The sequence below is a fragment of the Rhodanobacter soli genome (assembly GCF_039523495.1).
GTDB classification, from domain to species: domain Bacteria; phylum Pseudomonadota; class Gammaproteobacteria; order Xanthomonadales; family Rhodanobacteraceae; genus Rhodanobacter; species Rhodanobacter soli.
Window position 1 is genome coordinate 1,554,954 of the sequence record NZ_BAAAFK010000001.1, and the last position, 57,312, is coordinate 1,612,265.

At 66.1% G+C, this 57,312-nt stretch carries 46 protein-coding genes (1 of these 46 cut by a window edge); 18 read left to right on the forward strand and 28 right to left on the reverse strand.

The genetic code is table 11. From position 1 onward, the window contains the following. The 9 genes from ABD024_RS07080 to ABD024_RS07120 all read right to left on the reverse strand — a co-directional run. On the reverse strand, window positions 1-343 hold a 343-nt coding region (locus ABD024_RS07080), incomplete at its 3' end, for a response regulator (RefSeq protein ID WP_343851047.1). Window positions 344-412: 69 nt separating this feature from the next. Further along, entirely contained in the window at window positions 413-1,411 is a 999-nt protein-coding gene (locus tag ABD024_RS07085) for a YhdH/YhfP family quinone oxidoreductase (protein ID WP_343851049.1), read from the reverse strand. A gap of 22 nt (window positions 1,412-1,433) precedes the next feature. Then, window positions 1,434-2,030, reverse strand: coding sequence for an LOG family protein (locus ABD024_RS07090; protein WP_343851051.1), 597 nt, complete (start codon window positions 2,028-2,030; stop codon window positions 1,434-1,436). A 158-nt stretch (window positions 2,031-2,188) separates the two neighbouring features. Beyond that, a complete protein-coding gene (gene lpdA / locus ABD024_RS07095; protein ID WP_343851053.1) occupies window positions 2,189-3,613 on the reverse strand; it encodes a dihydrolipoyl dehydrogenase in 1,425 nt (474 codons plus the stop codon). Between the two features lie 141 nt (window positions 3,614-3,754). Continuing rightward, entirely contained in the window at window positions 3,755-4,957 is a 1,203-nt protein-coding gene (odhB, locus tag ABD024_RS07100; RefSeq protein ID WP_343851055.1) for a 2-oxoglutarate dehydrogenase complex dihydrolipoyllysine-residue succinyltransferase, read from the reverse strand. A gap of 17 nt (window positions 4,958-4,974) precedes the next feature. Further along, window positions 4,975-7,815 carry a 2-oxoglutarate dehydrogenase E1 component gene (locus tag ABD024_RS07105; RefSeq protein ID WP_343851057.1) on the reverse strand — a complete coding sequence of 947 codons (2,841 nt, stop codon included), beginning with the start codon at window positions 7,813-7,815 and terminating at the stop codon, window positions 4,975-4,977. A 300-nt stretch (window positions 7,816-8,115) separates the two neighbouring features. Continuing rightward, window positions 8,116-9,066: a GNAT family N-acetyltransferase gene (locus ABD024_RS07110; RefSeq protein WP_343851059.1), complete on the reverse strand. Its 951-nt coding sequence runs from the start codon at window positions 9,064-9,066 to the stop codon at window positions 8,116-8,118. Then, window positions 9,063-10,259, reverse strand: coding sequence for a JmjC domain-containing protein (locus tag ABD024_RS07115; protein WP_343851061.1), 1,197 nt, complete (start codon window positions 10,257-10,259; stop codon window positions 9,063-9,065). Before ABD024_RS07115 ends, ABD024_RS07110 begins: the two co-directional genes overlap by 4 nt. A gap of 34 nt (window positions 10,260-10,293) precedes the next feature. Then, window positions 10,294-11,046 carry a sulfite exporter TauE/SafE family protein gene (locus tag ABD024_RS07120; RefSeq protein ID WP_343851063.1) on the reverse strand — a complete coding sequence of 251 codons (753 nt, stop codon included), beginning with the start codon at window positions 11,044-11,046 and terminating at the stop codon, window positions 10,294-10,296. A 183-nt stretch (window positions 11,047-11,229) separates the two neighbouring features. Here ABD024_RS07120 and ABD024_RS07125 point away from each other — a divergent pair, with 183 nt between their 5' ends. The 4 genes from ABD024_RS07125 (at window position 11,230) to ABD024_RS07140 (ending at window position 17,313) form a co-directional block, all read left to right on the forward strand. Continuing rightward, on the forward strand, window positions 11,230-13,068 hold the full coding sequence (locus ABD024_RS07125; protein ID WP_425543159.1) for an assimilatory sulfite reductase (NADPH) flavoprotein subunit: 1,839 nt from the start codon (window positions 11,230-11,232) through the stop codon (window positions 13,066-13,068). 1 nt (window position 13,069) lies between these two features. Next, entirely contained in the window at window positions 13,070-14,776 is a 1,707-nt protein-coding gene (cysI, locus tag ABD024_RS07130; protein WP_343851067.1) for an assimilatory sulfite reductase (NADPH) hemoprotein subunit, read from the forward strand. After that, a complete protein-coding gene (locus ABD024_RS07135) occupies window positions 14,773-15,486 on the forward strand; it encodes a phosphoadenylyl-sulfate reductase (RefSeq protein WP_343851069.1) in 714 nt (237 codons plus the stop codon). The genes cysI and ABD024_RS07135 overlap by 4 nt, the downstream gene beginning before the upstream one ends. Before the next feature lie 69 nt (window positions 15,487-15,555). Further along, window positions 15,556-17,313 (forward strand): bifunctional sulfate adenylyltransferase/adenylylsulfate kinase, encoded by a 1,758-nt coding sequence (locus ABD024_RS07140; protein WP_343851071.1) that lies wholly within the window; start codon window positions 15,556-15,558, stop codon window positions 17,311-17,313. Window positions 17,314-17,349: 36 nt separating this feature from the next. Here ABD024_RS07140 and ABD024_RS07145 read toward each other — a convergent pair whose 3' ends face one another. Continuing rightward, window positions 17,350-18,339 (reverse strand): LysR substrate-binding domain-containing protein, encoded by a 990-nt coding sequence (locus ABD024_RS07145; protein WP_343851073.1) that lies wholly within the window; start codon window positions 18,337-18,339, stop codon window positions 17,350-17,352. A 322-nt stretch (window positions 18,340-18,661) separates the two neighbouring features. Here ABD024_RS07145 and cysG point away from each other — a divergent pair, with 322 nt between their 5' ends. From cysG to gstA, 3 genes are all read left to right on the forward strand, one after another. Further along, window positions 18,662-20,131, forward strand: a complete 1,470-nt coding sequence (gene cysG / locus ABD024_RS07150; protein WP_343851075.1) for a siroheme synthase CysG — start codon at window positions 18,662-18,664, stop codon at window positions 20,129-20,131. A gap of 71 nt (window positions 20,132-20,202) precedes the next feature. Then, complete coding sequence (gene cysK, locus ABD024_RS07155; protein ID WP_343851077.1) at window positions 20,203-21,141, forward strand: cysteine synthase A; 939 nt, start codon at window positions 20,203-20,205, stop codon at window positions 21,139-21,141. A gap of 144 nt (window positions 21,142-21,285) precedes the next feature. After that, window positions 21,286-21,903 (forward strand): glutathione transferase GstA, encoded by a 618-nt coding sequence (gene gstA, locus ABD024_RS07160; protein WP_343851079.1) that lies wholly within the window; start codon window positions 21,286-21,288, stop codon window positions 21,901-21,903. Window positions 21,904-22,099: 196 nt separating this feature from the next. Here gstA and ABD024_RS07165 read toward each other — a convergent pair whose 3' ends face one another. From ABD024_RS07165 to purB, 3 genes are all read right to left on the reverse strand, one after another. After that, window positions 22,100-22,462: a hypothetical protein gene (locus ABD024_RS07165; RefSeq protein ID WP_343851081.1), complete on the reverse strand. Its 363-nt coding sequence runs from the start codon at window positions 22,460-22,462 to the stop codon at window positions 22,100-22,102. 59 nt (window positions 22,463-22,521) lie between these two features. Next, window positions 22,522-22,770 (reverse strand): hypothetical protein, encoded by a 249-nt coding sequence (locus tag ABD024_RS07170; protein ID WP_343851084.1) that lies wholly within the window; start codon window positions 22,768-22,770, stop codon window positions 22,522-22,524. Between the two features lie 371 nt (window positions 22,771-23,141). Continuing rightward, window positions 23,142-24,509 (reverse strand): adenylosuccinate lyase, encoded by a 1,368-nt coding sequence (purB, locus tag ABD024_RS07175; protein ID WP_343851086.1) that lies wholly within the window; start codon window positions 24,507-24,509, stop codon window positions 23,142-23,144. A gap of 145 nt (window positions 24,510-24,654) precedes the next feature. Between purB and ABD024_RS07180 the strand changes: the two genes are divergently transcribed. Beyond that, window positions 24,655-26,034 carry a class II fumarate hydratase gene (locus tag ABD024_RS07180; RefSeq protein ID WP_343851088.1) on the forward strand — a complete coding sequence of 460 codons (1,380 nt, stop codon included), beginning with the start codon at window positions 24,655-24,657 and terminating at the stop codon, window positions 26,032-26,034. Window positions 26,035-26,142: 108 nt separating this feature from the next. Here ABD024_RS07180 and ABD024_RS07185 read toward each other — a convergent pair whose 3' ends face one another. Genes ABD024_RS07185 through ABD024_RS07205 form a run of 5 tightly spaced genes read right to left on the reverse strand, consistent with a single transcriptional unit; the run spans window position 26,143 to window position 29,429 of the window. Further along, entirely contained in the window at window positions 26,143-26,847 is a 705-nt protein-coding gene (locus ABD024_RS07185; RefSeq protein WP_343851090.1) for a YggN family protein, read from the reverse strand. A 32-nt stretch (window positions 26,848-26,879) separates the two neighbouring features. After that, the gene (locus ABD024_RS07190; RefSeq protein ID WP_343851092.1) at window positions 26,880-27,860 is read right to left on the reverse strand and encodes an ABC-2 transporter permease; all 981 of its coding nucleotides are present in this window, start codon (window positions 27,858-27,860) and stop codon (window positions 26,880-26,882) included. Beyond that, window positions 27,857-28,714, reverse strand: coding sequence for an ABC transporter ATP-binding protein (locus tag ABD024_RS07195; RefSeq protein ID WP_343851094.1), 858 nt, complete (start codon window positions 28,712-28,714; stop codon window positions 27,857-27,859). The genes ABD024_RS07190 and ABD024_RS07195 overlap by 4 nt, the downstream gene beginning before the upstream one ends. After that, complete coding sequence (locus ABD024_RS07200) at window positions 28,711-29,085, reverse strand: GntR family transcriptional regulator (protein WP_343851096.1); 375 nt, start codon at window positions 29,083-29,085, stop codon at window positions 28,711-28,713. Before ABD024_RS07200 ends, ABD024_RS07195 begins: the two co-directional genes overlap by 4 nt. A 2-nt stretch (window positions 29,086-29,087) precedes the next feature. Further along, window positions 29,088-29,429 carry a hypothetical protein gene (locus tag ABD024_RS07205; RefSeq protein ID WP_343851098.1) on the reverse strand — a complete coding sequence of 114 codons (342 nt, stop codon included), beginning with the start codon at window positions 29,427-29,429 and terminating at the stop codon, window positions 29,088-29,090. A gap of 258 nt (window positions 29,430-29,687) precedes the next feature. Here ABD024_RS07205 and ABD024_RS07210 point away from each other — a divergent pair, with 258 nt between their 5' ends. Then, a complete protein-coding gene (locus ABD024_RS07210; RefSeq protein WP_343851100.1) occupies window positions 29,688-30,473 on the forward strand; it encodes an SDR family NAD(P)-dependent oxidoreductase in 786 nt (261 codons plus the stop codon). Window positions 30,474-30,679: 206 nt separating this feature from the next. Here ABD024_RS07210 and ABD024_RS07215 read toward each other — a convergent pair whose 3' ends face one another. Then, window positions 30,680-32,347 (reverse strand): amidohydrolase, encoded by a 1,668-nt coding sequence (locus ABD024_RS07215; protein WP_343851102.1) that lies wholly within the window; start codon window positions 32,345-32,347, stop codon window positions 30,680-30,682. Window positions 32,348-32,488: 141 nt separating this feature from the next. Beyond that, on the reverse strand, window positions 32,489-33,073 hold the full coding sequence (locus ABD024_RS07220; RefSeq protein ID WP_343851104.1) for an FMN-dependent NADH-azoreductase: 585 nt from the start codon (window positions 33,071-33,073) through the stop codon (window positions 32,489-32,491). A gap of 111 nt (window positions 33,074-33,184) precedes the next feature. On the opposite strand from ABD024_RS07220, the gene ABD024_RS07225 reads away from it, so the two are divergent. From ABD024_RS07225 to ABD024_RS07235, 3 genes are all read left to right on the forward strand, one after another. Beyond that, window positions 33,185-34,159 (forward strand): LysR substrate-binding domain-containing protein, encoded by a 975-nt coding sequence (locus ABD024_RS07225; RefSeq protein ID WP_343851106.1) that lies wholly within the window; start codon window positions 33,185-33,187, stop codon window positions 34,157-34,159. A 61-nt stretch (window positions 34,160-34,220) separates the two neighbouring features. Beyond that, on the forward strand, window positions 34,221-35,363 hold the full coding sequence (locus ABD024_RS07230; protein ID WP_343851108.1) for a pyridoxal phosphate-dependent aminotransferase: 1,143 nt from the start codon (window positions 34,221-34,223) through the stop codon (window positions 35,361-35,363). Between the two features lie 2 nt (window positions 35,364-35,365). Beyond that, window positions 35,366-36,166, forward strand: coding sequence for an amidohydrolase (locus ABD024_RS07235; RefSeq protein ID WP_343851110.1), 801 nt, complete (start codon window positions 35,366-35,368; stop codon window positions 36,164-36,166). A 70-nt stretch (window positions 36,167-36,236) separates the two neighbouring features. On the opposite strand, the gene arsC is transcribed toward ABD024_RS07235, so the two are convergent. From arsC to ABD024_RS07255, 4 genes are read right to left on the reverse strand one after another with little or no spacing between them, the layout of a single operon-like run. Continuing rightward, a complete protein-coding gene (arsC, locus tag ABD024_RS07240) occupies window positions 36,237-36,581 on the reverse strand; it encodes an arsenate reductase (glutaredoxin) (RefSeq protein WP_343851112.1) in 345 nt (114 codons plus the stop codon). Between the two features lie 32 nt (window positions 36,582-36,613). Next, window positions 36,614-38,149, reverse strand: a complete 1,536-nt coding sequence (locus ABD024_RS07245; protein WP_343851114.1) for a pseudouridine synthase — start codon at window positions 38,147-38,149, stop codon at window positions 36,614-36,616. Continuing rightward, window positions 38,146-39,003, reverse strand: a complete 858-nt coding sequence (scpB, locus tag ABD024_RS07250) for an SMC-Scp complex subunit ScpB (protein ID WP_343851116.1) — start codon at window positions 39,001-39,003, stop codon at window positions 38,146-38,148. The genes ABD024_RS07245 and scpB overlap by 4 nt, the downstream gene beginning before the upstream one ends. A 50-nt stretch (window positions 39,004-39,053) precedes the next feature. Continuing rightward, complete coding sequence (locus ABD024_RS07255) at window positions 39,054-39,986, reverse strand: segregation and condensation protein A (protein ID WP_343851118.1); 933 nt, start codon at window positions 39,984-39,986, stop codon at window positions 39,054-39,056. Window positions 39,987-40,911: 925 nt separating this feature from the next. Here ABD024_RS07255 and ABD024_RS07260 point away from each other — a divergent pair. Continuing rightward, entirely contained in the window at window positions 40,912-41,280 is a 369-nt protein-coding gene (locus ABD024_RS07260; RefSeq protein ID WP_343851120.1) for a PilZ domain-containing protein, read from the forward strand. A gap of 79 nt (window positions 41,281-41,359) precedes the next feature. Here ABD024_RS07260 and ABD024_RS07265 read toward each other — a convergent pair whose 3' ends face one another. After that, window positions 41,360-43,045, reverse strand: a complete 1,686-nt coding sequence (locus ABD024_RS07265) for a long-chain-fatty-acid--CoA ligase (protein ID WP_343851122.1) — start codon at window positions 43,043-43,045, stop codon at window positions 41,360-41,362. 143 nt (window positions 43,046-43,188) lie between these two features. Between ABD024_RS07265 and ABD024_RS07270 the strand changes: the two genes are divergently transcribed. Beyond that, window positions 43,189-43,635 (forward strand): hypothetical protein, encoded by a 447-nt coding sequence (locus ABD024_RS07270; RefSeq protein ID WP_343851124.1) that lies wholly within the window; start codon window positions 43,189-43,191, stop codon window positions 43,633-43,635. A gap of 74 nt (window positions 43,636-43,709) precedes the next feature. Here ABD024_RS07270 and acnA read toward each other — a convergent pair whose 3' ends face one another. After that, entirely contained in the window at window positions 43,710-46,451 is a 2,742-nt protein-coding gene (acnA, locus tag ABD024_RS07275; protein WP_343851126.1) for an aconitate hydratase AcnA, read from the reverse strand. A 255-nt stretch (window positions 46,452-46,706) separates the two neighbouring features. On the opposite strand from acnA, the gene ABD024_RS07280 reads away from it, so the two are divergent. Continuing rightward, a complete protein-coding gene (locus tag ABD024_RS07280; RefSeq protein WP_343851128.1) occupies window positions 46,707-47,657 on the forward strand; it encodes a LysR family transcriptional regulator in 951 nt (316 codons plus the stop codon). A 53-nt stretch (window positions 47,658-47,710) separates the two neighbouring features. Here ABD024_RS07280 and typA read toward each other — a convergent pair whose 3' ends face one another. Continuing rightward, window positions 47,711-49,537, reverse strand: a complete 1,827-nt coding sequence (gene typA, locus ABD024_RS07285; RefSeq protein WP_343851130.1) for a translational GTPase TypA — start codon at window positions 49,535-49,537, stop codon at window positions 47,711-47,713. 150 nt (window positions 49,538-49,687) lie between these two features. Further along, on the reverse strand, window positions 49,688-51,085 hold the full coding sequence (locus ABD024_RS07290; protein WP_343851132.1) for a GntP family permease: 1,398 nt from the start codon (window positions 51,083-51,085) through the stop codon (window positions 49,688-49,690). Window positions 51,086-51,239: 154 nt separating this feature from the next. Between ABD024_RS07290 and ABD024_RS07295 the strand changes: the two genes are divergently transcribed. The 3 genes from ABD024_RS07295 to ABD024_RS07305 all read left to right on the forward strand — a co-directional run. Next, entirely contained in the window at window positions 51,240-53,525 is a 2,286-nt protein-coding gene (locus ABD024_RS07295) for a TonB-dependent receptor (protein ID WP_343851134.1), read from the forward strand. A 123-nt stretch (window positions 53,526-53,648) separates the two neighbouring features. After that, entirely contained in the window at window positions 53,649-54,686 is a 1,038-nt protein-coding gene (locus tag ABD024_RS07300) for an extracellular catalytic domain type 2 short-chain-length polyhydroxyalkanoate depolymerase (protein ID WP_343851136.1), read from the forward strand. A gap of 808 nt (window positions 54,687-55,494) precedes the next feature. Beyond that, window positions 55,495-57,312 carry the 5' portion of a hybrid sensor histidine kinase/response regulator gene (locus ABD024_RS07305; RefSeq protein ID WP_343851138.1) on the forward strand. The gene runs 1,491 nt beyond the window's last position, so only the first 1,818 of its 3,309 coding nucleotides appear in the window; it begins with the start codon at window positions 55,495-55,497; its stop codon lies beyond the right edge, outside the window.

Here is a 57,312-nt window from a genome sequence, read left to right on the forward strand (position 1 = left end):
GCGCCTTGAGCAGTTCCTCTTCCTTGATCGGCTTCGTCACGTAGGCCTTGGCGCCCTGGCGCATGCCCCAGACCTTGTCGGTCTCCTGGTCCTTGGTGGTCACCAGGATGATCGGGATGTGCGCGGTCTCGGCATTCTTGCTGATCGTGCGGGTGGCCTGGAAGCCGTTGAGGTTGGGCATGACCACGTCCATCAGGATCAGGTCGGGCTTTTCCGCCTTGGCCACTTCCACGCCAGCAGCGCCGTCTTCGGCGGAAAGGGTTTCATGCCCGAGTTTTTCGACGATCCGCTTGATGCCAAGCAGTTGTGACGGGGAGTCGTCGACGATCAGGATGCGTGCCATAAGCTAAAAGTCCCCTGCGAGTTTCGTTGATTCTAAGCCGTGGTGATGGTACTTCCAAGCGCGCCTTCGTCAAACCGCGCCTTCGATGCGCACCAGGGTGCGCCCGAACGAGTCGCCAGCGAGCATACGCGCAAACACGCCAGGCAGTTCGTCGAGGCCCGCTTCGCGGGTGGCGATGCGATCCAGGTGCTGTGGTTTCCAGTCGTTGGCGAGATGCCGCCAGATGCGGTCGCGAAGATCGCGCGCGGTGCCGGCCGAGGCGATCCCGAGCAGGCTGGCGCCGCGGATGATGAACGGCATCACCGTGCTGTCGAAAGCGATGCCGCCGGCGTTGCCGCAGAGCGCCACGTTGCCGTACGGATGAATCAGCGGCAGCAAGCCGCTCAGCATGGCGCCGCCGACGTTGTCCAGCGCGCCGCCGAAGCGCACCGAGTCCATCGGCTTGCCGCTGAAGGCGAGCTGGTGGCGGTCGATGCACTCGCTGGCGCCGAGGCCGCGCAGGAAATCGAAGTGGTCGGCCTTGCCGCTGATCGCGTGCACCTCGTAGCCGGCGCGGCTGAAGATATCGATTGCCAGCATGCCGACGCCGCCGCTCGCGCCAGTCACTGCGATCGGTCCGAGTGCCGGCCTTTGCCGATTGTCCTGCATGCGCAGCAGGGCCAGCGCAGCGGTGAATCCGGCGGTGCCGATGATCATGCTTTCGCGCAGGCTCAAGGACGCCGGCAGTGGGATCGTCCAGCGCGAGTCGAGGCGCGCGTATTCGCCGTAGCCGCCGTCGCGCGTCTCGGACAGGCCACTGCCGGTGCACAGCACCGCGTCACCTTCCCTGAATGCGGGATCGGTCGAGGCGACCACATGGCCGGCCACGTCGATGCCGCCATTGAGCGGATAGGTGCGCAGGATCCGGCCCTTGCCGGTGCCGGCCAGCGCGTCCTTGTAGTTGACCGAGGAATACGCAACTTTGACCAGCACTTCGCCGGGCGACAGCGCGCCGGTGTCCATGGTCTCGATGCTGGCGCGGTGACCGGTGTCGTCATGGTGGATGCGGAAGGCGCGAAAGGTGGTCATGTCGATGTCCCGTGGCGATTGTTCAGGCGCTGACGCTGCTGGTGTCGATCCACTTGGGGATGTAGCTGCCCTGATAGACCTGCATCCAGTCGAACAGGGTGGCCATGTCGTCGCCGAACCAGATGCTGTCGCGCTGCTCGGAGCGCACGAAATTCTCGTCGACCATGTGCTCCATCATCGTGCGCAGGTCGCGGTAGTAGCCGCGCACGTCGAGGAAGGCGCAGGGATAGCGGTGCAGGCCGAGCTGGGCCCAGGTCAGCATCTCGAACATCTCGTCCATCGTGCCGAAGCCGCCGGGCAGGGCGACGAAGGCTTCGGACAGCTCGTACATGCGCGTCTTGCGCTGGTGCATGGTCTCGACGACCACCAGTTCGCTCAGGCCGGGATGGGCCACCTCGAGTTCCACCAGTTGACGAGGAATCACCCCGACGACCTTGCCGCCGCCGGCGAGCACCGCGTCGGCCACCACGCCCATCAGCCCGACCTTGCCGCCACCGTAGACCAGTGCAATGCCGCGCCGGGCCATTTCCGTACCGAAAGCATACGCCTGCTCGGCGTACTCGGGATGCCTGCCGCTGCTGGAGCCGCAATAGACGCAGATGGCGGTGGGTTGGGGCATGGTGCTTGCCTGATGGGTGAGATGAATGGAATGGGAAACGAGAGAGCGGCTGGCCACTCTTTGTCCGCTCCTCTCCACTTGTCCTGAAAAGTCGTTTTGAAAAAGAAAGACCCGCCCATGTCGCCACGAGCGGGTCCATTGTGGATCGGCCTGGCCGGTCAGTTGCCCTTGTGGATGGCGCGTTTGTCGACCGCCAGCGCAGCCTCGTGCACGGCTTCGGACAGGGTCGGGTGAGCGTGGACGATGCGCGCCAGGTCCTCGGACGAGCCCTTGAACTCCATCGCCACCACGCACTCGGCGATCAGCTCGGACACGCCGGGGCCGACCATGTGCACGCCGAGGATGCGGTCGGTTTCGGCGTGGGCGATCATCTTCACCTGGCCGACCGCCTCGTTCATCGCGACGGCGCGGCCGATCGCGGCGAACGGGAAGCTGCCGACCTTGTACGGCACGCCCTCGTCCTTCAGCTGCTTCTCGGTCTTGCCGGCCCAGGCGATCTCCGGCTCGGTGTAGATCACCCACGGGATCGTGTCGTAGTTGACGTGGCCGGCCTTGCCGGCGATCCACTCGGCCACCGCCATGCCTTCCTCGAAACCCTTGTGCGCCAGCATCGGGCCGCGCACCGCGTCGCCGACCGCCCATACGCCGTCCACGCCGGTATGGCAATGCTCATCGACCACGATGCGGCCGCGCTCGTCCAGCTTCACGCCGGTGTCGTCGGCCAGCAGCCCGGCGGTATAGGCGCGGCGGCCCACGGCGACCAGCAGCTTGTCGACGACGAGCTTCTGCTCGCCGTCCTTGTCGGTGTAGACCAGGTGCACGCCGTCCTTCTTCACCTCGGCCTTGTTGAGCTTGGCGTTGAGCTTGATGTCCAGGCCCTGCTTGGCGAATTCCCTGGCGGCGACCTTGGCGACATCCGCGTCGGCGACGGAGAGGAATTCCGGCAGCGCCTCGATCACGGTGACTTCGGCGCCCAGGCGGCGCCACACGCTGCCCAGCTCCAGACCGATCACGCCCGCACCGATCACACCCAGGCGCTTCGGCACGGCGTCGAGTTCCAGCGCGCCGGCGTTGTCGATGATGTTCTTGCCGTCGAATTTCGCGAACGGCAGTTCGATCGGCACCGAGCCGGAGGCGAGGATCACGTTGGTGGCGGCGATGATCTGCTTGCTGCCGTCGTTGCCGGTGACCTCGACCTGGTTGCCCTTCAGCAGTTTGCCGGTGCCGAAGAAGCTGGTGATCTTGTTGGCCTTGAACAGTTGCGCCACGCCGCCGGTGAACTGCTTGACGATCTTTTCCTTGCGGCCGATGAAGGTCTTGAGGTCGACCTTGGCGTTCTCGACGGTGATTCCGTGCACCGGCAGGTTGTGCGTGAGGTTGTGGAACTGCTTGGAGGAATCCAGCAGCGCCTTCGACGGGATGCAGCCCACGTTGAGGCAGGTACCGCCCAGCGCCTGCTTGCCATCCTTGCCGGCCCAGGCGTCGATGCAGGCCGTCTTCAGGCCGAGCTGCGCGGCGCGGATCGCGGCGTGATAGCCGGCCGGGCCGCCGCCGATGACGATGACGTCGAATTTGTCGCTCATGTGTGTTCCTTTATGCGGCGGGCTCGTGCTCGCAGGCGGAGCGGATCGGGCTGTGGCACCGCGAAAGCAACTCGTAGTCGTTGCTTTGATGATCGTGCGGTACCAGAGCTTCGTTACCTATTTGGACTTTGAGCGGGACGCTCAAAGTCCAAGCAGCATCCGCTGCGGATTCTCCAGCTGGTTCTTGATGTCGACCAGGAACAGCACCGCGTCCTTGCCGTCGATGATGCGGTGGTCGTAGCTGATCGCGATGTACATCATCGGCGCGGCGATGATCTGGCCGTTCTCGACGATGGCGCGTTCCTTGATCGTGTGCATGCCCAGAATTGCGCTCTGCGGCGGGTTGACGATCGGGGTGGACAGCAGCGAGCCGAAGGTGCCGCCGTTGGTGATGGTGAACGTGCCGCCCTGCAGGTCGTCCAGCGACAACTTGTTGGCGCGCGCCTTGGTGGCGTAGTCGGCGATGCCCTTCTCGACATCGGCGAAGCTCATGTCCTGCACGTCGCGCAGCACCGGCGTGACCAGGCCCTTGTCGGTGGACACGGCGATCGAGATGTCCTGATAGCCGTGGTAGATCACGTCGTTGCCGTCGACCGACGCGTTGACGAACGGATAACGCTTCAGCGCTTCGGCGGCCGCCTTGACGAAGAAGCTCATGAAGCCGAGCTTGACGCCGTGTTCCTTCTGGAACGCGTCGCCGAGCGCCTTGCGCATCTTCACCACTTCGCTCAGGTTCACTTCGTTGAACGAGGTCAGCATGGCGATCGAGTTCTTCGACTGCATCAGGCGTTCGGCGATGCGCGCACGCATGCGGGTCATCGGCACGCGCTCTTCCGGACGTGCGCCCGGGGTCGGCTTCGCGCCCGGTGCGGCGGCGGCCGGGGCAACCGTGCCGCCCTTGCCGTAGTTGACCAGGTCTTCCTTGGTCACGCGGCCGTCGCGACCGGTGCCGGCGACCTTGGACGGGTCGATGTTCTCCTCGGTGGCCACGCGCAGGCCGGCTGGGGAAAGAGCCTCGGCGCCCTTGGCGGCAGCCTTCGGTGCGGCCGGCGCGGGGGCGGCAGCTGCGGGTGCGGCAGCCGCGGGAGCCGGCGCGGCGGCAACGGCGCCTTCCTCGATGATCGCGATGATCTGCTCGCTGTTCACCGTGTCACCGACCTGGTGGCGGATTTCCTTCAGCACGCCGTCGACCGGCGAGGGCACTTCCAGCACCACCTTGTCGGTTTCGAGGTCGACCAGGTTCTCGTCGCGCTTCACCGCGTCGCCGGCCTTCTTGTGCCAGCTGGCGATGGTGGCGTCGGAAACGGACTCGGGCAGGACGGGGACTTTGAGTTCGATGGACATGCGTGATCCTTGGGTCTTTATTCTGCGGAGTGGTCGGCGCCGACCGGCGCGCTGAGCGCCTGTTCGACGAGTGCTGCCTGTTCGGCGACGTGGGTGTTGTGGTGACCGGCGGCTGGTGCCGGCGAGCGTGCGCGTCCCGCATACGAGAGACTGTTCTTGCTGCCGATGCAGGCCTGCAGGTGGTGGCGGATCTGGAACCAGGCGCCCTGGTTCATCGGCTCTTCCTGGCACCAGATCACTTCCTTCGCGGAAGGATACTTGTCCAGTTCGGCGCTGACTTCGGCGCGTGGGAACGGATACAGCTGTTCGACACGCACGATCGCCACGTCGGCCAGCCCGCGCTTGTCGGCTTCCTCCAGCAGGTCGTAGTAGACCTTGCCGGAGCACAGCACGACACGCTTGACCTTCTTCGCGGCCAGCTCACGATGCTCGCCGATCACCAGCTGGAAGCTGCCACTGGCCAGCTCGTCCAGCGTGGACACCGCCAGCTTGTGGCGCAGCAGCGACTTCGGCGTCATCACGATCAGCGGCTTGCGCGCGGCGCGCAACATCTGCCGGCGGATCATGTGGAAATCCTGCGCCGGCGTGGTCGGCACGCAGACCTGCATATTGTCCATCGCGCACAGCTGCAGGAAGCGCTCGAGGCGCGCGGAGGAGTGCTCCGGACCCTGGCCTTCGTAGCCGTGCGGCAGCAGCAGCACCAGACCGCACAGGCGGTTCCACTTCGCTTCGCCGGAGCTGATGAACTGGTCGATCACCACCTGCGCGCCGTTGGCGAAGTCGCCGAACTGGGCTTCCCAGATGTTGAGCGTGTCCGGATCGGTGGTGGAGTGGCCGTACTCGAACGCCATCACCGCCTCTTCGCTGAGCAGCGAGTCGATCACCTCGACGTCGGCGCCGTCACGAATGTTTGCCAGCGGCAGATAGGTATGGCCGTCCTTCTGGTCGTGCAGCACGGCGTGGCGGTGGAAGAACGTGCCGCGACCGGAATCCTGGCCGACCAGGCGCATGTCGTAGCCGTCGTCGACCAGGGTGGCGTAGGCCAGGTTCTCGGCGAAGCCCCAGTCGGCCGGCAGTTCGCCCGCGGCCATCTTGCGGCGGTCGTCGTAGATCTTCGCCACGCGCGCCTGCAAGGTGAGGTCGGCCGGCAGGGTAAGGGTCTTGCCGGACAGTTCCTGCAGCTTCTGCTTCGGCACCGAGGTGTCGGTCGGCATGGACAGCTTGCCGCCGAGGAAACGGGCCCAGTCGACGTGACCGTCGCGAACCGGCGCCGGATCGAGCTCGGTCATCGGCGCGCCGGCTTCCAGGCGGTCGCGGTATGCCTCGAACTGCTTCTGCGCGTCGCCATCGGCCAGCACGCCTTCCTTCACCAGCTGTTGCTGGTACAGGTCGCGTGCGGTCGGGCGCTTGCGGATGATCTGGTACATCACCGGTTGCGTGGCGGCTGGCTCGTCGGCCTCGTTGTGGCCGTGGCGGCGGTAGCAGACCAGGTCGATCACCACGTCCTTGCGGAACGTCTTGCGGAACTCATAGGCAAGCCGGGTCACCAGGATCACCGCCTCCGGGTCGTCGCCGTTCACGTGCAGTACCGGCGCGTTGACCATCTTGGCCAGGTCGGTGCAGTACATGGTGGAACGGGCGTCCTGCGGGTTGGAGGTGGTGAAGCCGACCTGGTTGTTGATCACGATGTGCAGGCTGCCGCCGATCTTGAAGCCGCGCGCCTGCGACATGTTGAACAGTTCCATGTTCACGCCCTGGCCGGCCAGCGCGGCGTCGCCGTGGATCAGCACGGCCATCGACTGCGTGTGCGCGGTGTCGCGGCGGCGGGTCTGGCGCGCATGCACCGAGCCGGTCACCACCGGGTTGACGATCTCCAGGTGCGACGGGTTGAACGCCAGCGCCACGTGCACGCCGCCCTTGGGCGTCTTGACGTCGGCGGAGAAGCCCATGTGGTATTTCACGTCGCCCGAATGGGCCGGGTCGTCGGGGTGGTCGAACCTGCCCTCGAACTCGTCGAACAGGGTCTTCGGCGGCTTGCCCAGAATATTGACCAGCACGTTGAGGCGGCCGCGGTGGGCCATGCCGATCACCAGCTCCTTGATGCCGTTGTCGCCGGCGGCGCGCACCACGTCGTCGAGCATCGGGATCAGGCTGTCGCCGCCTTCCAGCGAGAAGCGCTTCTGGCCGACGTACTTGGTGTGCAGATAGCGTTCCAGACCCTCGGCGGCGGTGAGGCCGTCCAGCACGCGCTGCTTGCCGGCCTTGTCCAGGCTGCTATGGCCGGCAGCCTGCTCCAGGCGGCTGTAGATCCAGTTGCGCTGCTCGTGGTTGCTGATGTGCATGAACTCGGCGCCGATCGTGCCGGCGTAGGTCTTCTGCAGGCGGGTCAGCAGCTCGCGCAGTTTCAGGCGTTGGCCACTGCCGGCGTAGTTGCCGGTGTCGAATTCGGTATCGAGGTCGGCGTCGGAGAGGCCGTGGAAGGCGAGGCCGAGATCCGGCGCCGGCATCTTCTCGGTCAGGCCGAGCGGGTCGAGCTCGGCAGCGAGGTGGCCGCGCGAGCGGTAAGCGGTGAGCAGGCGCAGCACGCCGGCCTGCTTGCGCGCGTGCTCGTCGCTCATCGGCACGCTGGCGACGCCGTTGTGGCGCCGCTTTTGTGCAGCCTCGATACGCGCAATGGCCGCGGTGTGGGAGACGTCTCCCGACTCGCGACCCTTGAAGGAGGCAAAGTAGTTGGCCCATTCGGCCGGGACCGACGAAGCGTCGGCCAGCCAGGCGTCGTAGAGCGATTCGACGTAATCGGCGTTGCCGCCAGCGAGTTGGGAGGAGTCGAAGAACTCGCGGATCAGGTTTGTAGTCACGTCACCACCGGCAGGGAAAGGATGCTTGCAGCCATCCGTGTGACCTTTGAAGTCGCGGTTCCCGGTCGGTTTTCAAGCCCGACGGGCCGCTTATACGGATGACTGGGGAGAATCCCGACGATTATAGCCTTGGGCTGCTGCAACGCGGCAACCCGCGGGCCGTCTGGAAGGGTCTGTCGGCAGGCATTTCAGACGATGGTCTAACGAGCATTTCGTCGCAGGCAGCGGTTTCATGCGCTTTGTCGCAGGCGTGGGCGGCCAGGCAGGTGAAAACTCCGGGCCAGCTGCGGTTCAGTCGGCTCAGATGCCCAGCGCCTGAAGTTCGCTGGCCGGTTCGGCGCGTTCCCATACTTCGTCGAAGTGCTGCAGCAGCGGCGCCTGGCTGGCGCGGTCGTGACGGGCGGCGCGGCCCTGCGCGCGATCGGCCTCGGGCAGGAATAGGTAACCGCCGGCGTCGTTGAGCAGGTAGGCCGAGATGTAGGCCAGGTCGGCCTCCTCCACCGGCGTGCGGATCTGGATCGCGCTGGACAGGCGCTGCGCCAGCGCGACCAGCCGATGGTCGTTGCGCAGCGCGGCGGCCGGGTCGTGCAGCAGGATGCGGATCTGCGCGCCGCGGCCGGAGATGGCGACGCGCCGCAGTTCGGCCAGTTCTTCCACGCTGGCGTAAGCGTCATTGCCCAGCAATGGCAGATAGATGGACAGCCGATGCCGCGCGTCGCGCAGCAGTTGCAGGCGCGCTTCGGCAGTCTCGCCGCGCGCGTCGGCGGGCAGTACGCCGATGTCGCGCAGCGGCGTTGCTTCATCGGTATTCGCGGGCAGGATCAGGCGCATCGCCCGGTGCGGCAGGCCGGCGTCCTCGAATTCCTCGCCGTACGCGACGAACTCCTCGCGCTCGTAGAAGCCGATGGCGCTGACCTGGGCGTCCAGCGCCACTTCCGGCCAGCCCTGCGCGCGGGCACGGGCGACCAGTTCGCGCAGCAACGCCACGCCGACGCCGCGACCGCGCCACTCCCGCAGCACGGCCATGCGGCCGATCTTGTGTGCCGGCGTGAGCCGGCCGCAACCGATCGGCCGGCCGGCGTCGTCGCGCGCCAGCACGTGCCAGCAGTCCCCATCGAGCCCGTCGCGCTCGCGCTGCTCGGGTACGCCCTGCTCCTGGATGAACACGGTGCCGCGCAGGTCGAGCAGGGCGGTGCGCTGGTCTTCGCGTGACCAGTCGGCGATCTCGATGTGGAAGTCTTGCAGCTTCATCGGCGTCGGCGCGACTTGCGTGGCAGCAGATGGCCGTCGTTGACCAGGGCCAGCAACAGATGGCATTCGACGGCGTCGAGCTTGCCGTCGACGGTGAGTACGCGCTGCTCGCACAACTGCTGCGCCAGCGCGGGCGTGGCGGGGTAGGCGTGGCCGCTGACGTACAGCGTGCAGGCGGATTTGCCGCGACTCCAGGCCAGCCGTGACCAGGGGTGGCGCAGCAGCTGCGCGCCGGCGTCGAGCTGTTTGGCCAGCGCGGCCTCGCCCAGCGGCTTTTCCAGCGGCGCCGGAATCTGCGCGTTGCGGTAGCGGGTGATGAAGCGGCCGAACCAGTCGCGCAGCATGTCGTCGCGCAGGGCGGCGGCAAACGGCAGCGCGTCCTTCAGCCGCTCGATCGCGGCGCGGTCGATCTCGCCGGTGGCGGTGGCCGGTTTCAGGTCCGGATCGGCGTAGCGCAATTCCTCCGGCAGCTGCTCGGCGATGAAGTCGGCCAGGTCGCCGGTCAGCTCGGCCTGCGACGGCGCGCGCATGCCGACGGAGAACGTCATGCACGGGCCGCCGAACGCCACGCCGTCGTGCGGCACGCCCGGCGGCAGGTACAGCATGTCGCCCGGTTCCAGCAGCCATTCGTGGGTCGACTCGAAGTGCGCCAGTTGCTTGAGTTCCACGTCGTGGCGGAACGCCTTCGGTGCCAGCGGGTCGTCGCTGATCGCCCAGTGGCGCTGACCCAGACCCTGCAGCAGGAATACGTCGTACTGGTCGACGTGCGCGCCGACACCACCGCCGGGCTCGGCGTAGGAGACCATCACGTCGTCCACCCGCCAGCTCGGCAGGAAGCTGAAGTGCTGCAGCAGTCCGGCCACGTCGGCGTCCCACTTGTCGACATCCTGCACCAGCAGGGTCCAGTGGCTGTCGGGGGTCTTGCTGAAATCGGCTTCGGTCAGCGGACCGGAATTGACGTGCCAGCGGTCGCGCTTCTCGTCGTACACGATGAGCCGAGCCAGCGCGGTCGGCTCGCAGGCGAGGCCGGCCAGATCATCCGGCTGCAGTGGCGGCTGGAAGTCGGAGAAAGCGTTGCGGATCAGCAGCGGCCGCTTTTGCCAGTAGTCGCGCAGGAAACGGGCGGGCGACATGCCCAGCGGCTGCTTCGCGGAGCCGCGGACTTCGATCGGAAAGAGGGCTGGTTTGGTCATGCGCGCATTGTAGCGGCGACCGGCGTGGCTGACGTCAGTGCAGCGCCTTCACCACGTTGTTGAGCCCCAGCACGAGCACCGCGGTGGCGGCCAGCAGCGTCGCGGCCCGTGCCGGCATGTGCCGGGCGAGCAGGGCGCCCAGCGGTGCGGCGACCACGCCGCCCACGATCAGGCCGAGTACGGCCGTGCCGTGGGTGGCGCCGACATGCAGCAGGAAGGTGACGCTGGCGGCGGCGCTGACCACGCATTTGGCCAAGTGCACTGTGCCGATCACCATGCGCGGCGTGGCGCCGCGCGCGACCAGGGCGGTCACGGTGATCGCGCTCCAGCCGCCGCCGGCTACGGCGTCGGCGAAGCCGGCCACCAGTCCCAGCGGGCGAGCGACGGATGGCACGCTGTCGTCGTGGCGCTGCTTGCGCCGTGTGCCACGCAGCAGCAGGAACACACCCATGCCGAGCAGGTAGGGTGTCAGCGCCAGCCGCATCCACGCTGCGGGAACGTGGCTGACTACGTAGGCGCCGATCACCGCGCCGACCACGCCGGGTATGACGAGGGTCCAGAACAGCTGCCGCCGCACATTGCCGGCGGCCAGGTGACTGAGGCCGGAGGCGCCGCAGGTGAAGGTCTCAGCGTAATGCACGCTGGCACTCGCCACCGCCGGCGGCAGGCCCAGTCCCAGCAGCATCGCCGCAGAGACGACGCCGTAAGCCATGCCCAGCGCGCCATCGACCAGTTGGGCGAGTACGCCCACGGCAGCGAAGGTGAGGAACTCAGAAAACGGTGGCATGGGGGAGACATCCGCGCACGATGCGAAATTGTAGCAAGTATCGGAAGCGGGCCCGCCACGTGGAAATAAGGCCTCGGCATAAGCACATGCCGAGAGATCCTTTCCAAGAATGGGTGTCAAAAAAATAAATTGGACGTCAAGAAGTATAGACGTCCAAATGGAATCACCGTGAATACCGCCGTTATGTCGAATCTCGCCACGCCGGACCTGGATGCGGAAAAGCTTGCCAGGCTGACCCGAGAACTGGAGAGCCTGACGGCGGCGCAACTGTATTGGGTCGCCGCGTGGAGTGCGGCGCAGGCCGAACAGGCGCAGCGCAGCAGCCCGGTGGTTGTCGCGCCGGCGGGCAGGGCGGCCGAACGGCTGACCATTCTCTACGGCAGCCAGACCGGCAACGCGAAGCGCATTGCCGGGCAGCTTGCCAATCGCGCCGAGGCGGCCGGCCTGCCGGCGCGGTTGCTGCGTGCCGATGCCTACCCACAGCGCGAGCTGGCGCAGGAACGCCACCTGTTGCTGGTGATCAGCACCCAGGGCGATGGCGAGCCGCCGGACGATGCGCGTGGCCTGTTCGAGTTCATCACCGGCAAGCGCGTACCGAAGCTGCCGGCACTGCAGTTCGCCGTGTTGGGTCTGGGCGATTCGAGCTACCCGCAGTTCTGCACCATCGGGCGCCAGCTCGATGCGCGGCTGGCCGAGCTGGGCGCCACCCGCCTCAGCGCATTCGGCGAGGCGGACGTGGAGATCGAGGCAGTCGCCGCGCTGTGGGCGGAGCAGGCGCTGGCCGAGCTGCGCGAACGGTTGAAGCAGGTTGGTCCACCCGTGCGGGCGACCCCACTGCATGCTGTGCCGAGCCGCAGCACGTATTCCCGCGAGCAGCCGTTCGCCGCCCCCGTGCTGGCCAACCAGCGCATCGTGGCGCGCGACAGCGCGCGCGACGTGCGCCATGTCGAGCTGTCGCTGGAGGGTTCCGGGCTGCACTACCAGCCCGGCGATGCGCTGGGCGTGTGGCCGCGCAACCCGTCGGCACTGGTCGAACAATGGCTGGAGGTGTTGCGGCTGGATGGTGCGCAGGAGGTGACCTGCCAAGGACGCACACTGCCGTTGCGGCAATGGCTGGGTTGCGAGCGCGAGGTCACCCGGCTGCATCGCGGTTTCATTGCGGCGCTGGCGGCCGCCGGTGGCCACGATGAACTGGCCCGGCTGCTGCAACCGGAACAGTCGCCGCAGCTTGCCGCCGTGCTGGCCGACGATCAGCCGATCGACCTGCTGCGCCGCTACCCGGCGACCTGGCAGCCCGAAGCCTTGCTGGCCGCGCTGCGGCCGCTGGCCCCGCGGCTGTACTCGATCGCCTCCAGCGCGAAGGCGGTGGGCGAGGAAGTGCACCTGACCGTGGCGGTGGTCGACTATCAGGCGCACGGCAGCGCCCACTGGGGTACGGCGTCCGCATTCCTTGCCGCGGCCGACGAGGACGGCAAGGTGCCGGTATTCATCGAACCGAACGAACGCTTCCGGCTGCCGGCCGACGGTTCGCGCGACATCATCATGATCGGCCCGGGCACCGGCGTGGCGCCGTTCCGCGCGTTCGTGCAGGAGCGCCGTGAGAGCGGCGCCACGGGCCGCAACTGGCTGTTCTTCGGCAACCGCCATTTCGCCGGCGACTTCCTCTACCAGGTGGAATGGCAGCAGGCGCTGAAGGACGGCTCGCTGCACCGGCTCGACCTCGCCTTTTCGCGGGACTCGGCTTTTTCTGAAAGTCCGCACAGGGATGTGCGGGGTGTTGCGAGGGACTCGCATAAGGTCTACGTCCAGCAGCGTTTGCGCGAGCAAGGTGCCGAACTGTACGAGTGGTTGAAGGGTGGCGCGCACCTGTATGTGTGCGGTGATTCAAAGTACATGGCGCGCGACGTCCACGCGGCACTGGTCGACGTGATCGCAGCCCATGGCAACCAATTGCCCGACGAGGCACAAAGCTGGCTCGGCGAACTCCTGCAACAGGGCCGCTACGCCCGCGACGTGTACTGACATGACCACGAAACTCTCGCACTTCGAACACCTCAAGGCGGCCAGCCGCTTCCTGCGCGGCGGCATCGCCGAGGGCCTGGCCGATCCGGTCACCGGCGCGATCGGCGACGACGACACCAAGCTGCTGAAGTTCCACGGCAGCTACCAGCAGGACGACCGCGACCTGCGCGAGGAGCGCCGAAAACAGAAACTGGAACCGGCCTACGCCTTCATGCTGCGTGCACGCCTGCCCGGCGGCGTGGTGACGCCGGCGCAGTGGCTGGTGTTCGACCGCATCGCCCGCGAGCATGCCAACGGTTCGCTGCGCATCACCACGCGGCAGACGTTCCAGTGGCACGGCATCATCAAGCGCAAGCTCAAGCCGACCATCGCGGCGATCCACGATGCGCTGGCGACCACGATCGCTGCCTGCGGCGACGTGGTGCGCAACGTGGTCAGCACGGCGAACCCGGTCGAGTCGGCTGCGCATGCCGAGGCGTATGCCTGGGCCACGCGGCTGTCCGCCGAGCTGGCGCCGAAGACCCGCGCCTACCATGAGATCTGGCTGGACGGCGAGAAGCTGCATGGCGACGCACATCCCGTCGAAGAGCATGAGCCGCTGTACGGCGCCACCTATCTGCCGCGCAAATTCAAGATCGGCCTGGCGATCCCGCCGCTCAACGACGTCGACGTGTTCGCGCAAGACCTGGGTCTGATCGCAATCGTCGAGCAGGGCGTGCTGAGCGGCTTCAATATCGCCGTCGGCGGCGGCATGGGCGTCACCCATGACGACGCCAGTACCTATCCGCGACTGGCCAGCGTGATCGGCTTCGCGACGCCGGAACAATTGTTCCACGTGGCCGAGGCGGTGATCGGCGTGCAACGCGACTGGGGCGATCGCGCCGAGCGCCAGCATGCGCGGCTGAAATACACACTCGACCGGCGCGGCCTGGATGTGTTCAAGGCCGAGCTGGAATCGCGTCTGGGTTTTGCGCTGGCCACGCCGCGCGAATATCGCTTCGCGCACAACGGCGACCGCTACGGCTGGGTCGAGGGCCGCGACGGCAACTGGCACCTCACCTTGCATATCGAGTCCGGCCGGCTCGCCGACGTGGGCGAGCGGCGTTGGTTGAGCGGCCTGCGCGAGCTGGCCAAGGTGCACACCGGCGACTTCCGGCTGACCTGCAACCAGAACGTGATCGTGGCGAACGTTGCCACAGCGGAGCGCGAGCGCATCGACGCGATCGTGCGCGAGCATGGCCTGGATGCCTATCGCAAGCAGAGCGCGATCCGCCGCCACGCGATCGCCTGCGTCGCGCTGCCCACCTGCGGCCTGGCGATGGCCGAAAGCGAGCGCTACCTGCCGGCGTTGTTGCCGAAGCTCGAGACCTTGCTGGAGCGCCACGACCTCGCCGACGCGCCGATCCTGCTGCGCCTGTCCGGCTGCCCGAACGGCTGCTCGCGGCCGTACCTGGGCGAGATCGCCCTGGTCGGGCGCGGGCCGGGGCGCTACGACCTGCGCCTGGGTGCCGACTTCAGCGGCCAGCGGCTGAACCAGGTCTATCGCGAGAATGTGGACGAGGCGGCGATCCTCGATGCGCTCGACCCGCTGTTCGTGCGCTACGCCACCGAACGCACGGATGGCGAGGGCTTCGGCGATTTCCTGCTGCGCGCCGGCATCCTCGTGCCGCCGCCATCGCGGCGCATTCCCGCCGAGCTGGTCGCATGAGTGTCGCGTTGCTCGAACAGGTGCCGCAGGCGCTGGCCGAAGTGAACGCCATGCTGGCCAGGCTCACCGCCGAGCATCGGGTGGCGTGGGCGCTGGAACATGTCGCCGGCGAGCATGTGCTGTCTTCCAGCTTCGGCGCGCAGGCGGCGGTGTCGCTGCACCTGGTGACGCAGCAGCGGCCGCAACTGCCGGTGGTGCTGATCGATACCGGCTACCTGTTTCCCGAGACCTACCGCTTTGTCGACGAGTTGACCGAACGGCTCGCGCTGAACCTCAAGGTCTATCGCGCGCCGCTCAGCCCCGCCTGGATGGAGGCGCGTCATGGGAGGCTCTGGGAGCAGGGCGTGGCCGGGCTCGACCGCTACAACCAGCTGCGCAAGATCGAGCCGATGCAACGCGCGCTATCCGAACTCGGGGCTGCCGGCTGGTTCGCCGGTCTGCGCCGAGCGCAATCGCGCAGCCGCGCGGCGGTCGAATTTGCCGAGCACCGCGGCGGCCGCTGGAAGTTCCATCCGCTGGCCGACTGGAGCGATCGCGACGTCGGCCACTACCTCGCGCGCCACGGCCTGCCGTACCACCCACTGTGGCAGCAAGGCTACGTATCGATCGGCGATAGCCACACCAGCCAGCGCTGGGAGCCGGGCATGGACGCCGAAGACACCCGTTTCTTCGGGCTCAAACGCGAATGCGGACTGCACAGCCTCGCGTAAGCTCGCGACCATCGCGTGGCGATGGCCTGCTCTTTCTCAATCGTTCGCCCCAGCCGGAATCCCATCCCCATGAGTCACAGCGCACTTGCCCCAGCTCCCGACCTCGTCGCCGCCGATGCCTTGATCGCCCCGCACGGCGGCGTGCTGAAGGAACTGTACCTGCCGCCCGCCGAAGCCGAGGCGCTCAAGCTGCGCAGCGCCCGACTGCCCGGCGTGGACCTCGATACGCGCCAGCTGTGCGACCTGGAACTGCTGCTGAGCGGTGCGTTCTCGCCGCTGGAGGGCTTCCTTGGCCGACGCGACTACGACCGCGTGGTGAAAGAGCTGCGCCTCGCCGACGGCACGCTGTGGCCGATCCCGATCACGCTGGACGTCAGCGAGGAATTCGCCGCGCAGCTGTCCACCGGCAGCGAGGTCGCCCTGCGCGACAGCCAGGGCGTGCCGCTGGCGGTACTGGAAGTCGAGGACATCTATTGGCCCGACCGCCTGCACGAGGCGAAGCGCGTGTTCGGCAGCACCGACCGCCTGCACCCCGGCGTGGCCGAACTGCTCGATCGCACCCGGCCGGTGGCGCTGGGCGGTCGCGTGCGCGGCATCCAGCCGCCCGCGCACTACGACTTCGGCGAGCTGCGCGATACGCCGCGCAGCCTGCGCGAATGGTTCGCGACGAACGGCTGGAGCCGCATCGTGGCGTTCCAGACGCGCAACCCGATGCACCGCGCACACCGCGAGCTGACCCTGCGCGCGGCGCAGCAGGCCGGCGCGAAGCTGCTGATCCAGCCTTCGGTAGGCCGCACCAAGCCGGGCGACGTCGACCACTACACCCGCGTGCGCTGCTACCGCGCGCTACTGCCGCAGTACCCGGCCGACAGCGTGAAGTTATCGCTGCTGCCGCTGGCGATGCGCATGGGCGGTCCGCGCGAGGCGCTGTGGCACGCGATCATCCGCAAGAACTATGGTGCCAGCCACTTCATCGTGGGCCGCGACCACGCCGGCCCGGGCAAGGATTCGCGCGGCCAGCCGTTCTACGGCCCGTTCGAGGCGCAGCAGTTGCTGGAACAGCACCAAGCCGAGCTGGGCATCGAGATCGTGCCGTTCCCGGCGATGGTCTACGCGGCCAACCGCGACGCCTACCTGCCATCCACCGAAGTGACTGCCGCAGACGAAATACGCGACATCTCCGGCACCGAGCTGCGCAGGTACCTGTACGAAGGCAGCGAGATCCCGACCTGGTTCAGCTTCCCCGACGTGGTGAAGATCCTGCGCGAGCGTCATCCGGTGCATGCGCCGCGTGGCTTCGCGCTGTTCTTCACCGGTCTGTCCGGTGCCGGCAAGTCGACCATCGCGCAGGCGGTGATCGCGCAGTTGCTGGAGCACACCAGTCGGCCGGTGACCGTACTCGACGGCGACGAGGTACGCAAACATCTGTCGCGCGGGCTGGGCTTCTCGCGCGAGGATCGCGCCGCCAACGTCACCCGCATCGGCTACGTGGCCAGCGAGATCGTGCGCCACGGCGGCATCGCGGTGTGCGCGCCGATCGCGCCGTATGCCGACGCCCGCGCCGAATCCCGCACGCTGGTCGAGACGCACGGCGACTTCATCGAGATCCACGTCGCCACCGCGCTGGAGGTGTGCGAAGCGCGCGACCGCAAGGGCCTCTACGCGCAGGCGCGCGCCGGCAAGATCGCCCAGTTCACCGGCATCAGCGATCCCTACGAAGTGCCCGAACAGCCGGAACTGCGGCTCGACGGCAACGCCGCCGAGCCGATCGTGCTCGCTCGGCAGGTCTTGGCGCTGTTGCGCAACCGTGGCCTGATCGGAAGTTGACGCATCACGCCAGCCCAGCGAGGCTACCGGAGCTGCTCAGGCGGCGTTGGGCAGCGTCGGTCGCTCTCGCCAGTGCGGTACCGCCGACCACTCGGTTGGCGCCGTATCGGCGGCGAGTGCACGCACCACGTCGCGACGGTCCAGGTGCGGTGCGAACTGCGCGATGAATTCCAGCACGTACTCGCGCAGCACGCTTTCCCGGCGCAGCACGATCCAGGTCGTGCATTGCGGAAACAGATGGTCGGCGGCCAGCGTCTGCAGGTCGGTGTCGCCGTCCAGCATCGCCATCTCGGCCAGCACGCCGATGCCCAGGCCGGCGCGCACGTAGGTCTTGATCAGGTCGGCGTCGCCGGCGGTCATCACGATCTGCGGATGCAGGTCGACCGCTTCGAACGCGCGGCGCAGTGACGAATCGGCCTTCAGCGAAGAGTCGTAGCTGACCAGTGGCAACGTGGCCAGCTCGCCCAGCGAAGGCGGCTGCCCGCCCGCGGCCAGTGGATGCCCCTGCGGCGCCACGATCACCCGGTGCCAGCGGTAGGCCGGCAGCGCGATGCCGACGGAAGGTGGCGCGCCGGCGCTGCTGATCACCGCCAGGTCGACGCGGCCGGCCTCCAGCTGGGCCAGCACCTCGCCGTCGCGGCCCGGCTGCAGGTGCACGCTGACCTGCGGGTAGCTTTGGCTCAGCGCGCCGATCGCGGCGGGCAGGGCGAAGCGGGCCTGGGTGTGGGTGGTGGCGATGCGCAGCTCGCCGCGCGCCTCGTTGCGCAGATTCGCGGCGATCGAGCGGATATTGGCTGCTTCGGCGAGGATCGTGCGGGCGCGTTCCAGCACGTGCCGGCCGGCGTGGGTCACCGCGTCCAGGCTCTTGCCCTTGCGCACGAACAGCTGGAAGCCCAGTTCGTCCTCAAGCTGCCGAAGCTGCTTGCTCAGGCCGGGCTGGGTGGCGTGGACGCGCTCGGCGGCCAGCGTGATGTTGAGGCCGGAGTCGGCGATGGCAATCAGGTAGCGCAACTGGATCAGCGTCATGGCGATGGGCTCGTGAGCGGTCGGGGTCGTTGGATTGAGGCGCGAACGGAACACGGGTACATCGCGTGCCACGAACCGGCATCACGCATGACGGATGGGTGCGCACGACCACCTTGGCGCTGCGGGTGGATTCGTGGTGGGCAGCACTCATGGTCATGTACGGACGTCTATACGGCTATTTGAATGAATGGTCAAGCGCGGCGTTGTTCGAGGCGATTCATAACGGCATGGCATATGTACGGCCATACAAGTCATTTGCCGCGTCGGTGGCGGCTGCGTAGCGTGGCTCCGTCTCCTCTGCATGCGAAGCGGCCCTGCCCGAATGAAGCTTTATCCGTTGTTCGCCGACCTATCCCGCCGCGCTGTGCTGGTGGTGGGCGGCGGCGCGGTGGCCGAGCGCAAGGTCGCCGCCCTGCTCGGTGCGCAGGCGCAGGTCACGGTGAACGCGCCCACGCTCACGCCGCAACTGCAGCGCTGGGTGGCGGCAGGGCGTATCGCCCATCGTCGCGATGCGTTCCGGGAAGCCTGGCTGGAACGGGTCTGGCTGGTGGTGGCGGCGACTTCCGATGTCGAATTGAACCGGTTGATCGCCACCTTCGCCGAACTGCGGCGGATCTTCGTCAACGTAGTCGACGATGCGGCACTGTCCAGCTTCCATGTGCCGGCGGTGGTGGATCGCGCGCCGCTGATCATCGCGATCTCCAGCGGCGGCGAGGCGCCGATGCTGGCGCGGCTGTTGCGCGAGCGGCTGGAGACGCTGCTCGACCACTCGCTGGGCGCGCTGGCCACGCTGGCAGGCCGCCTGCGGCGGCGTATCCGCCTGCGCCATCCGGACATGGCGGCGCGGCGGCGCTTCTACCAAAGCCTGTTCGCCGGGCCGGTGGCAGCCTTGCTGCGCCAGGGCCGGCCGGAGGCGGCACGGCAGGCGGCAGAGCAGGCGCTGGCCGCCCCATCGGCAGCGCCGGCAGGCTCGGTGGTGCTGGTGGGCGCCGGCCCCGGCGATCCGGGCCTGCTGGCCCTGCGTGCGTTGCGCGCGCTCAACGAGGCCGACGTGATCCTGCACGACCGCCTGGTCAGCGACGAGGTGCTGGAACTGGCCCGGCGCGACGCCGAACGGATCGAGGTGGGCAAGCAGGCCGGCAACCACCACACCACCCAGGACGATATTCATGCGTTGCTGCTGCAGCATGCGCGCGCAGGGCGGCGCGTGGTGCGGCTGAAGGGCGGCGACCCGTTCGTGTTCGGCCGTGGCGGCGAGGAGCTGGAGTTCCTGCGCGCGCACGACATTCCATATGAAGTGGTGCCCGGCATCACCGCGGCGGTGGCCTGCGCGGCTTATGCCGGCGTGCCGCTGACCCATCGCGACCACGCGCAGTCGGTGCGTTTCGTCACCGCGCATTGCCAGTCCTCGCACGACAGCCTGGACTGGGCCGCGCTGGCGCAGGAACGGCAGACCCTGGCGATATACATGGGCGTGGGTGAGCTGGGCATGATGCAGGCGCGCTTGATCGCCCATGGCCGGGCGCCGTCGACGCCGTTCGCGCTGGTCGAGAACGGCTCGCGCGCGGGGCAGCGGGTGATCACCGGCACCCTGGCCAATCTGGCCGAACGCGCGATGTTCCACGAGGTGCGCTCGCCGGCGCTGCTGATCCTGGGTGAGGTGGCGGCGCTGGCCCCGTCGCTGGCCTGGTTCGGACCGCCGCCGCTGGGCGCCACGGTGCACGGCATCCATGCCCCGGACGCGATGGAGCCGGCAACTGCCGGCGTGCTGGCGGCGGTGCATCGCGCCTGACGGAAATCTTCACCTGGGCAGGCGCATCATCGCGCGACGGTTTTTCCCCCTAGTCTGCCGGAGTACGCCCCATGATCTACGACAGCATTCTCGACACCATTGGCAACACCCCGATCATCCGGCTCCATCGCCTCGCCCCGAAGCACGTCGAACTCTACGTGAAGGTGGAGGCGTTCAACCCGGCCGGCTCGGTAAAGGATCGGCTCGCCCTGGCGATCATCCTGGACGCCGAGCAGCGCGGCACGTTGAAGCCCGGCCAGACCGTGATCGAGGCCACCTCGGGCAACACCGGCGTGGCGCTGGCGGCGATCTGCGCGGCACGCGGCTACCCGTTCGTGGCGGTGATGTCGGACACGTTCTCGATCGAGCGGCGCAAGTTGATCCGCGCCTATGGCGGCAAGGTGCTGCTCACGCCGGGTGCTGCGCGCGGCAGCGGCATGGTGGCGAAGGCCGTGGAACTTGCGCAGCAACACGGTTGGTTCCTCGCCCGCCAATTTGAGAATCCGGCCAACCCGGCGTATCACCGGCAGACCACCGCGCCGGAGATCCTGCGCGATTTCGCTGGGCGCCGGCTGGATTACTTCGTCACAGGCTGGGGCACCGGCGGCACGCTCACCGGCGTGGGCGAGGTGCTGAAAGTGGCGCGCCCGAACGTGCAGATCATTACCACCGAACCTTCCGGCGCGGCGCTGCTCTCGGGCAAGGAATGGCAGCCGCACAAGATCCAGGGCTGGACCCCGGACTTCGTGCCGGCCGTGCTCAACCGCAAGGTGGTCGACCGCATCGTGCTGGTCGACGACGTGCTGGCCCGCGACACCGCACGCGAGCTGGCGCAGCAGGAAGGCATCTTCACCGGCATCTCCTCCGGCGCCACCCTGGCCGCTGCACTGAACGTGGCCGCCGATGCGCCGCCGGGCTCGGTGCTGTTGGCGATGCTGCCGGATACCGGCGAACGCTACTTGTCGACCTTCCTGTTCGAGGGTGTCAACGAGGGTTCGGACGAAGTCTGAGCGCGGGCGGTGCGGGGCGGGGGCAATTACCCCTGCCAGCCGGGCGTGGCTACCATGGGGGACCCCTGCGCCGTTGAACCCGGACTACTGGTTTTTCCGGGCGGTTGCGGCGACGGCTTTCCGATCCCCACACGGAGCAATCGCATGAAGCTTTACTACGCCACCGGAACCTGTTCCCTCTCGCCGCACATCGTGGCGCTGGAAGCGAGCCTCACGCTGCAACTGGAAAAGGTCGACAACAAGGCCAAGCGCACCGAGAGCGGCCAGGATTTCTGGCAGATCAACCCGAAGGGCTACGTGCCGGTGCTGGCGCTGGACAACGGCGAACTGCTCACCGAAGGCCCGGCGATCGTGCAGTACCTGGCCGACCTCAAGCCCGAGAGCGGCCTGGCGCCCGCCAACGGCACGCTGGCGCGCTACCGCCTGCAGGAAATGCTGGGCTACATCAACTCTGAGATCCACAAGAGCTACAGCCCGCTGTTCAAGCCCGATACGCCCGAGGCCACCCGCACCGAGCGCAAGGAATACCTGCAGCGGCGCTACCAGTTCATCGAAGGCGTGCTGGCGAAGCAGCCGTACCTGCTCGGTGATCGTTTCACCGCGGCGGACGCCTACCTGTTCACCGTCACCAACTGGGCCAAGCACGTCGAGCTGGACCTGTCCGGCTTCCCGGCGTTGCTGGCGTTCCAGAAGCGCGTGGCGGAGCGACCGGCGGTGGGTGCGGCGATGGAAGCCGAGGGGTTGATCAAGAAGACCGCGTAAAGCGGGGCGACCCCGCAAACGGCCGGCCTCGCAAGATGGCGGCCGTTTGCGTGCCGGGGTGGTGCCCGTCAACGACGTGGACGCCCCACAGGCGTGCTCGCAGCACCCGGCGCACCCGCGGGCCGACATGGCACAAGGTGAGGCCTAATTGCCGAATCATGCCCAGCCGCGAAGTGGTTTCGACTTGACGGCATGGTCAGACCACCAGCCTGGACACTGTGTAACTTTCACCATCTGAAGCCAGTACCCGCAGGGGGCGGCTTTTTGCCCGCATCATCAGCTCTGCGGCCGACAGGCTCTCAGTGGAGAGATCGATAGTCATTTGAGGAAGCCCCGCAGTGGCGATTGCTGCTCTCTTGTGAGGCTCCGCGAGAATCCGCTTGTTGGTGATGTCTACCCGGCCAGCCATCAGCAAGCGCATGTCCTGGATCAGGTAGGCGGCAAGCTCGTCGTCACCTATGCCATTTCCCGGTATATCCAGGCGAAAGTCCTGCGCGGACAGCCTGCCTCCGTTAGTGAAGTGCACAACGAAATCAAACTTTACGCGGTAGTCAGTCATGTGTGCTCACGGGTCTGACGCTGGAGATAGGCGGTGGTGATGCCGCCTTGAACGGGTTGCTACGCATCGCCGTCGCGATCAACTTGGTGCATTTCCGGTGTGTCTTTGCAGATCGCGCAGTGCCGACCTCTATGAGATTGATAGAGGCGGACCACCGTGAACACGGTTGCTGTGATGACACCCCATATTGCCGCTTCGGTCACGGAGTAACGCAAATCGTGGCCTTTGAGCATTTGCACCACGCCGATGACGACAAATGCACCAGTGAGAACGGTAAAAAAACGCTTGATCCAGAATGTGGTGCCCACCGAGACGCTCCCTATGGTGCTGACGCTGGAGTTTGGCGGCGGCATAACCGTCCGCCTTGAGCAAGTTGCCAGGCCGCCTGCCAGTGATGGTGGCGACCCGCTGAAGCCAGCATACCGTGAGTAGCAGCACCTAGCTCCGGGCTCGGAGCACCGGCTAAAAAGCCCGGAGAGGCTGGCTCCGAGCTCGGGATGCCGGGTAAAAAGCTTCGGAGCGCCGAGCAGAGAACTCGAGTGACAGAGCCGGATTGGCGACTGGCGGCCTGGTTACCGCATTTGGCCCGATGACTGTTGCGGTGCGTAGGGTGCCGTATGGTCGGCGGATCCGCGAAGCCTCGCCGTCAGGGGCGAGGGTGCCGGACAGGCACCCGTGCTCAGATGTCTTTCGCCAGTGTCTCGGCCAGGCCGACATAGCTGCCGGGAGTCAGTTCCAGCAGCCGCTGCTTCGCCTCCGCCGGCAGATCGAGCCCACCGATGAATTCGCGCATCGAGTCCTTCGTGATGCCATGCCCGCGAGTCAGCGCCTTGAGCTGTTCGTACGGCTCCGGCAGGCCGTAGCGGCGCATCACGGTTTGCACGGCTTCGGCCAGGACTTCCCAGCTGGCGTCGAGGTCAGTGCTGATGCGGTCGGCATTGACGGTGAGTTTGCCCAGGCCTTTCTTCAGTGATTCCAGCGCAACCAGGGTGTGGCCGAACGCGGTGCCCAGTGCGCGCAGCACGGTGGAGTCGGTGAGGTCGCGCTGCCAGCGGCTGATCGGCAATTTTTCCGCGAAGTGGCCGAGCAGGGCGTTGGCGAGGCCGAAGTTGCCTTCGGCGTTTTCGAAGTCGATCGGATTGACCTTGTGCGGCATGGTCGAGGAGCCGACCTCACCGGCTTTCAAGGTCTGCTTGAAGTAGCCCAGCGAGATGTAGCCCCAGATGTCGCGGGCCAGGTCGATCAGGATGATGTTGGCGCGTCGCACCGCGTCGCAGTATTCGGCCACGCCGTCGTGCGGCTCGATCTGGGTGGTGTACGCGTTGAAGCCAAGGTCGAGGCTTTCCACGAAGCGCTGCGAGAACGCGCGCCAGTCGATTTCCGGATAGGTGATGGCGTGAGCGTTGTAGTTGCCCACCGCGCCGTTGATCTTGCCGGAGATTTCCACTGCGGCGAGCTGCCTGCGCTGGCGTTCCAGGCGCGCCACCACGTTGGCGATTTCCTTGCCCAGCGTGCTGGGCGAGGCGGTCTGGCCGTGGGTGCGCGACAGCAGCGGCAGCGCGGCGTTCGCGTGCGCGATCTCGCGCAGTTTGGCGATCACCGCGTCCAGCTGCGGCAGCAACACCTGGCTGCGCGCATCGCGCAGCATCAGCGCGTAAGACAAGTTGTTGATGTCCTCGCTGGTGCAGGCGAAGTGCACGAATTCCTTCGCCTGGGCAAGGCTGGCGTCGGCGCCGATCTTTTCCTTGATGAAGTACTCCACCGCCTTGACGTCATGGTTGGTGGTGGCCTCGATCGCCTTGATCCGCTCGCCGTCGGCTTCGCTGAAGTTTTCCGCGATGGTTTTCAGCGTGGCGACCTGGCCCGCGCCGAACGCCGGCAGTTCGGCGATCTGCGGCTCGGCGGCCAACGCCAGCAGCCATTCGATCTCCACCTGCACACGGCGATGCATCAGGCCGAATTCGCTGAAGATTGGGCGCAGCGCCTCGACCTTGCTGGCGTAGCGGCCGTCCAGCGGCGACAGGGCGGTGAGGGCGTGGGAGGACATCGGGGTTTCCGGCAGGGCAGGGAAACGCGCATTCTACAACGGGTGCGCTGACTGTCGGCCCGGCCGTGGCGAGCCCGAACCCTTGATATGACGCGAATCGAGCCTATCGTGGTGAAGATATTTCCCCCGACTCCAAGGACCGAGCATGACCACGTTCCGCATCGAACACGACAGCATGGGCGAGTTGAAAGTCCCCGCCGACGCGCTGTACGGCGCGCAGACCCAGCGCGCGATCGACAACTTCCCGATTTCCGGCCTGCACCTGCCGCGCCAGTTCATCCGCGCACTCGGCCTGATCAAGGCCGCCGCGGCCGAGGTCAATCTGGCGATGGGCCACCTGAAGAAAAACCAGGCCGCGGCGATCCGCAAGGCGGCGCTGGCGGTGGCTGACGGCCAGTACGACGCGCAGTTCCCGATCGACATCTTCCAGACCGGCTCGGGCACCAGCACCAACATGAACGCGAACGAGGTGATCGCGCATCTGGCGGTGCAGGGCGGCGCGAAGGTGCATCCGAACGACCACGTCAATTATGGGCAGAGCTCGAACGACGTGATCCCCACCGCGATCCACGTCAGCGCCGCGCTGACCGCCAGCGAGCAGTTGCTGCCGGCACTGAAGCACCTGAAGAAGACCATCGACAAGCGCGCGCGTGAATTGAAGAACACGCCGAAGACCGGCCGCACCCACCTGATGGATGCGATGCCGATCACCTTCGGGCAGGAGCTGTCGGGCTGGTCGGCGCAAGTCGCCTCTGCCATCGAGCGCATCGAGGAGGCCTTGAAGCGCATGCGCCGGTTGCCGCAGGGCGGCACTGCGGTGGGCACCGGCATCAATGCCGATCCGAGGTTCGGTCCGGCGATGGCGGCGCAACTGAAGAAGCTGACCGGAGTGCGCTTTGAGTCGGCGCAAAACTATTTCGAGGGCATGGCCGCGCAAGATGCGGCGGTGGAACTGTCCGGCCAGTTGAAGACACTGGCGGTGGCGTTGATGAAGATCGCCAACGACCTGCGCTGGATGAACTCAGGTCCCTTGGCCGGCCTGGGCGAGATCGAGCTGCCGGCGTTGCAGCCGGGTTCGTCGATCATGCCGGGCAAGGTCAATCCGGTGATCCCCGAGGCCGTGGCGATGGTCGCCGCGCAGGTGATCGGCAACGACGCCTCGATCACCATCGCCGGCCAGTCCGGCAACTTCCAGCTCAATGTGATGTTGCCGCTGATCGCGCACAACCTGCTGCAGTCGATCGAAATATTGAGCAACGTCAGCGTGCTGCTGGCCGACAAGTCCATTGCCGGCTTCAAGATCAACAAGGCGCGGGTGAACCAGGCGCTGGCGATGAACCCGATCCTGGTCACCGCGCTGAACCCGGTGATCGGCTACGAAAAGGGGGCGGCCACCGCCAAGCTGGCGTACAAGCAGCATCGGCCGATCATGGAAGTAGCGCTGGAAACCACTGGGCTGTCGAAGGATGAATTGAAGAAGCTGCTCGACCCGATGGCGCTGACCAGGGGCGGCATTCACGGCTGACCCTGAAAGACGTTCTGTAGGAGCCCGCTCGCGGGCGATGCTGTTGTTTTTGATGCCTGGAGAACTAGAGCAAACGGCATCGCCCGCGAGCGGGCTCCCACACAGGGATCAGTCGGAGAACACGGCGAAGCCTTTCTTGCCGTCCTTGTCCTTCATGTCCTTGCCGCAATCATCGACGTCCTTTTGCTGCATGGTCGCGTAGGGCCTGAACTCGGGCATTGCCGCGGCCAGTTTCTGCTGGCTGGACAGCAGGTCGGGCAGTCGCTGGCAAAGCTTGGCGGCCGCGGCCTGGATCTTGTCGGTTTGCGGCTTGATGGCCGCTTCGATGTCCTTGTCGCTTTTGCCGGTGAGCGCGCCCCAGACTCCCTGCTTGGCTGCATTGAGGCCCAGATCGGCGCCTTGTGCGCCGATGTCCATACCGGCTTCGGCGATACCGAGGATCTGCTGGCGGTAGTCCAGCAGCAGGGTCTGCTGCTCCGGCGTGGCCGCCACCTTCTTGCCTGCGATCAGCAAGTCGCCTTGCGGGGTGATCTCGGCCTTTGGGCGTGCGTCCTTGTCGTTGTGTTGGCTACCGTTGATGCGAACGCTGTTCACGTCGATGTTCCTGGTGGCCAGCTCTTGTTTGGCCTTCTGCATCGCCTTGCGGATCTCTCCGGAAATTGCCGACGGGGAGGTTTTCTCGCCGGCGTCCCTCATCGCCTGTGCCGTGTGGTCGGCGGCACCCGGCTGGGAGTCGGCCTGGTGGGATTGGCTGCAAGCGGCCAGCGGCAGCAGCAGGACCAGTGCGAGCGTGCTGAACGTGTTGGGCTTCATAGGTGTTCTCCTTTCTCGAATTCGACCGGAAGTCAGCTGTCGTCGCGCCAGCGGCGGAACCAGATCGCACCGGCGAGCAGGCCCAGGCCGATCACCACGCCGATCCACAGGTTGGCGGATGCCAGCAGCTGGTAGGTGTTGCCCAGATCCATGAAATCCATGCCCGGGTTGCCGGCGACGCGGTGCACAATGTTGCCGTTGTGACCGAACACGCTGCCGGAGCCGGGGAACACGCTGAACAGGCCGCGCTGCACGATGTTCTTCCAGAACCAGGTGGTCGGCAGGTTGAACAATCCCATGATGCCGAACCAGCTGACCAGCAGACCGGTGGCCACCGGCAACGCCACGGCCCACAGGAAGGGCTTGTTGCGTGCCCAGGCCGAGCAGAGCAGCAACCAGCCTATCGAAGGCAGTGCCCACAGCACGTACAGCGGGATATAGCCGACCAGGTTGAACATGACGCGGAACGGATGGGCCAGCACCAGCAGCTGCCACACGTTCACGCCGTGGAAGGACAGCGTGACCGCGAGAATCAGCAACTGCAGCATGCCCACGATGATGCCGGTGATCACGGCGACGATCGGTGCGAGCACGGTGGCACTGACGACCTTGGACAGCACGGTGCTGGTGTCGGAGATCGGCAGGGATTTCCAGAACAGGATGCTGCGGTCGCGGCGGTCGTCGTACAGCGCACCGAGGCAATAAAAGAACACCACGAAGCCCAGTACGACGATCAGCAGGCCCATCGCCGAGTACATCGCCACGTCCAGGGCGAGTCCGACCTGGCTCAGGTCGCCGGCGTCCATGTCGGCGATGACGCGTTGCAGGCCGCCGCTGGCGCCGAAGCTGATGCCGTGGCGGGAGCCGACGACTTCGGCGGCGATGATGCCCATGATGTTCAGCAGCAGGAACACACCGCCGGTGATGATGGGCGCCCAGAAGAAGCCGCCCCGGTGTTCCCAGAATTCGCGCTTCACCAGCCAGTACATGGTTTTCCAAGCGGGGGTTTTCATGCGTAGGTTCCCTTCATGGTGGCAACGAACAGGTCGCTGATGGACGGCCGGCGGGTTTCGCCCAGCTGCTCCAGCACCGCGCGGTTCGCGCCGTCAAACAGAAAAATGCTCTTGCCGAAGACCTGGCGCTCGTCCAGCGGCTTCAGTGCACGGGCCGCATCGGCCTTGTCGGCTCCCACCATCACCTCGATGAAGCGCTCGCCGACCGCGTCCATGTCGGCATCCAGCACGATCCTGCCGTCGCGGATGAACATCAGGTCGGTGAGGATGTGCTCGACTTCTTCCACTTGATGCGTGGTGACGATGATCGTCTTGTTCTCGTCGAAGTAGTCTTCCAGCAGGTGCTGGTAGAACTGCTTGCGGTAGAGGATATCCAAGCCCAGCGTGGGCTCGTCCAGGATCAGCAGCTTGGCGTCGATCGCCATCACCAGTGCCAGGTGCAGCTGCACGATCATGCCCTTGGACATCTGCCGCACGCGCTGATCGGGCTGCAGTTTGGTACGGGCCAGGAACGCCTCGCACTTGGCGCGATCGAAGCGCGGATGCACATTGGCGACGAAATCCACCGCCTGGCGTACCTTGATCCAGCGCGGCAGCACAGCCACGTCGGCGATGAAGCACACCTCGCCCATCAGCTTGTCGCGCTGCTTGCGCGGGTCGAAGCCCAGCACATTCAGCTCGCCGGTGAAGTCGGTGAGGCCCAGGATCGCCTTCAGCGCGGTGGTCTTGCCGGCACCGTTGGGGCCGATCAGGCCGACGATGCGACCGGGTTCGATCCGGAAACTGGCGTTGTCCAGTGCCAGCGTCGACTTGTATCGCTTGGTCAGCCCACTGGCCGTGATCACCGCGCTCATGATTTCTCCTCCTTGTCGGTGCCGGTTTCGCGCAGCAGCGTCTTGATATCCAGCCCCAGCCGTTGCAGCCGTGCAAACAGCACCGGCCACTCTTCGCGCAGGAACCGCTCGCGTTCGGATTTCAGCAGCGCTTCGCGAGCGCCTTCGATGACGAACATGCCCAGACCCCTCCGTTTTTCCACCAGTTGTTCGTCGACCAGTTCCTGATACGCCTTCGACACGGTCAGCGGATTGATTTGGTAATCCGCAGCCACCTGGCGTACCGACGGCAGCGGGTCGCCCTCGTTCAAGGCGCCGTCCAGGATCATTGCCACCACGCGTTGCTGCAGCTGGCGATAGATCGGGACGCTGTCGTTCCAGGTAATGGTCATATTTATTCCTTGCTGATGCGGCCGAACTTGTTACCAAACGAATAGTAGGGCATGGCCAACTGCGACCCGAGCAGGCTGAAATGCTCCGCGTTGCTGGCTCCGTCCAGATGCCCGATGGCCGGGATCGAGGCGATGCCTACTGTGCTGGTGTCGTTCAGCAGGGCAGCGGTGCGCATTTCGGCAGCGCTGGGACGGACCTGGACCGGGGCCAGGTCGATGACGGGGGTGGCGCTGGTCTTGCTGGCCGGGGCCGGCTGGCTGACGACGTTATAGTCGACGGCGCTCAGGCTGGCGAAGGTGAACAGGACGGCGGCGACGCTGGCGATCAGGTTCTGCGCTTTCATGACGGGCCTCCTTAGTGACCTCGTTGAGTGGTGTTGTAGTGAACTATAACACTGAACTTTGGGCCGTCAATAGGCAAAATGCAATTTCGCAACATGACTGATGGCCTATATGGCTGAATGACGGCCCGGGAGCCCGGCAGCCGCCGCATGCCCGCACCCGGGGCGTCGGCCGCTCGGCCATCGCCGCTGACCATGGTCATTCCTCGGCCTTCGACGGACATGGTTCAATGCGCCGATCTCAGTCACGCGGAGGCATGCATGGATCTCGAATTGCTCGACCGGGTCGTGGTGGTCACTGGCGCCAGCAAGGGCATCGGCCTGGCCTGTGCGATCGCGTTTGCACGCGAAGGGGCGAAGGTGGTCGGTGTTTCGCGCGATCCGGCGAATCTGCGCGCCGCGCAGCAGCAGCTCGAGTCACTCGGCCTGGCGCTGGCGGTGCAGCCGGCCGACCTGAAGGACAGCGTGGCGGCGCAACAGGTGATGGAGCGCATCGAACGCGAGCATGGCCCGGTCGACGTGCTGGTCAACTGCGCCGGGGCCGCGCGTCGCGCACCTCCGGACGAGCTCGATGCGGCGGCCGTGCTGGCGGCGATCCAGGCGAAGTACCTCAGCTACATGCACGCGATCGACCCGGTGATCCGTCGCATGGGCACGCGCGGTGGTGGCAGCATCGTCAACGTGATCGGGCAGGGCGGACGTCAGGCCAATCCGCAGCACATCGGCGGCGGCGCGGCGAACGCCGCGTTGATGCTGGCTACCGTGGGCTATGCGAATGCCTATGCCGGCAAGGGTGTGCGAGTGAATGCGATCAACCCCGGCATCACCCGCACCGGTCGGGTCGACGAGGGTCTGGATGCCGCAGTCCGCGCCAGCGGACGGCCGCGCGAGGAACTGCTGGCCGCACAACTCGGCGGTATCCCGCTGGGCCGCATGGCGGAGCCGGCGGAGATCGCCGACGTGGCGGTATTCCTGGCCTCGGCCCGCGCCAGCTATGTCACCGGCGCGATCATCCCGATGGACGGCGGCAAGACGTCGACGATCTAGGGGGTGTGGCGAGCGCAGAGTGGTGTGTCGTGCGGGCCCTTCGACTTCGCTGCGCTACGCTCAGGGCGAACGGGTTACTGTTGCGGCCACCCTCCACCGTTCGCCCTGAGCGTAGCTGCGCAGCGGCGAAGTCGAAGGGCCCGCACTGAACTCCAACAACACAAGGCCGGCTGCGAGCCGGCCTTGTGTTGTGTGGCGTTACCCGCTCAATCCTTCGCCGCGTACACCTGCTTTCCGCCGACCCAGGTTTGTAGCACCTTGGTGCTCCAGATCTTGCTGGGCGGGTCTTTAAAGATGTCGTGGTCGATCAGGATGAAGTCGGCCCACTTGCCCGGCTCCAGCGTGCCCAGGGTTTTTTCCGCGTGCTCCGCGTAGGCCGCGTCGAGGGTGAACGCGCGCAGCGCCTCGGCCGGCGTCATGTCCTGGTCCGGGTACCAGCCGCCGGGCGGCTGGCCGGCGTGATCCTCGCGGGTGATCGCCGAGTACAGGCCGTAGAACGGGTTCGGCGATTCCACCGGAAAGTCCGAGCCGCCGGCGACGATCGTGCCCTGCTTGAGGAAACGCTGCCAGGCGTAGGCACCCTTGATCCGCTCGTGGCCGATACGGTCTTCCGCCATGTTCATGTCGGAGGTGGCATGGGTCGGTTGCATCGAGGCGATCAATTGCAGCGGCACGAAGCGCGGGATGTCCTTCAGCGACACGATCTGCGCGTGCTCGACCCGGTTGCGCAACGCGATGCCGTCGGGGTGGGCCTTGTAGGCTGCCGCGTAGCTGTCCAGCACCTCGCGGTTGGCGTGGTCGCCGATCGCATGGACGCCGACCTGGTAGCCCTTGCCCAGCGCCTTGCCGATATCCGCGCTCAGCTCCTCGGGCTTCAGGAACAGCAGGCCGCGGTTGTGCGGATCGTCGGAGTAGGGCGCGAGCATCGCCGCGCCGCGGCTGCCCAGCGCGCCGTCGGCGTACAGCTTGACCGCGCGCACGCTGAGGAAGTCGTTGCCGTAGCCGATCAGCGGGCCGTTCTTGCTGATCACGTCGAAGTCGTCGCCGGTGCCCAGGATCATCGCGTAGATGCGCGCGGTCAGCTTGTGCTCGTCGGCGTAGTGGCGATAGAGCTGGTAATTGGCCAGGTCGATGCCGGCGTCGCCGACGCCGGTGAGGCCGACGCTGGCCATCTCGGCCAGTGCGGTATCCAGCGCGGCAGCCTTCTGTTGCGGGGTCGGCGGCGGGACTTTCGCGTTGACCAGTGCAACGGCGCCGTCGACGAAGACGCCGGCCGGGTTGCCGCTGGCGTCGCGTTCGATGCGCCCGCCGCTGGGGTCCTTGCTGGCCTTGCCGACCCCGGCCAGCTTGATCGCGGCGCTATTGGCCCAGTTGGCGTGGCCGTCGACGCGGCTCAGCCAGACCGGGCGGTCGGCAACTGCGGTATCGAGCTCCTTCGCGGTAGGAAAGCGGCCCAGCTTCCAGATTTCCTGGTTCCAGCCGCCGCCGAGTATCCACTTCGCCTCGGGGTGCGCCGCGGCATACGCTTTCACCTTCGCCAGTGCCTCGTCCAGCGACTTCGTGCCGGTGAGGTCGACGCTGTTGCGCGCGTAGCCGAGTTCGAGCACGTGGCCGTGGGCGTCGATCAGGCCGGGCAACAGGGTATGGCCCTGACCGTCGATCACCTTGGCGTCGCCGGCGCGATTGGCCAGCTCGGCACGGTTGCCGGTGGCAACCACCTTGCCCTGGTCGACCAGCAGCGCCTGGAAGTGCTGCAGCTTGCCGTGACTGTCCAGCGTGTAGCCGTTGACGTTGTCGACCAGCAGGTCGGCTGCCTGCACGGCTGGCGTCAGCGCCAGCAGCGCAAGCAGGGGCAGGCATAACGAGCGTTTCATGCGCGGATTCCTGTGACGGGTGAATCCGCAGTGTGTCGGCCTGCGTGCGATTTTTCCAGCGTGACGGTCACGACTCGCCTGCGGCAAGACGAAAACGCCCTCTTCAGCAGGAAGAGGGCGTTCGCCTGGCGGCGGGGTGGATCAGGCGGCCTTGGCGACCAGCGTCCCGATCGTGCTGCGCGCGGACTTCAGTGCCGCCGCCTTCTGCTCGTCGCCGATCGCGATGCCTTCGGCCCGCACGAACTCGATGTCGGTAATGCCGATGAAGGCAAATGCCGCACGCAGGTAGGGTTCCTGGAAATCCATCGCGGCGGCAGGCGTGTCCTTGCCGTAGAAGCCGCCGCGGCTGGAGGCGACGATCACCCGCTTGCCGCCAGCCAGGCCTTCGGGGCCGTTCGCCGTATAGCGGAAGGTCTTGCCGGCAACCAGGATGCGGTCGAGCCACGCCTTGAGCTGGCTGGAAATGGCGAAGTTGTACATCGGCGCGCCGATCACCACCACGTCGGCGGCAAGGAACTCTTCCAGCATCTCGGTACCCAGCACGGCGGCGGGGTCGCTGGCGTCGGCCACCGGGGTCCAGTGCGGCAGCGGCTGTGCGGCCAGGTCGTGATAGTGGATGGCGAGGCTGGGCGTGACGCGCTTCAGCTCGGCTACGATGTCGGCGGTCAGCTGGCGCGACACCGAATAACCACCCAGTGCGCTGGAATCGACATGCAAGAGTTTCATGGAAAGTTTCCTGGTCAGGCCAACAATTGGCGATGGGATCAGGATATATTCGGAACAATGCAGCGATAAGATGGCGATCATCGGACTTATCGTTCTTCAACGGAAACGATCATGACAGTATTGGGCGGTGCCCTGCAGGACCTCAACGACCTGTACTTCTTTGCTGCCGTGGTCGAGCACGGCGGTTTTTCTGCAGCCGGCCGCGCGTTGGGCGTGCCGAAGTCGCGCCTGAGCAAGCGCGTGGCCCAGCTGGAGGAACGATTGGGCGTGCGCCTGCTGCAGCGAACCACCAGGCGCTTTGTGGTGACCGAGGTCGGCGAGCGCTTCTACGCGCATTGCCGCGCGGTATTGGAGGAGGCACAGGCAGCGCAGGATGCGGTGGACGAGTTGCGCGCCGAGCCGCGTGGCGTGGTGCGGCTGAGCTGCCCGGTGTCGCTGGCGCAGACAGTGGTGGCGTACGTGCTGCCGGATTTTCTCGAGCTGTACCCGAAGATGCAGGTGCGCGTGCTGTCCAGCGACCGTCGGGTCGATGTGATCGGCGAGGGGTACGATCTGGCGATCCGCGTGCGCAGCAAGCTGGATACGGATGCGAACCTGGTGATCCGCACATTCGGCCAGTCGCGCACCAAGCTGGTGGCCAGCCCCGCCTTGCTGAAAGCCCGGGGCCGTCCGGCCACGCCGGAGGAGCTGGGCAAACTGCCGGCGCTGTCGATGCGCGAGCACGAAGGCGCGCAAGTGTGGGAACTGATCGGTGCGAACGGCGAGCAGGTCAATGTCGAGGTACAGGCGCGCCTGATCACCGGTGACTTCGCGGTGCTGCTGGAGGCGGCCCGCCGTGGCATGGGCGTGGCGTTGCTGCCGGAGTTCGTCTGCGCGCCGGCGATCACCCGCGGCGAGCTCGAGGTGGTGCTGCCGGAGTGGAGCGTGCCCGAGGGCACCATGCATTTCGTCTACCCCAGTCGGCGCGGCATGCTGCCCGGCGTCCGCGCGCTGGTCGACTTCCTGGCCGAGCGGCTGCCGGCAATGACCTTGCTGAAGCATGAGCAGTGCAAGCAGCGTCCGCTGGACGAACTTCCGTCGACGTGATGCACGCGGTGGCCCCGGTGCAGTACGCTGCCGGGTTTACGGACATTTATACGGCCCAAAGATGATCGCTACCAAACTCCCCAAGGTCGGCACCACCATCTTCAGCGTGATGAGCCAGCTGGCGCTGGAGCACAAGGCGGTGAATCTGGGCCAGGGCTTCCCCGATTTCGAGCCGCCGCAGGGCCTGCGCGATGCGTTGAGCCGTGCCATGAACGAGGGCCGCAACCAGTACGCGCCGATGCACGGCATCGCGGCCCTGCGCGAGCAGATCGCGCTGAAGACCGAGCGGCTGTACGGCCGCAAGCTCAACGTCGATACCGACATCACGCTCACCTCAGGCGCCACCGAGGCGATCTTCGCGGCGATTGCCGCGACGGTGCGCGCTGGCGAGGAGGTGATCGTGTTCGATCCGGCCTATGACTGTTACGAGCCGGCGATCGAGCTGCAGGGGGCGCGCGCGGTGCATATCCCGCTGACCGTGCCGGCGTTCGCGATCGACTGGCAGCGTGTGCGCGACGCGGTGACGCCGAAGACCCGCATGATCATGATCAACACCCCGCACAATCCGTCCGGCGCCGTGCTGTCCGCGGACGACCTGGATGAGCTGGCGATGATCGTGCGCGACACCGGCATCGTGGTGCTGTCCGACGAGGTGTACGAACATATCGTCTACGACGGTGCGCAGCACGAGAGCGTGCTGCGCCATCCGGAGCTGGCCGAGCGCAGCATCGTGATCTCCTCGTTCGGCAAGACTTACCACTGCACCGGCTGGAAGGTCGGCTACGCGGTGGCGCCGGCCGCCTTGAGCGCGGAGTTCCGCAAGGTGCACCAGTACCTCACGTTCTGCACCTTCCATCCGGCGCAGGTGGCGTTTGCCGAATTCATGGCCAGCACGCCGCAGCACTACCTGGAGTTGCCGGCGTTCTACCAGGCCAAACGTGACCGCTTCCGCGCGCTGCTGGCGCCGTCGCGCTTCAAGCTGCTCGACGTGCCGGGCGGTTACTTTCAGCTGGTCGACTATTCGGCCATCCGCGACGAGGACGATCTGGCCTTCAGCAAGTGGCTGGTCGAGCACGGCGGCGTGGCGGCGATCCCGCTGACGCCGTTCTACGAAGGCGAACCGGGCACGCGCCTGTTGCGGCTGTGCTTTGCCAAGAGCGACGCCACGATGGAAGCGGCAGCGGAGCGGTTATGCCGGCTGTGATCATGCAGCCACTGAAGGTTTCGCTGGTGCAAGGCGCCACCCGCTGGCACGACGCGCCGGCGAATCGCGACTACTACGGCGCGCTGGTGCGCCAGGCCATCGGCAGCGATTTGATCGTGTTGCCAGAGACGTTCCTGTCCGGCTTCAGCAACGACACCCATGCCAGCGCCGACACCATGGACGGCGAGGGCGTGGCCTGGCTGCGCGCGCTGGCGGTCGAGGTGGGCGCGGTGATCTGCGGCAGCCTGGCAATCCGCGAAAATGGCGTCGTCTACAACCGCCTGCTGTGGGTGCAGCCGGATGGCAGCTTCCAGCAGTACGACAAGCGCCATCTGTTTCGCATGGCCGGCGAACATACCCGCTACGGCAGCGGCAGTCAGCGCTTGATCGTGGAACTGAAGGGTTGGCGCATCCTGCCGCAGGTCTGCTACGACCTGCGCTTTCCGGTGTGGCTGCGCAATAGCCGGTTGGCTTCGGCGAATGGCGGCATGGATTACGACCTGGCCCTGTTCGTGGCGAACTGGCCGGCGCCGCGCCGGCAACCCTGGCGCACGCTGCTGCGCGCGCGGGCGATCGAGAACCTCAGCTACGTGGTTGGGGTGAACCGGGTCGGCGTGGACGGCAACGAGATTCCCTATGCCGGCGACAGCGCGGTGATCGATCCGGTCGGCGAGCCGCTGGTGGAGCTGGGCACGCAGGAACAGGTGGTGACAGTCACCCTGGATCCGGCACCGCTGCTGGCGCATCGCGAACGCTTCCCGGCGTGGATGGATGCGGATGCGTTCTCGCTCGATCCGGGTTGATCCACCCTTCATCATGGACGACAAAAAAGCCGCCCCATGGGCGGCTTTTTTGTCGGGGACTCACACCGGCTCAGAGTATCGCCAGCACCGCTTCGGGCGGTCGGCCGAGCACGGCCTTGCCATTGGCCACGACGATCGGACGTTCGATCAGCTTCGGATGCGCCACCATCGCGGCGATCAGGGCAGCGTCATCGAGTGCGGGGTCATCCAGTCCGAGTGACTGATATTCCGCCTCGCCGGTACGCAACAGTTCGCGTGCCGTCATGCCCAGTTGCTTCAGCAACACGGCCAGTTCGGCTGCGCTCGGCGGCGTGTCGAGATAGTTGACCACCTCGACTTCGCCGCCGTGTTCCTCCAGCAGCGCCAGCGTGGCGCGTGACTTGGAGCAGCGGTTGTTGTGGTAGATGCGCACCATCGTTCAGTCACCTTCCCTTGTCAGGCCGGGGCTCAGCGGTTGCCCGAACGGTTGCCGCCGCGACCCGGCGGGCGACCGCCGGCCGGGCCACCGTGACGGGCGCCGCCTTGAGGGCGGTTGCCGCCCTGACCCTGCGGTCGGCCGCCGGGGCGATTGCCACCCTGGCCCTGGCCCTGGCCCTGCGGCCGTGCCGGGTTGCCATGCGCGCGATTGCCCTGGGCCTGGCCCTGCGGGCGAGCGCCACGATTGCCCGGTGCACGGTTGCCGCCCAAGCCGGGGCCACGCGACTCGCCACCGAAACCGCTGTACGGGCTGCCGGCCGCACGGCCTTCGCCGCCGCCACTGCGTGCGCCGAACGGTTTGCCGCCCGCCGGGCGACGGTTGCCGGCCGCAGCGCCGGCGTTGCCGCGTGGTGCGCCTGGACGACTGCTGCCGTCACGGCTTTCGCCGGCGAACCAGGTGCGCACCGATGGCAGTTCCTGGCCTGGTGCCACGCGCCGGCCCTTGCCGCCGGGCCTGCCAGCTGTTGCGCCACGTTCGGGGCGGGCCAGGTTGCCGTTGACTTCCTTGCCGTCGCGGCGCGGCGGCTTGCGGCCACGAGTGGGTTCTTCGCGGATGCGGTCGTAGGCGCGTATTTCGCGCGCCTCGTCCTGACCGCCGGTCCAGGCGGTGCTGCTGCCGCGCTCGGGGCGGTATTCGGTGACGCTGCGATTGGCGCGACGCTGGTGCAGCACCGGACTCAGCGTCAGCACCGGTTGCGGTACGCCGAGGCCGGTGGTCTGGCGCAGTTGCTTGACGCTTTCCGCGTCGAGTGCTTCGCACTCGCCGCGGCGCAGGTTGCGCGGCAGCTCGATCTTGCCGTAGCGGATGCGCTTGAGGCGGCTGACCAGAAAACCCTGCGAATCCCACAGGCGGCGCACTTCGCGGTTGCGGCCTTCGCGGATGACCACGCGGAACCAGCTGTGGCTGCCGCCGCGGCTGATCACGGCGATCTCGTCGAAGCGGGCGGGGCCGTCGTCCAGCTCCACGCCAGCCTTGAGCTTTTCGATGATCTCGTCCGGTACCTCACCGTGCACGCGGCACAGGTATTCGCGCTCCAGGCCGCTCTTCGGGTGCATCAGCGCGTTGGCCAGTTCGCCGTCGGTGGTCAGCAGCAGCAGGCCGGTGGTGTTGATGTCGAGCCGGCCCACGGCGACCCAGCGCGCGCCCTTCAGGCGCGGCAGCTGTTCGAACACGGTGGGGCGGCCTTCCGGGTCGTCGCGGGTGGTCAGCACGCCCTCGGGCTTGTGGTAGACCAGCACTTCGGTGTCGTCACGGCTGTCGGTGGCGACGACGAACTGCTTGCCGTCCATGACCACACGGTCGCCAGCCTTCACGCTCATGCCGATTTCGGCGGGTGCGCCGTTCAGTTCGACTTCGCCGGACTGGATGCGCTGTTCGAGCATGCGGCGCGAGCCGAGGCCGGCGTTGGCCAGCACCTTGTGCAGGCGTTCTTCCAGGGTGGGGGCGTCGCTGTCGGCGCGGGGTTCGCGCTTCAGGGATAAAACGGATTTTTGCGGCGCATTCATGCGCGGTACTCCTCGGGATCTTGCTCGGCGGTGTCGGGTTCGACGTCCGCGGCGGGGTTCGCTGCCTCGTCGGCAGTGGTTGTCAGGGTCTCGGCGGGCAGGCTCGGGTCGGGGCCTGCCTCGTCGGATTCGGAGGTGACCGGCGCGTCGGCGGCGGTCGTGATGTCGCTATCGTCGGCATCGGCGGCGTCCGCGGATGCTTGGTACTCGGTGTCGTTCGTGGTGCTGCCGTCAGCGTCGGCAGGAGCCTCCTCGTCCGGGTCGATCGGCAGGTCGCGCACGATGCGGGCGGGCAGGGGGTCCGGTTCGAAGCGCAGTTGCGGGTCTTCCATGTCGCGGATTTCCGACAGCGGCGGCAACTGGTCCAGCGATTTCAGGTTGAAGTAATCGAGAAAGGCGCGGGTGGTGCCGAACAGTGCCGGCTTGCCGGGCATGTCGCGATAGCCGACCACGCGGATCCACTCGCGCTCCTCCATCGTCTTGATGATGTTGGACGACACCACCACGCCGCGGATCTGCTCGATCTCGGGGCGGGTGATCGGCTGGCGGTAGGCGATCAGCGCCAGCGTCTCCAGCAGCGCGCGCGAATAGCGGCTGGGCCGCTCGGTCCACATCCGCGAGATCCACGGGTGCACGTCCTGGCGCACCTGGTAGCGAAAGCCGGAGGCCACTTCCTTCAGCTCGATGCCGCGACCGTCGCAATCCCCGGCCAGCGCCTCGAGCGCCTTGGCAATCTGCTCGCGGTTGACATCGTCAGCCTCGTTGAACAGGTCGCCCAGCTGCTGCACGGTCATCGGCTGGGTGGAGGCCAGCAGCGCGGCCTCGATAATGGGTTTGAGTTGCTCGATCTGCATAACCTTGGGTTCGGATGCCGGTTTGATCGGTACCGCTCAGTGGGTGTCGTTCATTCGCCGGACGATTCGATCAGTGCCGACTCGCCGGCTTGTGCGTCGTCCGCCGGTATGTCGACGGGTTCTTCGGCGTGGCTCACCTTCGCCTTTACGTATATCGGCGCCAGTGGCTCTTCCTGGACGATCTCGACCAGCATTTCCTTGGCCAGCTCCAGCATTGCCAGGAAGGTGACCACGATGCCGAGGCGACCTTCCGCGGGATCGAAAAGACTCTCGAAGCGGTGGAAGCTGCTGTCGTCGAGCCGGCTCAGCAATTCGCCCATGCGCTGGCGCACGCTGAGCGCCTCGCGCTTGATCGCGTGATGCCCGAACAGTTCGGCCCGATGCATCACGTCCTTCAGCGCCAGCAGCAGCTCGGTCAGCTCCAGCGGCGGCGGCAACTTGATCACGTTGCGTTCGCCCACGTCGGCATGCACCACCACGCTGTCGCGTTCCTGCCGCGGCAGGGCCTCGATATCCTCGGCCGCCCGCTTGAACCGCTCGTATTCCTGCAAGCGCCGTACCAGTTCGGCACGGGGATCCTCTTCCAACCCTTCCTCGATCGGTGGCCGCGGCAACAGCAACCGCGACTTGATCTCGGCCAGGATCGCGGCCATCAGCAGGTATTCGGCGGCCAGCTCCAGCCGCATCACGTCCCGCATCAACTCGATGTAGGTCATGTACTGCCGGGTGATCTCGGCGACCGGGATATCCAGGATGTCCAGGTTCTGCCGGCGGATCAGGTACAGCAACAGGTCCAGCGGACCCTCGAACGATTCCAGGATGACCTCGAGCGCGTCCGGCGGGATGTACAGATCCTGCGGCATCTGCAGCATCGGCTGGCCGCGCACGATGGCCAGCGGCATTTCCTGCTGTTGAGGTACCGACGCAAACGCGTCCTGCGGTGCGGTGACCGGGCTCTGTGGCTCGACGGGCTCAGTGCTCATCAATGCATGTCATGGGGCCGTCTTCAGCGGCTGGCAGTGCGTTCAACATGATCGGAGTCATCCACAAGCCGACACGGCATGGGGTGTCCGTACTCGGAATACGGCGGTGAGGCAATATTCCCGGGGTACTGCGTTCTTCACACTCGTTAATGTCGAGGCGCGGCGGACGCCATCGTCACGACGGGCATGATGAAGCCACTCGGTGGTGGTTCGGTCAGGCGGGTCGCCAGCAACCATCGCGCGCCAACTGCGGGTTGTCAGCCACGGCAGGGACGCCAAGCCAGAGAGGGCGGGAAGCGACGCCATCGGCTGTTCACTGGTCGGTTCGAGAGCGATCGAATGGATACCAAGGGGTGCCGGAAGTGATCGGCAAACATCTCCATGGAGCCACGCGTTGACAAAGAGTAGCGGTTAGCCGTTGCCAAGTCCAGCACACGGCGCCCTTCATCGTCACTGGTTGCGGGATACCGGCCCCGTGCGTTTGCCGGTTTCGCACCGGCATCCCCGACGGGCACAATACGCGGATTGTGCCTGGAGAAACGGATGCGTCGGGGTGCGGCAAGGGCGGCATGTGACCCAATGCGTCGAAATGGGCCGAGCCCGCGTCAGGGTCGCGTTCATCGACAGCGAACGAAGCACCGGGTGCTGGCGTCCGTCCGGCGTGATGACAGCGCGGCCTTGATGCGGGCCGGGCCGAGTGGACGGTGACGTGACGTGACGGGGCCCATGGGGATCAGGATCGGCGCCTAATGCAGCGTGAAGCCCTGACTGGCACGGTGGTTGCTTGAGGATACCGTTGACAGTCCCGACCAACCGCCGCGCAGCGGTGTTGTCGGCGAAGGATGCGGCAGAAGGCTTTCAGGATGATGTCGAATACAGCGCCCTTGCCAATGGCAGGCGCAAGCGCAAACGGATGGTGGAACTGATGGCGAACGACAAAAGCGGACTGGGTGACGGTGCACCGGAGCAGTTGCGTCCGGCGCGCATGCAGATCGAGACGACGGTGTTGATGAGCTGCAACGGCCAGTCGCATCCGACCGAGCTGGTCGATATCTCGGCCACCGGCGCACTGCTGCGCCGCCCGTTGGGCTGGTCGGGCAGTGTCGGGCAGAGCTGGGTACTCGACATGATCTTCGGGAACAACCTGCATATCCATCTCGAGGCCTTGGTGGTGCGCATCTCCGATCATCACATCGGTTTTTCGTACAGCCGTATTCCCGAGGACAAGCAGGTGCCGTTGTGGAACCTGCTGGGCGGTTACGCCGATATCCTGGAGTACTGGAAGGACGGCTGAGTGAAACGCCGCTGCCGCACATGAAAACGCCCGCGTCATGCGGGCGTTTTCCGTTTCGGCGGGGATATCGGGCACACGCTCAGGCGGACGGTTTCTTCTCGTCGCGCAGTTCGCGGCGCAGGATCTTGCCCACGTTGCTCTTCGGCAGACTGTCGCGGAACTCGATCAGCTTGGGCCGCTTGTAGCCGGTGAGGTTCTCGCGGCAGAACTGCTTGAGCGCTTCCTCGGTGAGGTTCGGGTCCTTGCGCACCACGAACAGCTTCACCACTTCGCCGGAATGTTCGTCGGGCACGCCCACCGCGGCCACTTCGAGCACGCCGGGGTGTTCCATCACCGCGTCCTCGACCTCGTTCGGATAGACGTTGAAACCGGATACCAGGATCATGTCCTTCTTGCGGTCGACGATATAGAAGTAGCCTTTCTCGTCCATCTTCGCGATGTCGCCGGTGTGCAGCCAGCCATCGGCGCCGAGCACCTTGGCGGTCTCGTCCGGGCGGTTCCAGTAGCCTTTCATCACCTGCGGGCCATGCACCATCAATTCGCCAACTTCGCCGACGGGTAGCGGCTGGCCATCCTCCGACCAGATCGCCACGTTGGTGGACGGTACCGGCAAGCCGATCGAGCCGTTGTATTCCTTCAGGTCGAGCGGATTGATGCAGACCGCCGGCGAGGTCTCGGTGAGACCGTAAGCCTCGGCCAGAGTGCAGCCGGTGATCTTCTTCCAGCGTTCGGCCACGGCACGCTGCACCGCCATGCCGCCACCGAGGGTCAGATGCAGCTTCGAGAAATCCAGCTCGGAAAAACCGGGCGTGTTGAGCAGGCCGTTGAACAGCGTGTTGACGCCGGTCAGCGCGGTGAAACCGGACTTGCCTAGTTCCTTGACGAAGCCGGGCATGTCGCGCGGGTTGGTGATCAGCCAGTTGAGGCCGCCCAGGCGCATGAACACCAACCCGTTCGCGGTCAGCGAGAAGATGTGATACAGCGGCAGCGCGGTGATGATCACCTCTTCGCCGGGCTTGACCAGATCGGTGCCGATCCAGGCAGCGGCCTGCAGCATGTTCGCCACCATGTTGCCGTGGGTCAGCATCGCGCCCTTGGCCACGCCAGTGGTGCCGCCGGTGTATTGCAGAAAGGCGATGTCGTCGTGGGTCAGCGTCGCCGGCTGCAGCGGATATGCCGCGCCGCGTGCCAGTGCGTCGCGGAAGCGCACGGCCCGTGGCAGGTCGAACGCGGGGACCATCTTCTTCACGTGCTTCAGCACGAAGTTGATCAGCGCACCCTTGGGGAAGCCGAGCAGATCACCGATGCCGGTGGTGATGACATGCTGCACCTGGGTCTCGGCCACTACCTGCTGCAAGGTACCGGCGAAGTTGTCCAGCACCACGATCGCCCTGGCGCCCGAATCTTCCAGCTGATGCTTGAGTTCGCGCGAGGTGTACATCGGGTTGGTGTTGACCACCACCAGGCCGGCCCGCAGTGCGCCGAACAGGGCGATCGGGTACTGCAATACGTTCGGCATCATGATCGCGATGCGATCGCCCTTGCCGAGCTTGAGTACGCCGGTGAGGTAGCCGGCGAACTGGCGGCTCATCTCATCGATCTGGCCGTAGCTGAGCTGACGGCCGAAACTGGCAAACGCCGGGCGGTCGCGGAAGCGTGCGAAAGCTTCCTCCAGCACCGCCGGCACCGAGGCATACTGACTGGCGTCGATCTGCTCCGGCACGCCGGCTGGATAGTTCTCCAGCCACGGACGTTCATTGCTCATGCTTTGGGTTCCCTGTTTTGTCGATGACCACGGATCGGATGGTGGAATCAGGACGGCAATAGCATCCATCATGGACCATGCGCCAGTGGATTGGAGCATACGCCCGCGTACAGCGGCAAGCCGCACTGCAGCGAGTTCCGTCGATGATCGCGCCGAGAAAAACCACCTGTCTGTTGATCGCTCTCACGCTGTTCGCACTGGCGTTGTCGGCCTGTCGGCGCACACCGGACGAGGAGCAGGTGCGCGCCGCCATCGCGTCGATCGCGCAGGCGACCGAAGCGGGTTCGGCCGGCGATGTGGGTGCCCCGCTGAGCGAGGACTTTGACGGCAATGCCGGCCAGCTGGATCGACGCGGACTGACCGGCATGGTCAGGCTGCTGGCGCTGCGCGGCGAGCACATCGGCGTGACCATGGGGCCGGTGTCGATCGAGCCTCGCGGCGAACGGATGGTGGCGACCTTCACGGTCACGCTGACCAGCGGCGGCCGCCTGTTGCCCGATCAATTGGGCCTGTACCAGGTCGAATCGGCGTGGCGCAAGGAAGATGGCGAATGGCGCTGCTATACGGCCAGCTGGAAGCATTCGCTGTAACGCCCCATCGGAGCGCTCATGGAAAACCGCCCCGGAGTCCGGGGCGGTTTTTGCTGCAGGAGTCACGCCGAAATTCAGGCAGCCTTCTTGCCGGCCAGCTGACGCAGCACGTACTGCAGGATGCCGCCGTGACGGAAGAATTCGCGCTCCTTCGGGGTCAGCAGCATCACGTTCACGCTGAACTGCTTCTTGCTGCCGTCGGCTGCCGTGGCAGTGACGGTGGCGTTCCTTGAGTTGCCGTTGTCGAGGCCGGTGATGTCGAACGTCTCGTTGCCGGTCAGGCCCAGCGATTTTGCATTCTCGCCATCCTTGAACGTGCACGGCAGCACGCCCATGCCGACCAGGTTGGAGCGGTGGATGCGCTCGAAGCTTTCGGCGATCACCGCCTTGATGCCCAGCAGCAGAGTGCCCTTGGCGGCCCAGTCACGCGAGGAACCGGTGCCGTATTCCTTGCCGGCAAGGACCACCAGCGGGGTCTTCTCTTCCTTGTACTTCATCGCCGCGTCGTAGATCGACATCTGTTCGCCGCTGGGGATGTGGCGGGTGAAGCCGCCTTCCACGCCATCCAGCAGCTGGTTCTTGATGCGGATGTTGGCGAACGTGCCGCGCACCATCACGTCGTCGTTGCCGCGGCGCGAGCCGTAGGAGTTGAAGTCGATCGGCTGCACGCCGCGCGAGATCAGGAAACGCCCGGCCGGGGAATCCTTCTTGATCGCGCCGGCCGGCGAGATGTGGTCGGTGGTGATCGAGTCGCCGAACAGGCCCAGGCAACGCGCGGCGTGGATGTCCTCGACTGGGGTCAGCGCCATGGTCATGCCGTCGAAGTAGGGCGGGTTCTTGATGTAGGTGGACGCTTCATCCCACGCGTACAGGTCGCCGTCCGGCGAGTCGATCGAACTCCAGCGCTCGTCGCCCTTGAACACGTCGGCGTAGTTCTTGCGGAACATGTCCGAGGTGACCGCGCCCGCCATCAGGTCGCTGATTTCCTGGTTGGTCGGCCAGATGTCCTTGAGGAAGACATCCTTGCCGTCGGTGCCCTTGCCCAGTGGATCGGTGCTCAGGTTGATGTCGAGCGAGCCGGCCAGCGCATAGGCGACCACCAGCGGCGGCGAGGCCAGGTAGTTCATCTTCACTTCGGCGTGCACGCGGCCTTCGAAGTTGCGGTTGCCGGAGATCACCGCGCCGACGGTGAGGTCGCCATCGCTGATCGCCTTGCTGATTTCCTGCGGCAGCGGGCCGGAGTTGCCGATGCAGGTGGTGCAACCGTAGCCGACCAGGAAGAAGCCAAGCTTGTCCAGTTCGGTCAGCAGGCCGGTCTTTTCGAGATAGTCGGTGACCACCTTGGAGCCCGGTGCCAAAGAGGTCTTCACCCATGGCTTGGACTTCAGGCCCCTGGCGGCGGCCTTCTTCGCCACCAGGCCGGCGGCCAGCATCACTGCCGGGTTCGAGGTATTGGTGCACGAGGTGATCGCGGCGATCACCACGGAGCCATCGTTGACGTGGAAGTTCTCGCCATTCATCGACACATGCTGACCGGGCGCAGCCTCGCTCTTGTCGTGACCCACGGCGGTGCCGCCACCCTCGTTGGCGAAACGTGCTTCGGCACCGTTGCGCTTGGCGGTGGTGCTGCCGAGATTCTCGTGGAAATTCTGCTGCACGTCGGTGAGCAGCACGCGATCCTGCGGACGCTTCGGGCCCGCCATCGACGGCTTGACGTCGGCCAGGTCCAGTTCCATCGTGGTGGTGAATTCGGCATGCACGCTGTTTTCGTCGTGCCACAGACCTTGCGCCTTGGCGTACGCCTCGACCAGCGCGACCTGCTCGTCACTGCGGCCGGACAGGCGCAGGTATTTCAGCGATTCGGCGTCGATCGGGAAGATGCCGCAGGTGGCACCGTACTCCGGAGCCATGTTGCCGATGGTGGCGCGATCGGCCAGCGGCAGATGCTGCAGGCCCGGGCCGAAGAACTCGACGAACTTGCCGACCACGCCCTGCTTGCGCAGCATCTGGGTGACGGTGAGCACGAGGTCGGTGGCGGTGGCGCCTTCCGGCAGACGGCCGGACAGCTTGAAGCCGACCACTTGCGGAATCAGCATGGAGGAGGGCTGGCCGAGCATGGCCGCCTCGGCCTCGATGCCGCCCACGCCCCAGCCCAGCACGCCCAGGCCGTTGATCATGGTGGTGTGCGAGTCGGTGCCGAACACGGTGTCCGGGTAGGCCCACAACTGGCCGTCGACTTTGCTGCCCATGACCACGCGGGCCAGGTGCTCCAGGTTCACCTGGTGCACGATGCCGGTGCGCGGCGGCACCACCTTGAAGTCAGCCAGCGCTTTCTGGCCCCAGCGCAGGAAGCTGTAACGCGCCTGGTTGCGCTTGAATTCGATCTCGACGTTGCGCTCCAGCGCGTCGGCCGTGCCGAACACGTCCACCTGTACCGAGTGGTCGATGACAAGTTCCGCGGGCGACAACGGGTTGATGAGGGTGGGGTCGCCACCCAGCGCCTTCATCGCGTCGCGCATCGCGGCCAGGTCGACCACGCAGGGCACGCCGGTGAAGTCCTGCAGCAGCACGCGCGCCGGCATGAAGGCGATTTCGGTATCCGGCTCCTTCTTCGAATCCCACGTGGCGACCGCTTCGATTTCCTTCGCGGTGACGTCAATGCCGTCTTCGTGGCGCAGCAGGTTTTCCAGCAGGATCTTCATCGAGTACGGCAGCCGCTTCAGGTCGAAGCGCTGGCCCAGCCGGGTCAGGCTGGCAAAGGCGTATTTCTTGCCGTTGACCTCGAGGGTATCGCGTACGGAAAAGGTGTCTTTCATGGTGCTGCTCCTGGCTGATCCTGCGGCTGGGATGATCGAACGATGGCGATGGGGAGGTCGCCGGCCCGGCAAAAACGCAATTATCGCCCAAACCCCGTGCGGCCGCGAACCGGTTTGCTGCCGGGAGGGCGGTGTGCATGGCTTGCGGGCGTCTGTCGGGTGGCGTGCCGGCGGGTACACTGCGCCAACGCTCGCGGCCGACAATACCGCACAGGATGGGCCCGATGACCACCGCACGCAAACGCCTTTGATGACATGCAGCATTCGATGATTTCGATGGGCCTGGCCGCCGTCTCGCTGCGCGATCTTGCGCTGGTGCAGGCGGTGCATCGCCACGGCAGTTTCAACAGCGCGGCGCGGGCGATGCACATCAGCCCGTCGGGGCTGTCGCACCAGGTGCAGAAGGTCGAGCAGGCACTGGGTGCGCCGCTGTTCGAGCGCGGTGGCCGGAAGATCGTGCCGACCGCCGGTGGCCAGCGGTTGCTGCAGCAGATCGATGCGGTGCTGGCTTCGGCCGAACACCTGCAGCAAGTTGCCCGCGCCGGCGAAGTCGCCTTCGGCGGTGAGCTGCGGCTGGGCGTGCCGGCTTCGCTGGGGCCGTACCTGTTGCCGCACCTGATCGCGCCGTTCCCGCAGCATTTTCCGGGCGCCCGGCTGGGTATTTCCGAGGGCAAGCCGCGCGGCCTGTTGCGCCGGCTGCATGAAGGCGAACTGGACGCGGTGCTGGCACCGCCGGCGGCGGCGGTCAGTGGGGTCGCCTTGCGCCCGCTGTTCTTCGAGCCGTGGGAACTGATGTTGCGCGCCGACCATCCGCTGGCCGGCCAGGACAGCATCGCGCTGGACCAGCTCGACCCGGCCGAGGCCACGCTGATGGCCGAAAGCCACGCCGATGGCTTGCACTGCGAAGGCAACGAGCACGGCCACGTGCAGGACGTCAGCCTGGAAAGCCTGGCTGCCCTGGTCAGCCTGCGCGGCGGCTACGCGCTGGTGCCCGCGCTGGCGCACGAGCGGCTGGCTTCGATGCCGAACGTTGCGCTGGCCAAGCTGAAGGGGCCGGCGTCGGGCCGCGAGATCGCGCTGTACTGGCGCGACGCCTCGCCTTGGCACGACGACCTGCAGGCGTTCGCCGAACTGCTGCGCAAGCTGGCGCGGCAGCGGCCGGGATTGCGCGTGATGGGCGCGAAAGTGAAGGCGGCGTCGGCCTGACAGCGGAAGGCCGCCCTGCGGCGGCCTTCCGGTCAATCACGCGAGGCGACGACTCAACCGCGCGAGGCGCGCTTGCGGTCGTTCTCGGTGAGGTGCTTCTTGCGCAGGCGGATCTCCTTCGGGGTGATCTCGACCAGCTCGTCGTCGTCGATGAAGTCCAGCGCCTGTTCCAGCGTGAACTTGATCGCCGGAGTCAGCTGGATCGCATCGTCCTTGCCCGAGGCGCGCATGTTGGTCAGCGGCTTGGGCTTGATCACGTTGACGGTGAGATCGTTGTCCTTGGCGTGGATGCCGACCAGCTGGCCTTCATAGACCGAGTCGCCCTCGGCCGCGAACAGCTTGCCGCGATCCTGCAGCGGCCCGAGCGAGTAGGCGGGGGTGGTGCCGCCGGCGTTGGCGATCATCACGCCATTGAGGCGCTTGGCGATCTGGCCTTCTTCCTTCGGACCGTAGTGGTCGAACACGTGGAACAGCAGGCCCGAGCCCTGGGTCAGGGTCTTGAACTGGTTCTGGAAGCCGATCAGGCCACGCGCCGGAATCTCGTAGTCCAGGCGCACACGACCCTTGCCATCGGATTCCATGTTCTTCAGCTGACCCTTGCGCACGCCGAGCCTTTCCATCACCGCACCCTGGTGCACCTCCTCCACGTCGACCACCAGTTGCTCGATCGGCTCCATCTTCTGGCCGTCAATCTCCTTGATGATCACTTCCGCACGCGATACGGCCAACTCGTAGCCTTCACGACGCATGTTCTCGATCAGCACCGACAGATGCAGTTCGCCGCGGCCGGAGACCAGGAACTTGTCGGCGTCGGAACCTTGCTCGACCTTCAGCGCCACGTTGTGCACCTGCTCGCGATCCAGTCGCTCACGCAGCTGGCGACTGGTCAGGAACTTGCCGCCGGACAGATCCTTGTTGCCGGCGAACGGCGAGTTGTTGACCTGGAAGGTCATCGAGATCGTCGGCTCGTCCACGGTCAGTGCCGGCAGCGCCTCAGGCGTGTCCAGCGCGCAGATGGTGTCCGAGATGGTCAGGTCGGCGATGCCCGAGATGGCCACGATGTCGCCGGCCTCGGCGCTTTCTTCCTCGATCCGCTCCAGGCCCAGGAAGCCCAGCACCTGCAGCACCTTGCCCTGGCGCTTCTTGCCTTCGCGATCGATGACCGCGACCGGCATGTTCTTCCGCAAGACGCCGCGCTGGATACGGCCGATGCCGATCACGCCGACGAAGTTGTTGTAGTCGAGCTGGCTGATGCGCATCTGGAACGGGCCGTCCGGATCGACATCAGGCTTGCTGACGTGCTGCATGATCGCTTCGTACAGCGGGGTCATGTCGCCATCGCGGACGTCGTCGTTGAGGCCGGCGTAGCCGTTCAGCGCCGAGGCGTAGACGATCGGGAAATCCATTTGCTCGGGCGTGGCGCCAAGGCGGTCGAACAGATCCCACACCTGCTCGACGACCCATTCCGGACGCGCGCCCGGACGGTCGACCTTGTTGATCACCACGATCGGCTTGAAGCCCATCGCGAACGCCTTCTGCGTCACGAAGCGGGTCTGCGGCATCGGGCCGTCCATCGCGTCGACCAGGATCAGCACCGAGTCGACCATCGACAGCACGCGCTCCACCTCGCCGCCGAAGTCGGCGTGTCCCGGGGTGTCGACGATGTTGATGCGGTTGCCTCGCCAGGTGATGGCGGTGTTCTTGGCCAGGATGGTGATGCCGCGTTCCTTTTCCTGGTCGTTCGAGTCCATAACGCGCTCGGCCAGCACGGTGCGCTCGTTGAGCGTGCCGGACTGCTTCAGCAGGCAATCGACGAGAGTGGTCTTGCCGTGATCGACGTGGGCGACGATGGCGATGTTGCGCAGTTTTTCGATGGACATGGGATCGACTCGGGCGGCTCGGTGGCCGTCACGCAGGTTTTTGAAGGGCGAATTAACCGATTATACGGACTTGCGTGACAACTTGCCCGTCATTTCTTCGATCCGTTCACCCAGCCTGCACCCCGCGACGAGCGGGTGCCACCGGCGCGGTTACACCACGCCGAGGAAATAATACGCCGCGATCACCACCAGCACCGCCAGGGTCTTGATTACGGTGATGGCGAAGATGTCCTTGTAGGACTGCCGGTGGGTCAGTCCGGTCACCGCCAGCAGGGTGATCACCGCGCCGTTGTGCGGCAGCGTGTCCATGCCGCCGGAGGCCATCGCGGCGACCCGGTGCAGCACTTCCATCGGGATGCCGGCGGCGTTCGCGTTGGCGATGAAGGTCTCGGCCATCGCGCCCAATGCGATGCTCATGCCGCCGGAGGCCGAGCCGGTGATGCCGGCCAGCGCGGTGACGGTGACCGCCTCGTTGAGCAGCGGGTTCGGGATCGTGTGCAGCGCATCGGCAACCAGCTTGAAGCCGGGCAGGGCGGCGATCACTGCGCCGAAACCGTATTCCGAGGCGGTATTCATCGAGGCCAGCAGCGCGCCGCCGACCGCGGCCTGGCTGCCGGCGGCCAGGTGCCGGGTCACCGCACGCCAGGCGAACGCCAGCACGCACAGGATGCCGACCAGCAGCGCGCCCTCGACCGCCCAGATCGCAGCGACCTTGGATACTTCCTGCACCACCGGTTTCGCGTTGCCGACCACGCTGGGCAGGAACGACTGGGTTTCGCCGTACACGCGCGGAATCAGGTCGGTGAACAGCTTGTTGCACGCGCCGACCAGCACCAACGGCAGCAATGCGATCAATGGATGCGGCAAGGTCGCGGCTTCGAACGGTGCCGGTTCGTTGAGCAGGTTGTCGCCATAGCCTTCGCCGGCAGCGGCGGCCTTGCGGCGGCGCCAGTCCAGGTAAGTCAGGCCGACGATCAGGATGAACACGCCGCCGATCGTGCCCAGCCACGGCGCCGCCCAGGTGTTGGTGCCGAAGAACGCGGTGGGGATGATGTTCTGGATCTGCGGCGTGCCCGGCAGCGAATCCATGGTGAAGGTGAACGCGCCCAGCGCGATGGTGCCGGGGATCAGCCGTTTCGGAATGTCGGACTGGCGAAAGAGTTCGGCGGCAAACGGGTACACCGCGAACACCACCACGAACAGCGACACGCCGCCGTAGGTCAGCAGCGCACACACCAGCACGATCGACAGGATCGCCCGGCTGCGCCCGACCAGGCCGATGGTGGCCGCCACGATCGACTTGGAAAAACCGGACAGCTCGATCAGCTTGCCGAACACCGCACCTAGCATGAACACCGGAAAGTACAGCTTGAGGAAGCCGACCATCTTGTCCATGAACAGGCCGGTGAACATCGGCGCCACCAGCGACGGGTCGGTCAGCAGCACTGCGCCCAGCGCGGCGATCGGCGCGAACAGGATCACGCTGTAGCCGCGATAGGCCGCGAACATCAGAAAGCACAGCGCAGCCAGCACGATCAGAAACGCCATCCGTGAATCTCCCCACTACGTCAGGCGTCGAGTATCCCGGAGGCCCCATGCCGGCGGCACTGTACGAAGGTACAAGTGCTGCCGGCGCACGGCGCCACCTACTCTCCCCTCATCAGCATTCGCGCGAGCGATGCATTCACTGCAAGGGGACGTCATGAAACGCACGCATCTGAGTTCGGCGATCGGTCTGGTTCTGGGTCTGGCATTCATCGTGCCGCTGCACGCGCAGCAGGCGAACGAGGACGCCGGCGCCAAGCCGACGGCAGCGAAACAGACCGAGGCCAAACAGCTGGAGGAAGTGAGGGTCAGTGCGCGACGCCGCGACGAATCGCTGGAGAAGGTGCCGGTCGCGATCACCGCGTTCAGCGGCGAGGACATGAAGGACCTGCAAGCGAACAGCGTCAACGGCCTGCAGGGCGCGGTGCCGAACATGAACATCGTGCAGGGCCGCGGCTCGTCCTCGGCGGTGAACATCTTCATCCGCGGCATCGGCCAGCCGGATGCGCTGCAAACGTTCGACCCGGGCGTGGGCATGTACGTCGACGACGTCTACTATTCGCGCATCCAGGGCGGGCTGATCAGCCTGTTCGACGTCGAGCGCGTGGAAGTGCTGCGCGGCCCGCAGGGCACGCTGTACGGCAAGAACTCCACCGGCGGCGCGGTCAAGGTGGTGACGAAGAATCCGGGCGAAAGCACCGAGGGTTCGGTCGAGGCCGGCTTCGGCAACTACGGCCGGCGCGAGGGCAAGTTCTATCTCGGCGGTCCGCTCGGCGGCGCATGGTCGGCCTCGATCGCCGGCGGCGTGACCAAGACCAATGGCTACGTCACCGACCCGGCCACCGGGCACAAGTACAACGATGAAGATACCAAGTCCGTGCGCGGCAAGCTGCGCTACCACCCGTCGGAAAACTTCGACGCGGTGCTCAGCCTCGACTACACCAAACAGGACACCGGGTTGACCCTGGGTCAGCCGGTCTCCGTGCTGAAACGCACCGACTTGGTGTTCGGTTCGGTACCGCTGTACACCCCCGATCCGGACAAGAAATACGACTTCAGGACGCGCACCTCGTTCGATCCGGACAAGGGGCAGCAGCTCGAACACAAGGGCGCCGCACTGAACCTCGGCTGGAAGCTGTCCGACCAGTGGAACCTCAAGAGCATCAGCGCATTCCGCAAGCTCGACAGCAACTCCTATATCGACATCGACGCCTCGCAGTTCGAGCTGGGCGACGTGCTGGTCAAGTTCAACCAGAAGCAGGCCAGCCAGGAACTGCAGCTGCAGTACGACAACGGCAGCAATCTGCAGGCGGTCTACGGGCTGTATTACCTGCGCGAAACCGTGCCATCGCACCAGGAAGCCTATGCCAGCGACCTGTTCGCGCTTGCCGGTACCCCGATCACCTTCCTGCGCACCATCGACGACGACCTCACCACCACCACCGTCGCCGGCTTCGCGCACATGAACTGGGAGTTCGTGCCCAGCTGGACGCTGGCCGCCGGCGTGCGCTACAGCAGCGACCACAAGGATTACGACCGCACCACCAGCACGTTCTGGGGCGTGCCGTTCAGCGCGATCAACGAGACCGTGGCATTCAGCGCGAACAAGCGCTGGAATGCGTGGACGCCCACGCTCAGCCTGCAGAAGCAGCTCGATCCGCAGACCATGCTGTACGCCTCGGCCAGCCGCGGCTTCAAATCCGGCGGCTTCAACGGCCGCGCCAACACCGCCGCCGAAACGAAGAGTGCCGAGTACAACCCCGAATACGTGTGGACCTACGAGCTGGGCATGAAGTGGCGCTCGGCCGACAACAGGCTGCAAGCGAACGTGGCCGCGTTCCACAGCGACTACACCGATTTCCAGGCACGCGTGTCGGAAGTGCAGAACCCCGGCGCGATCACCCCAACCTTCGCCTTCCCGGTGATCAATGCCGCCAAGCTGAAGATGGACGGCATCGAGTTCGAGGGTGCCGCCGTATTCGGCCAGGGCACCCGTCTGTCGGCCCAGGTCGGCTACATGGACGCACGCTATGCCAAGTTCGTCGATCATCGGCTCAATCCCAGCGACCCGCTGTACAACCCGCGCCTGCACGACCACGTGCCGTTCTCGCCGAGCTGGACCTCGCGCGTCGCGGCCACCCAGGCGTTCGATCTGGGTGACGGCAGCGCCATCACCATCGGCGCCGACTGGTCGTACCGCAGCGAGACCTGGCTAAGCGTGGACAACTACGACGCGCTGAGCCAGAAGGCCTACTCGGTCACCGGTCTGTTCGGCATCTACGACTCTGCCGACGGCCACTGGCAGTTCCGCGCCGGCGTGCGCAACCTCGGCGACAAGGTCTACAAGACCGACGGTCAGGAGTTCTCCAGCGTAGGCAACATCCGCACGGCGTATTACGGTATGCCGCGCAACTGGTACGCCAACGTGCGCTACAACTTCTGAAACGCGGCTTTGCAGGGCGGGTAATGCCTGTGGTTCTGCGCCACGATCATGAGGCGCGAGGATCGGCAGGCATTTCCCGCCCTGCATGGCGCGTACGTCGAACCGACAAAACGGAGCAGACCGATGAACACCCGATGGGTAACGCGCCTGCTGTGGCTGACCTTGCTGGTCAGTGCGGGCAGCGCCTGCGCGAAAGACGTTGATTCAAGCCTGCCGACATTGAAGATCGACCCGGCACGTACTGCCGTGGTCGGCCTTTCCTCCGGTGCGTACATGGCCGGGCAGGCGCAACTGGCTTATCCGGAATTGTTCCCGAATGCGGCCCTGGTCGCCGGCGGCCCGTACGGCTGTGCCGGCGGTAAGCTGCCGGTGGCCCTGGGCAGTTGCATGAAGGGCGAGCCTGCGCCGGATGTCGGCGCGCTGGTGGCCAGCGCCACGAAGCGTTCCGCGGCTGGCGAAATCGGCGCGTTGAAGGATCTCGCCCACGCCCGTGTCTATCTGCTGCACGGCAAGGACGACGCACTGGTGGCACCGGCGGTGGCGGAGGCCGGCGCCCATTTCTACGAGCAATTGCGCGATGGCACGCCAGCCCTGAAGAACATGCGGGTGCATGACGACGGCCAGCGTGCGTTTGCGCACAACCTGCCGGTGGCCGGCCGCGGCGACGACTGCGACAAGTCGGTGGCGCCGTACCTGGGTCACTGCGGCTTCGACGCCGCCGGCGAGATCTTCGCGCAGATGTTCGGCAAGCCGGCGCATGCGGCGACCCAGGCACGCGGCGAGCTGCGCACGTTCGACCAGGATGCGCTTCGCCCTGAGGGTGCGGATGCCTTCATGGCCGGTACCGGCTACGTCTACCTGCCGCCGGATTGCCTGGCCGGCAAGCCGTGCGGCGTGGTGGTTGCGTTCCACGGCTGCAAACAGAACGCCGACGCGGTGGGCGAGGCCTTCGTCAAGGACGCCGGCTTCAACCGTTGGGCCGACGTCTACGACGTGGCGGTGCTATATCCTCAGACCCGCGCAAGTTTCGCGCCTTTGAATCCGCAAGCATGCTGGGACTGGTGGGGATATTCCGGAGCCGACTACGACAGCCGCCACGGCGTGCAGTTGCGCTGGGTGGTGAACGCGGTTCGTGCGCTGGGGCTGCCAGCCGGGCGTTGATGGCAGCCGGCCATCGCCCCGACGCTTGCTCCTCTGTACGAGCGCACCTTGTCCACAAGGGACTTCCTTCGGTCGTGCCCGATGCTCCATTCGGAGTCAGGAGCTTCAAAGCGAAGGGCTTTCGTCTGCCTTCGGCAGCCGAGTTACTTTCTCTTTGCGTGGCCAAAGAGAAAGTAACCAAAGAGAAAGGCCACCCCGCTTACGCGCCTTGCGGGCATCCTGCCCGCAAGGTCCGCGGCCGGGTTACGGGGTTTGTCGACAGCACATCCTGTGCTGACGCCAAACTGGCCGGCATCCCTGCCGACCACCCTGCGGGCTTTCCTTCACCCGTCCGCCGCTACAGAGGGGCCCCGGGTAGAGCAGCGGGCCATCCTGGCCCGCACTTTTCAGAAGAGCCAAGTCAACTGCTGAAGCAACAGCAGCAGAGCGGCACTTCGCCTTGGCTCTGGCTTCCGCGCTTCATCACCGAGTGCGGGCCAGGATGGCCCGCTGCTCTACCCGGGGTCCCTTGTGCGGCGGTGAGTCGGGGACGACAGGCCGCGCAGCGGGAGTCGACAAGGATGTCGACTCCTTTTCGCCAGGGCAGGATGCCCTGTCGAAAAGCCCGGCCCCGGCTCACGGACTTGCCGGGCGGGAGGCCCGGCAAGCGCCAAGCGGGGTGTCGTTTTCTCTTGGTTACTTCTCTTTTGGACAAGCAAAAGAGAAGTAACTCGGCCTCCGCAGGAGGTCTAAAGCTCTTGGCTTTGGAGAACCGGCACGGTGCGACCAAAGCATCGCGAAAGAAGTCATTCCCACACGCGCAAACGCCATGCTGAGCGCCAGCGTCATCGCGTTTGCAGCGTTGTGCTGGCTCGCCCTGCTGTTCGGCGTGGCCCTGCTCGGCGAGCGTCGCCCGCAACTGTTCGAGAAACGCTGGGCGATCGTGTATGCGCTGTCGCTGGCGATCCATTGCACCTCGTGGACGTTCTACGGCACGGTGACCCAGGCCAGCCGTTCGGGCTGGTGGCTGCCGCCGACGTTTGTCGGGGCGATCCTGATGTACCTGTTCGCGCTGAAGTTCCTCGGCCGGCTGGTACAGCTGGTGCGTGAATACAACGCCGGGTCGCTGGCCGACCTGATCGCGGTGCGGCTGGGGCGGCATTCCGGGCTGGCGGCGCTGGTCACCGCGGTGGTGGTGATCGGCATCGTGCCGTACATCGCGTTGCAGCTGAAAGCGGTGGCGATGAGCTACGGCATCCTCAGTCATGGTCAGCTGGCCGAATCCAATCCGTGGCAGGACAGCGCGCTGTACGTGGCGTTGCTGATGGCGCTGTTCGCGATGCTGTTCGGCACGCGGCGCGCGTCGACGATGGCGCACAACCGCGGGCTGGTGCTGGCGATGGCATTCGAGTCGCTGTTCAAGCTCGGTGCGATGCTGGCGCTGGGCACGCTGCTGTTCACCGCCTTGCCGACAGGCTTGCCAAGTTACATTCCGCCGCCGCCGGACAGCGGCGGTTTTCCGGCGCTGATCCTGCTCGGCGCGCTGGCGATGTTCACCATGCCGCACCAGTTCTACGCGGGCATCGTGGAGTGCCGCGACGACGGGCAGCTGCGCACCGCGCGCTGGCTGTTCCCGCTGTACCTGCTGCTGATCTCGCTGCCGATCCTGCCGCTGGCGCGGTTGGGCGATGCGTGGCTGGGGGCGAGCGGAGTGTCGTCGGACATGTACGTGCTGGCGTTGCCGCTGGCGCGCGGCGAGCATGGCCTGGCGTTGATCGCGTTTCTCGGCGGCCTGAGCGCAGCCACCAGCATGGTGGTGATTGCCACGCTGGCGTTGAGCCTGATGGTGGTCAACCACTTCATCGCGCCGTTGCGCGTGCGCGCCGGCTGGGGCCGCGACGAGCACGGCGACCTGCGTGGTGAACTGCTGAACCATCGGCGCGTGGCGATCCTGGTGCTGATCCTGCTGGCGTGGGCGTACAGCCGCGTGCTGGCGCGCAACGAGGTGCTGGCCGACATCGGCGCGATCTCGTTCTCCGCGCTGGCCGGGCTCACCCCGGCGCTGTTGGCGGCGGTGTACCGGCCGCAGCTGGGTTCGCGTGCGGTGATGGCCGGGCTCGCCGCCGGCACCCTGGTGTGGATCTACGCGGTGCTGCCGACCCTGTTGCCGGTTGCACCGGCATGGCTGCGCGGTGGCCCGTTCGGCCTGCATTGGCTGGCACCGGATGGCCTGCTCGGGTTGGGCAACTGGAACCGGCTGGGTCGCGCCGTGGTGGTGAGCCTGCTGGTGAATATCGTGGTGATGCTGGCGGTGGCGGGTTCGCGTTTCGGCAGGGCGGTACGCGCGGTCAGCGTGGGCGATGTCGGCCTGGTCGAGCTGCGCGCGCTGGCGATGCGCTTCCTGCCGTCGGAACGGGTCGAGCACCTGTTTGCCAGCGCACCCGCCGTGGGGCCTGCCGGCAGCGCGCGGGTCGCCGAGGTCGAACACGAACTGGCTGCGGTGATCGGCGCTGCCTCGGCGCGCTTGCTGCTGGAAGTGGTGCATCGACAGGGCCGCGACGACCTGGACACGGTGGTAGCGATCGTCGGCGAGGCGGCGCAGGATCTGCGCTTCAACCAGCGCGTGCTGGAGGCGGCGCTGGAGAAC

Excerpts from the sequence above, each read along its gene's own strand:
- ABD024_RS07085 (WP_343851049.1), bottom strand. The coding sequence starts at position 1,411 with ATGACCACCTTTCGCGCCTTCCGCATCCACCATGACGACACCGGTCAC.
- ABD024_RS07090 (WP_343851051.1), bottom strand. The coding sequence starts at position 2,030 with ATGCCCCAACCCACCGCCATCTGCGTCTATTGCGGCTCCAGCAGCGGC.
- lpdA (WP_343851053.1), bottom strand. The coding sequence starts at position 3,613 with ATGAGCGACAAATTCGACGTCATCGTCATCGGCGGCGGCCCGGCCGGC.
- odhB (WP_343851055.1), bottom strand. The coding sequence starts at position 4,957 with ATGTCCATCGAACTCAAAGTCCCCGTCCTGCCCGAGTCCGTTTCCGAC.
- ABD024_RS07110 (WP_343851059.1), bottom strand. The coding sequence starts at position 9,066 with ATGAAGCTGCAAGACTTCCACATCGAGATCGCCGACTGGTCACGCGAA.
- ABD024_RS07115 (WP_343851061.1), bottom strand. The coding sequence starts at position 10,259 with ATGACCAAACCAGCCCTCTTTCCGATCGAAGTCCGCGGCTCCGCGAAG.
- ABD024_RS07120 (WP_343851063.1), bottom strand. The coding sequence starts at position 11,046 with ATGCCACCGTTTTCTGAGTTCCTCACCTTCGCTGCCGTGGGCGTACTC.
- ABD024_RS07125 (WP_425543159.1), top strand. The coding sequence starts at position 11,230 with ATGTCGAATCTCGCCACGCCGGACCTGGATGCGGAAAAGCTTGCCAGG.
- cysI (WP_343851067.1), top strand. The coding sequence starts at position 13,070 with ATGACCACGAAACTCTCGCACTTCGAACACCTCAAGGCGGCCAGCCGC.
- ABD024_RS07135 (WP_343851069.1), top strand. The coding sequence starts at position 14,773 with ATGAGTGTCGCGTTGCTCGAACAGGTGCCGCAGGCGCTGGCCGAAGTG.
- ABD024_RS07140 (WP_343851071.1), top strand. The coding sequence starts at position 15,556 with ATGAGTCACAGCGCACTTGCCCCAGCTCCCGACCTCGTCGCCGCCGAT.
- ABD024_RS07145 (WP_343851073.1), bottom strand. The coding sequence starts at position 18,339 with ATGACGCTGATCCAGTTGCGCTACCTGATTGCCATCGCCGACTCCGGC.
- cysG (WP_343851075.1), top strand. The coding sequence starts at position 18,662 with ATGAAGCTTTATCCGTTGTTCGCCGACCTATCCCGCCGCGCTGTGCTG.
- cysK (WP_343851077.1), top strand. The coding sequence starts at position 20,203 with ATGATCTACGACAGCATTCTCGACACCATTGGCAACACCCCGATCATC.
- gstA (WP_343851079.1), top strand. The coding sequence starts at position 21,286 with ATGAAGCTTTACTACGCCACCGGAACCTGTTCCCTCTCGCCGCACATC.
- ABD024_RS07165 (WP_343851081.1), bottom strand. The coding sequence starts at position 22,462 with ATGACTGACTACCGCGTAAAGTTTGATTTCGTTGTGCACTTCACTAAC.
- purB (WP_343851086.1), bottom strand. The coding sequence starts at position 24,509 with ATGTCCTCCCACGCCCTCACCGCCCTGTCGCCGCTGGACGGCCGCTAC.
- ABD024_RS07180 (WP_343851088.1), top strand. The coding sequence starts at position 24,655 with ATGACCACGTTCCGCATCGAACACGACAGCATGGGCGAGTTGAAAGTC.
- ABD024_RS07185 (WP_343851090.1), bottom strand. The coding sequence starts at position 26,847 with ATGAAGCCCAACACGTTCAGCACGCTCGCACTGGTCCTGCTGCTGCCG.
- ABD024_RS07190 (WP_343851092.1), bottom strand. The coding sequence starts at position 27,860 with ATGAAAACCCCCGCTTGGAAAACCATGTACTGGCTGGTGAAGCGCGAA.
- ABD024_RS07195 (WP_343851094.1), bottom strand. The coding sequence starts at position 28,714 with ATGAGCGCGGTGATCACGGCCAGTGGGCTGACCAAGCGATACAAGTCG.
- ABD024_RS07200 (WP_343851096.1), bottom strand. The coding sequence starts at position 29,085 with ATGACCATTACCTGGAACGACAGCGTCCCGATCTATCGCCAGCTGCAG.
- ABD024_RS07205 (WP_343851098.1), bottom strand. The coding sequence starts at position 29,429 with ATGAAAGCGCAGAACCTGATCGCCAGCGTCGCCGCCGTCCTGTTCACC.
- ABD024_RS07210 (WP_343851100.1), top strand. The coding sequence starts at position 29,688 with ATGGATCTCGAATTGCTCGACCGGGTCGTGGTGGTCACTGGCGCCAGC.
- ABD024_RS07215 (WP_343851102.1), bottom strand. The coding sequence starts at position 32,347 with ATGAAACGCTCGTTATGCCTGCCCCTGCTTGCGCTGCTGGCGCTGACG.
- ABD024_RS07220 (WP_343851104.1), bottom strand. The coding sequence starts at position 33,073 with ATGAAACTCTTGCATGTCGATTCCAGCGCACTGGGTGGTTATTCGGTG.
- ABD024_RS07225 (WP_343851106.1), top strand. The coding sequence starts at position 33,185 with ATGACAGTATTGGGCGGTGCCCTGCAGGACCTCAACGACCTGTACTTC.
- ABD024_RS07230 (WP_343851108.1), top strand. The coding sequence starts at position 34,221 with ATGATCGCTACCAAACTCCCCAAGGTCGGCACCACCATCTTCAGCGTG.
- ABD024_RS07235 (WP_343851110.1), top strand. The coding sequence starts at position 35,366 with ATGCAGCCACTGAAGGTTTCGCTGGTGCAAGGCGCCACCCGCTGGCAC.
- arsC (WP_343851112.1), bottom strand. The coding sequence starts at position 36,581 with ATGGTGCGCATCTACCACAACAACCGCTGCTCCAAGTCACGCGCCACG.
- ABD024_RS07245 (WP_343851114.1), bottom strand. The coding sequence starts at position 38,149 with ATGAATGCGCCGCAAAAATCCGTTTTATCCCTGAAGCGCGAACCCCGC.
- scpB (WP_343851116.1), bottom strand. The coding sequence starts at position 39,003 with ATGCAGATCGAGCAACTCAAACCCATTATCGAGGCCGCGCTGCTGGCC.
- ABD024_RS07255 (WP_343851118.1), bottom strand. The coding sequence starts at position 39,986 with ATGAGCACTGAGCCCGTCGAGCCACAGAGCCCGGTCACCGCACCGCAG.
- ABD024_RS07260 (WP_343851120.1), top strand. The coding sequence starts at position 40,912 with ATGGCGAACGACAAAAGCGGACTGGGTGACGGTGCACCGGAGCAGTTG.
- ABD024_RS07265 (WP_343851122.1), bottom strand. The coding sequence starts at position 43,045 with ATGAGCAATGAACGTCCGTGGCTGGAGAACTATCCAGCCGGCGTGCCG.
- ABD024_RS07270 (WP_343851124.1), top strand. The coding sequence starts at position 43,189 with ATGATCGCGCCGAGAAAAACCACCTGTCTGTTGATCGCTCTCACGCTG.
- acnA (WP_343851126.1), bottom strand. The coding sequence starts at position 46,451 with ATGAAAGACACCTTTTCCGTACGCGATACCCTCGAGGTCAACGGCAAG.
- ABD024_RS07280 (WP_343851128.1), top strand. The coding sequence starts at position 46,707 with ATGCAGCATTCGATGATTTCGATGGGCCTGGCCGCCGTCTCGCTGCGC.
- typA (WP_343851130.1), bottom strand. The coding sequence starts at position 49,537 with ATGTCCATCGAAAAACTGCGCAACATCGCCATCGTCGCCCACGTCGAT.
- ABD024_RS07290 (WP_343851132.1), bottom strand. The coding sequence starts at position 51,085 with ATGGCGTTTCTGATCGTGCTGGCTGCGCTGTGCTTTCTGATGTTCGCG.
- ABD024_RS07295 (WP_343851134.1), top strand. The coding sequence starts at position 51,240 with ATGAAACGCACGCATCTGAGTTCGGCGATCGGTCTGGTTCTGGGTCTG.
- ABD024_RS07300 (WP_343851136.1), top strand. The coding sequence starts at position 53,649 with ATGAACACCCGATGGGTAACGCGCCTGCTGTGGCTGACCTTGCTGGTC.